Annotated in this window: 47 protein-coding genes and 3 pseudogenes (1 of these 50 only partly in view); 25 read left to right on the top strand and 25 right to left on the bottom strand. The window is 37.2% G+C overall.

Annotated features, from left to right (window positions below):
• Positions 1-157: 157 nt before the first annotated feature.
• Positions 158-892, bottom strand: coding sequence for a G1 family glutamic endopeptidase (locus H6G44_RS07830; protein ID WP_190385932.1), 735 nt, complete (start codon positions 890-892; stop codon positions 158-160).
• A 408-nt stretch (positions 893-1,300) separates the two neighbouring features.
• Here H6G44_RS07830 and H6G44_RS07825 point away from each other — a divergent pair, with 408 nt between their 5' ends.
• A complete protein-coding gene (locus H6G44_RS07825; protein ID WP_190385931.1) occupies positions 1,301-2,677 on the top strand; it encodes an NB-ARC domain-containing protein in 1,377 nt (458 codons plus the stop codon).
• A gap of 49 nt (positions 2,678-2,726) precedes the next feature.
• Here the strand turns inward: H6G44_RS07825 and H6G44_RS07820 are convergent, their stop codons facing one another.
• Positions 2,727-3,482: a Uma2 family endonuclease gene (locus H6G44_RS07820; RefSeq protein WP_190385930.1), complete on the bottom strand. Its 756-nt coding sequence runs from the start codon at positions 3,480-3,482 to the stop codon at positions 2,727-2,729.
• A 138-nt stretch (positions 3,483-3,620) separates the two neighbouring features.
• On the opposite strand from H6G44_RS07820, the gene H6G44_RS07815 reads away from it, so the two are divergent.
• Positions 3,621-4,010 carry a hypothetical protein gene (locus H6G44_RS07815; protein WP_190385929.1) on the top strand — a complete coding sequence of 130 codons (390 nt, stop codon included), beginning with the start codon at positions 3,621-3,623 and terminating at the stop codon, positions 4,008-4,010.
• Between the two features lie 16 nt (positions 4,011-4,026).
• On the opposite strand, the gene H6G44_RS07810 is transcribed toward H6G44_RS07815, so the two are convergent.
• Positions 4,027-4,179 carry a hypothetical protein gene (locus H6G44_RS07810; protein ID WP_190385936.1) on the bottom strand — a complete coding sequence of 51 codons (153 nt, stop codon included), beginning with the start codon at positions 4,177-4,179 and terminating at the stop codon, positions 4,027-4,029.
• A 129-nt stretch (positions 4,180-4,308) separates the two neighbouring features.
• On the opposite strand from H6G44_RS07810, the gene H6G44_RS07805 reads away from it, so the two are divergent.
• Positions 4,309-4,449 (top strand): hypothetical protein, encoded by a 141-nt coding sequence (locus H6G44_RS07805; RefSeq protein WP_190385928.1) that lies wholly within the window; start codon positions 4,309-4,311, stop codon positions 4,447-4,449.
• Positions 4,450-4,721: 272 nt separating this feature from the next.
• Here the strand turns inward: H6G44_RS07805 and nifD are convergent, their stop codons facing one another.
• Entirely contained in the window at positions 4,722-6,116 is a 1,395-nt protein-coding gene (nifD, locus tag H6G44_RS07800) for a nitrogenase molybdenum-iron protein alpha chain (RefSeq protein ID WP_190385927.1), read from the bottom strand.
• 162 nt (positions 6,117-6,278) lie between these two features.
• Positions 6,279-6,728: pseudogene (nifH, locus tag H6G44_RS07795) on the bottom strand (nitrogenase reductase); the annotation flags it as partial.
• A gap of 110 nt (positions 6,729-6,838) precedes the next feature.
• On the opposite strand from nifH, the gene H6G44_RS07790 reads away from it, so the two are divergent.
• Together H6G44_RS07790 and H6G44_RS07785 are read left to right on the top strand one after the other, a co-directional pair.
• Positions 6,839-8,266, top strand: a complete 1,428-nt coding sequence (locus tag H6G44_RS07790) for an integrase (RefSeq protein ID WP_190385926.1) — start codon at positions 6,839-6,841, stop codon at positions 8,264-8,266.
• Between the two features lie 60 nt (positions 8,267-8,326).
• On the top strand, positions 8,327-8,932 hold the full coding sequence (locus tag H6G44_RS07785; RefSeq protein ID WP_190385925.1) for a hypothetical protein: 606 nt from the start codon (positions 8,327-8,329) through the stop codon (positions 8,930-8,932).
• Here the strand turns inward: H6G44_RS07785 and H6G44_RS07780 are convergent.
• The 9 genes and pseudogenes from H6G44_RS07780 to nifB all read right to left on the bottom strand — a co-directional run bounded on the left by H6G44_RS07780 (position 8,894) and on the right by nifB (position 17,908).
• A pseudogene (locus H6G44_RS07780) lies at positions 8,894-9,145 on the bottom strand (DUF433 domain-containing protein). The gene H6G44_RS07785 and the pseudogene H6G44_RS07780 overlap by 39 nt on opposite strands.
• Positions 9,146-9,253: 108 nt before the next feature.
• Complete coding sequence (locus H6G44_RS07775; protein ID WP_168653639.1) at positions 9,254-9,532, bottom strand: type II toxin-antitoxin system RelE family toxin; 279 nt, start codon at positions 9,530-9,532, stop codon at positions 9,254-9,256.
• Positions 9,513-9,725, bottom strand: a complete 213-nt coding sequence (locus H6G44_RS07770) for a hypothetical protein (RefSeq protein WP_168653652.1) — start codon at positions 9,723-9,725, stop codon at positions 9,513-9,515. Before H6G44_RS07770 ends, H6G44_RS07775 begins: the two co-directional genes overlap by 20 nt.
• 118 nt (positions 9,726-9,843) lie before the next feature.
• A complete protein-coding gene (locus tag H6G44_RS07765; RefSeq protein WP_190385924.1) occupies positions 9,844-12,732 on the bottom strand; it encodes a class I SAM-dependent DNA methyltransferase in 2,889 nt (962 codons plus the stop codon).
• A 361-nt stretch (positions 12,733-13,093) separates the two neighbouring features.
• Positions 13,094-13,525: pseudogene (locus H6G44_RS07760) on the bottom strand (AAA family ATPase); the annotation flags it as partial.
• A 218-nt stretch (positions 13,526-13,743) separates the two neighbouring features.
• Entirely contained in the window at positions 13,744-14,643 is a 900-nt protein-coding gene (nifU, locus tag H6G44_RS07755) for a Fe-S cluster assembly protein NifU (protein WP_190385923.1), read from the bottom strand.
• 87 nt (positions 14,644-14,730) lie between these two features.
• Entirely contained in the window at positions 14,731-15,936 is a 1,206-nt protein-coding gene (nifS, locus tag H6G44_RS07750; RefSeq protein ID WP_190385922.1) for a cysteine desulfurase NifS, read from the bottom strand.
• 99 nt (positions 15,937-16,035) lie between these two features.
• Positions 16,036-16,380: a DUF362 domain-containing protein gene (locus H6G44_RS07745; protein WP_190385921.1), complete on the bottom strand. Its 345-nt coding sequence runs from the start codon at positions 16,378-16,380 to the stop codon at positions 16,036-16,038.
• Between the two features lie 88 nt (positions 16,381-16,468).
• Entirely contained in the window at positions 16,469-17,908 is a 1,440-nt protein-coding gene (nifB, locus tag H6G44_RS07740) for a nitrogenase cofactor biosynthesis protein NifB (protein ID WP_190385920.1), read from the bottom strand.
• A 987-nt stretch (positions 17,909-18,895) separates the two neighbouring features.
• On the opposite strand from nifB, the gene H6G44_RS07735 reads away from it, so the two are divergent.
• From H6G44_RS07735 to H6G44_RS07700, 8 genes are all read left to right on the top strand, one after another.
• Entirely contained in the window at positions 18,896-19,441 is a 546-nt protein-coding gene (locus H6G44_RS07735; protein ID WP_190385919.1) for a DUF2141 domain-containing protein, read from the top strand.
• 416 nt (positions 19,442-19,857) lie between these two features.
• Entirely contained in the window at positions 19,858-20,589 is a 732-nt protein-coding gene (gene cysE, locus H6G44_RS07730) for a serine O-acetyltransferase (RefSeq protein ID WP_190385918.1), read from the top strand.
• A 23-nt stretch (positions 20,590-20,612) separates the two neighbouring features.
• Complete coding sequence (locus H6G44_RS07725; protein WP_190385917.1) at positions 20,613-20,870, top strand: Asr1405/Asl0597 family protein; 258 nt, start codon at positions 20,613-20,615, stop codon at positions 20,868-20,870.
• A 237-nt stretch (positions 20,871-21,107) separates the two neighbouring features.
• Positions 21,108-21,314 carry a DUF2949 domain-containing protein gene (locus H6G44_RS07720; RefSeq protein WP_190385916.1) on the top strand — a complete coding sequence of 69 codons (207 nt, stop codon included), beginning with the start codon at positions 21,108-21,110 and terminating at the stop codon, positions 21,312-21,314.
• Positions 21,315-21,641: 327 nt separating this feature from the next.
• Entirely contained in the window at positions 21,642-22,772 is a 1,131-nt protein-coding gene (gene nifV / locus H6G44_RS07715; protein WP_190385915.1) for a homocitrate synthase, read from the top strand.
• A complete protein-coding gene (locus H6G44_RS07710) occupies positions 22,762-23,049 on the top strand; it encodes a nitrogen fixation protein NifZ (protein ID WP_190385914.1) in 288 nt (95 codons plus the stop codon). Before nifV ends, H6G44_RS07710 begins: the two co-directional genes overlap by 11 nt.
• Positions 23,024-23,227 carry a putative nitrogen fixation protein NifT gene (gene nifT, locus H6G44_RS07705; protein WP_190385913.1) on the top strand — a complete coding sequence of 68 codons (204 nt, stop codon included), beginning with the start codon at positions 23,024-23,026 and terminating at the stop codon, positions 23,225-23,227. Before H6G44_RS07710 ends, nifT begins: the two co-directional genes overlap by 26 nt.
• Before the next feature lie 125 nt (positions 23,228-23,352).
• Positions 23,353-23,892, top strand: a complete 540-nt coding sequence (locus H6G44_RS07700) for a (2Fe-2S) ferredoxin domain-containing protein (RefSeq protein ID WP_190385912.1) — start codon at positions 23,353-23,355, stop codon at positions 23,890-23,892.
• Between the two features lie 60 nt (positions 23,893-23,952).
• On the opposite strand, the gene H6G44_RS07695 is transcribed toward H6G44_RS07700, so the two are convergent.
• The 3 genes from H6G44_RS07695 to H6G44_RS07685 form a co-directional block, all read right to left on the bottom strand.
• Entirely contained in the window at positions 23,953-24,699 is a 747-nt protein-coding gene (locus H6G44_RS07695; protein ID WP_190385911.1) for a M50 family metallopeptidase, read from the bottom strand.
• A 61-nt stretch (positions 24,700-24,760) separates the two neighbouring features.
• Positions 24,761-25,057: a hypothetical protein gene (locus tag H6G44_RS07690; RefSeq protein WP_190385910.1), complete on the bottom strand. Its 297-nt coding sequence runs from the start codon at positions 25,055-25,057 to the stop codon at positions 24,761-24,763.
• A 297-nt stretch (positions 25,058-25,354) separates the two neighbouring features.
• Positions 25,355-25,795 (bottom strand): DUF29 domain-containing protein, encoded by a 441-nt coding sequence (locus H6G44_RS07685; protein WP_190385909.1) that lies wholly within the window; start codon positions 25,793-25,795, stop codon positions 25,355-25,357.
• A gap of 859 nt (positions 25,796-26,654) precedes the next feature.
• On the opposite strand from H6G44_RS07685, the gene H6G44_RS07680 reads away from it, so the two are divergent.
• Positions 26,655-26,951 (top strand): DUF2288 domain-containing protein, encoded by a 297-nt coding sequence (locus H6G44_RS07680; RefSeq protein ID WP_190385908.1) that lies wholly within the window; start codon positions 26,655-26,657, stop codon positions 26,949-26,951.
• A 139-nt stretch (positions 26,952-27,090) separates the two neighbouring features.
• Here the strand turns inward: H6G44_RS07680 and mnmE are convergent, their stop codons facing one another.
• On the bottom strand, positions 27,091-28,485 hold the full coding sequence (gene mnmE, locus H6G44_RS07675) for a tRNA uridine-5-carboxymethylaminomethyl(34) synthesis GTPase MnmE (RefSeq protein ID WP_190385935.1): 1,395 nt from the start codon (positions 28,483-28,485) through the stop codon (positions 27,091-27,093).
• Between the two features lie 176 nt (positions 28,486-28,661).
• Here mnmE and H6G44_RS07670 point away from each other — a divergent pair, with 176 nt between their 5' ends.
• Positions 28,662-30,113: a slr1306 family protein gene (locus H6G44_RS07670; RefSeq protein WP_190385907.1), complete on the top strand. Its 1,452-nt coding sequence runs from the start codon at positions 28,662-28,664 to the stop codon at positions 30,111-30,113.
• Positions 30,114-30,477: 364 nt separating this feature from the next.
• On the opposite strand, the gene H6G44_RS07665 is transcribed toward H6G44_RS07670, so the two are convergent.
• From H6G44_RS07665 to H6G44_RS07650, 4 genes are all read right to left on the bottom strand, one after another.
• The gene (locus H6G44_RS07665) at positions 30,478-30,756 is read right to left on the bottom strand and encodes a HindVP family restriction endonuclease (protein WP_242031681.1); all 279 of its coding nucleotides are present in this window, start codon (positions 30,754-30,756) and stop codon (positions 30,478-30,480) included.
• 97 nt (positions 30,757-30,853) lie between these two features.
• The gene (locus H6G44_RS07660) at positions 30,854-31,492 is read right to left on the bottom strand and encodes a lysophospholipid acyltransferase family protein (protein ID WP_190385906.1); all 639 of its coding nucleotides are present in this window, start codon (positions 31,490-31,492) and stop codon (positions 30,854-30,856) included.
• Between the two features lie 101 nt (positions 31,493-31,593).
• The gene (locus H6G44_RS07655) at positions 31,594-32,472 is read right to left on the bottom strand and encodes a phosphate ABC transporter substrate-binding protein (RefSeq protein ID WP_190385905.1); all 879 of its coding nucleotides are present in this window, start codon (positions 32,470-32,472) and stop codon (positions 31,594-31,596) included.
• Positions 32,473-32,484: 12 nt separating this feature from the next.
• Positions 32,485-33,198 (bottom strand): PspA/IM30 family protein, encoded by a 714-nt coding sequence (locus H6G44_RS07650; RefSeq protein WP_190385904.1) that lies wholly within the window; start codon positions 33,196-33,198, stop codon positions 32,485-32,487.
• A gap of 468 nt (positions 33,199-33,666) precedes the next feature.
• On the opposite strand from H6G44_RS07650, the gene H6G44_RS07645 reads away from it, so the two are divergent.
• The 6 genes from H6G44_RS07645 to H6G44_RS07625 all read left to right on the top strand — a co-directional run bounded on the left by H6G44_RS07645 (position 33,667) and on the right by H6G44_RS07625 (position 38,274).
• A complete protein-coding gene (locus H6G44_RS07645) occupies positions 33,667-34,158 on the top strand; it encodes a hypothetical protein (RefSeq protein WP_190385903.1) in 492 nt (163 codons plus the stop codon).
• Between the two features lie 47 nt (positions 34,159-34,205).
• Positions 34,206-34,598 (top strand): DUF2358 domain-containing protein, encoded by a 393-nt coding sequence (locus tag H6G44_RS07640; RefSeq protein WP_190385902.1) that lies wholly within the window; start codon positions 34,206-34,208, stop codon positions 34,596-34,598.
• A gap of 43 nt (positions 34,599-34,641) precedes the next feature.
• Positions 34,642-35,814, top strand: coding sequence for a TRC40/GET3/ArsA family transport-energizing ATPase (locus H6G44_RS07635; RefSeq protein WP_190385901.1), 1,173 nt, complete (start codon positions 34,642-34,644; stop codon positions 35,812-35,814).
• A gap of 145 nt (positions 35,815-35,959) precedes the next feature.
• Positions 35,960-36,157, top strand: coding sequence for a 4-Cys prefix domain-containing protein (locus H6G44_RS20720; protein WP_338078954.1), 198 nt, complete (start codon positions 35,960-35,962; stop codon positions 36,155-36,157).
• 132 nt (positions 36,158-36,289) lie between these two features.
• Positions 36,290-37,435 carry a type IV toxin-antitoxin system AbiEi family antitoxin gene (locus H6G44_RS07630; RefSeq protein WP_190385900.1) on the top strand — a complete coding sequence of 382 codons (1,146 nt, stop codon included), beginning with the start codon at positions 36,290-36,292 and terminating at the stop codon, positions 37,433-37,435.
• Positions 37,436-37,437: 2 nt separating this feature from the next.
• Positions 37,438-38,274, top strand: coding sequence for a nucleotidyl transferase AbiEii/AbiGii toxin family protein (locus H6G44_RS07625; protein WP_190385899.1), 837 nt, complete (start codon positions 37,438-37,440; stop codon positions 38,272-38,274).
• 78 nt (positions 38,275-38,352) lie between these two features.
• On the opposite strand, the gene petL is transcribed toward H6G44_RS07625, so the two are convergent.
• On the bottom strand, positions 38,353-38,448 hold the full coding sequence (gene petL / locus H6G44_RS07620) for a cytochrome b6-f complex subunit PetL (RefSeq protein ID WP_190385898.1): 96 nt from the start codon (positions 38,446-38,448) through the stop codon (positions 38,353-38,355).
• A gap of 242 nt (positions 38,449-38,690) precedes the next feature.
• Between petL and aroB the strand changes: the two genes are divergently transcribed.
• On the top strand, positions 38,691-39,785 hold the full coding sequence (gene aroB, locus H6G44_RS07615; protein WP_190385897.1) for a 3-dehydroquinate synthase: 1,095 nt from the start codon (positions 38,691-38,693) through the stop codon (positions 39,783-39,785).
• A 39-nt stretch (positions 39,786-39,824) separates the two neighbouring features.
• Here the strand turns inward: aroB and H6G44_RS07610 are convergent, their stop codons facing one another.
• Positions 39,825-40,190, bottom strand: a complete 366-nt coding sequence (locus H6G44_RS07610; protein WP_190385896.1) for a hypothetical protein — start codon at positions 40,188-40,190, stop codon at positions 39,825-39,827.
• 105 nt (positions 40,191-40,295) lie between these two features.
• On the opposite strand from H6G44_RS07610, the gene H6G44_RS07605 reads away from it, so the two are divergent.
• On the top strand, positions 40,296-41,210 hold the full coding sequence (locus tag H6G44_RS07605; protein ID WP_190385895.1) for a glutaminase: 915 nt from the start codon (positions 40,296-40,298) through the stop codon (positions 41,208-41,210).
• Here H6G44_RS07605 and H6G44_RS07600 read toward each other — a convergent pair whose 3' ends face one another.
• Positions 41,211-42,491, bottom strand: a complete 1,281-nt coding sequence (locus tag H6G44_RS07600) for a hypothetical protein (RefSeq protein WP_190385894.1) — start codon at positions 42,489-42,491, stop codon at positions 41,211-41,213.
• Between the two features lie 531 nt (positions 42,492-43,022).
• Between H6G44_RS07600 and psaA the strand changes: the two genes are divergently transcribed.
• Positions 43,023-45,281: a photosystem I core protein PsaA gene (psaA, locus tag H6G44_RS07595; protein ID WP_190385893.1), complete on the top strand. Its 2,259-nt coding sequence runs from the start codon at positions 43,023-43,025 to the stop codon at positions 45,279-45,281.
• Positions 45,282-45,401: 120 nt separating this feature from the next.
• Positions 45,402-46,130, top strand: partial view of a photosystem I core protein PsaB gene (gene psaB / locus H6G44_RS07590; protein ID WP_190385892.1) — the start only. 1,503 nt of this gene lie beyond the right edge of the window; only the first 729 of its 2,232 coding nucleotides appear in the window; its start codon is at positions 45,402-45,404; its stop codon lies beyond the right edge, outside the window.

Below are 46,130 nucleotides of genomic sequence, written 5' to 3'. Positions count from 1 at the left end.
TTTGTCTTATATCAGTCGAATATGCTGCTGCCATATATATCTCAATTATTTTCTTTTTTTTCCATCTTTAAAGTTTACCATCTTTGTACCGCTTTTGATCTCAAACTGCTGTAAGTTATGGGATCAGCAGTCACTAGATCACTTACTACTTACTTTGCTATTGTTTAATACGCTCTCCTCTCAATGATGTTGTTTTACCATCCCACAAAAACTTAATTCGTGGGGCAAGTGGACTATTACGATTCCAAGTTTCTTCTCTCATTACCAGCTTTAAAGCAGTTTTAAAGGGGTTTCCTCTTGCACAATTTTGATTGCACACTTTGATTTGAGTAAATGCAGCATCTTTCCAGGCAAGTTGTTGTGTACGATCAAGAACCGCATAGACTACTTTAGCAGGTGCTGGCTCCATCAAACTTGTATTAACAGTATGAGTCTCTTTTTCATTTATATACAGACTTGCTTTACCGTTAAGATGATTTACAAGTTTGAGACGCACTGGTTGTGAAGGATTTGGTACTACTTGACCATCATTTTTATCACCACCACAATTCAGAAATGTACGCCACACAGGTTTAGTTGTGTATTTGCCCGGACTTTGCTTAAAACTATAAGAGTATCCACCTTCGCAGCCTGTTGCCTTGTTTTGAATTCCATCTAATCCAACATAAAAATTCATATATCTATCATCTGGATTACCATTACCTAGATCAGCCGTTGGAAATTTAAGTGTTGCTTCAACTGCATTATATTTTTCTCCTTCAGTTACCAATACGATTGCATGACATACTGCACTTCCTATGCACTCCTTCCCGGCTTGAGCCCCAGTATTAGCAAATAAAATTGAACAGAATACAACGCAACTAACAAAAGCAGATGATATAATCTTATTCATGTCAATTCCCCCGTTTAAATAACGTACAAATTCTTATTGGGAGTAAATGTAGATAAATATGAAATTTACTACCCGACCCACAATAAATTACGATAGTTCTCAAACATACTTACTTTAATATGCCCAAAAGAGGATGTAAAGCCCTCAAAGGTATGTGGAAGTAATATAAAAGTCTTTAAACGTAATATTATGTCACCCATAAAAATATTCATAAACGCTATTAGTCAAAAATTTATCTCTTACACCAAACCCGCGAAGGGGGGTTTTGTCTGTGTAGCCGTGACTTCCAGTCGCCAGGCTAACAAGTTTACAACCAGCGCAGATGATTTTTACCTATGTAGTTTCGCTAGAAGACGTATTAAAAGCATGATAGAATATCAAAAAGTCTTGACTTGAAGGGGGGGAGTAGTGTTAAATATTGAAGAGATAATTGAAATTGCAGATAACCAAGTCTTTGAGCATCAAGGACACCATCTCAATGATTTACAAAGAGCTATCCTAGAAGGGACACTACAGGGTAGAACTTACGCAGATATCGCCAAGGAACACCAACACAGCGAAAAATACATCAAGGATAGCGCCAGTAAATTGTGGAAATCCTTATCTCAAGCAGTTGGAAAAAAAGTTAATAAATTTAATGTCAAGTCAACTTTAGGTAAATGTAGTTTCTCTTCAACAGGTAGATGTAGTTTCTCTTCAACTAATATTTTCACAATCAATAGTGGTAATCTATTTAAAGAATCTGCACCATCACCAAAAAATGATGAAATGATCCATAAACAAGAACAGATAACCTCTCATTTAGACTTAAAAGATGCACCTGAAATCGGTGATTTTTATGGACGGAAAGTAGAATTATCATTACTACAACAAAAAATCCTCCAAGGAAAATGTAATTTAATAACTTTACTGGGTATTAAAGGTATTGGAAAAACTGCTTTAGCTTTAAAATTAGTTGATCATATCAAAGAAAATTTTGAGTTCGTTATTTATAAAAGTTTAAAATCTCTACCCAGTTTAACACAACTAATCACAGAGATAATTTACCTTAATGATCAGCTTATTCCAGATAATTCACCTCATCAACTTTCGCAATTTAAAAAAGCCATAGAAAAACACTCTTATCTGATTATCATTGACGATGTTAACTATATTTTTTCAAAGCATCAAGTATCAGGTAAATATCAACCAGGATATGAAGAATACGGGAATCTATTTAAATTATTATCAACAACCAAACATCGAAGTTGTCTAATTATTAATAGTAGTGAGGAAATTCGTGAATTATCTAAACCACAAAATGATCATAGTCATGTTTTCACCCTGGAATTATTGGGATTAGATGATGATGGTGTAAACATTCTTAAAAAATTTGGCTTGAAAAATGAGGAAAATTATCGAAAATTGCTGAATATTTATCAAGGAACTCCCCAATATTTACAAATAATTGGTTATCTTATTCAAGAATTATTTGCAGGTGACACCAATAAATTTTTGCAGCTAGATCAACCTTTTTTAGATATTGAATTAACGGCTTTTTTAGAGCAAAGTTTAGATATATTACCACCATTAGAAGTAGAATTACTGCATTTTATATCTAGTCAAACTGGCTCAATTTTATTAAATGAACTGGAAAATAGTTATCAGGTTTATGAGCCAATAGTTAGTAGTATTCAATCTCTAAAAAGGCGTTTTCTTGTTTCTACCCAACAAATAAATGCAGAAGTGAGTTTAGAGATTTCACCTCTGATTAGGAAATTTTACCACAAACTAGATCATAATTAAATCCCTAAACTCCCGACTTTTTCAAGAAGTCAGGGATCTAAATTCTAAATTAGATTTTATCTGGGTCAATATTTAATTCTCGCAACTTTGCTGCTAACCGTTGAGCTTTTTTATCAAACATTGCTGCTCTTTGGGCTTCACTTGTTGCTCTTTGGGCTTCAATTGTTGCTCTTTGGGTTTCAAATTCTGCACTTTCTTCCGGTGTAGGAACTAAATTTCCATCTGGTGTAAAATACCTTAATAAACCCTGAACAATTCCTAAATATAAACCTAATTCTTGACTCCATAAATGTCCCTTTTCATTGGGTTCTACAGGTTGATATTTACCATGTATTAAATAAAAACCTGCAAATTCTAAAGTATAGGGATCAAACCAAAAATACTCAGGTGTGCGGAAAATATCTTGATAAAGTTCTTTTTTAGTTTCTCTGTCAGTTTTCGCTGTGGTTGGTGAAAGAATTTCCACAATCAGGTTAGGATATTTACCATTTTCTTCCCACACAACCCAACTTTTTCTAGTTTTTCGTTCTGTTCCTAGAACTACGAAAAAATCTGGACCTCTAACATCTTTTAATTTTTTTTGATGGGGACTATAGTAAATACTAAGATTTCCAACACCATAAAAATCAGTTCTCTCTTTCCATAACCATTTGAGAGATTTTATTAAGAGCATTATTTGTTCAAGATGCAGTTCTGTTTCCACGGGGGGTTCATCACTATATAGGTCACTGGGTGGGAAAATTATCTCTTCTGATATATCTGCTAATGTGTTAGACGGGGATTCTGGCGCTTGAGTAATCATCATGGTATGATACCAAGTAGTTATTTGTTGATTATAACATGACTCTGAAAATGTTAAGTTATACCTATACAACACCAAAAAAGTTTTTAATTATGTTTATTAAAATGTTACGATATCAGTAGTAGTAGAGGAGAAAAACAAATGAAAAAGGCATTGATGATCAAAATAGTTATTTCATCCCTAACTTGCTTAAATATATTTACTCCTAATCAGGTTTCTGCTCAACTGTTACCGCAACCTTGGGTGACAGTGGGAGGTAAAGATAGTGAAGTTACTTATGGTGCGGGTGTTAAGGTTTTAGGTTTTGGTGTTGAAGTAGGAAGAGGACCCGGAGGTGCTGTGGGAGCAGATGTTTTAAAATTTTTGAGTTTACCAGTGATTTCACCTTATGTTGGACTTGGTTGGTATTCAGAAGATAAAGGCCTTGCTGTTTCTGGTGGTGTACAAGTGGTCACTAGCGATCATGTTTTTGTGGGTGCTGGTTACAATTCTGTGCGAGGAGTTAATGGTCAAATTGGTGTGAAATTTTAGAGGATGTTTGGATTTTTTAATTCTTTTCTTCAATCTCCTTGTCTCCTGTTAAGCCTTCTATTTCTTCTTGAGTAAAAATAGGAGGCCATAATTCATAAACGGCTAATTCCCAACCTGGAAAAAGTTCTGGTAAAGTTAAAATATCACCATAGTAATGTGCGTCAGACAAATAATCTAATCAGAAAATGAGAAACTAAAAATCTGAAGCACTCTACGGCTAAAAGTGATCGCCAAACAGTTTTAAAATAGTATAATATATTTATTATCAATCTTAGTAAATATCATTAAATTTCTACCCATGCCAAAGCTAAATCATCAAGCAGGAGAAAACGTTCGTAAAATGGCTTTAAAAAGACGGATAAAAGCCATTACTTCTTTTGTTTCCGCAGGTTTTATGGCTTTATTCCCATTAATCTCACTTTTAAAGTCGCTGGAGTAGTATTAGATTGTGTCAGACTGATAATCTATAAATATAATCAGAAATTAAAAATCTGACGCACCCTACTATTTAGTCTATAAAATCAACCCACAAAAAGTTATCCCATATAACAAAATTACAAATAATTAAAATTTAATAACCATCTCAAACCCAGACAAAATCAGCAATTAATTATTTGCAGTTATCCACAAACAATGTTATTATAGAACATAATTAAATCCATTTAGTCTAAAAATTAAACTCTCTTAATTCCCCAACTAAAAAACCTTAAACTAACGCACCTTTCCACCAACATAATCAAGTTCGGAGTAATCCCAAGAGTGCATTTGACGGAAAGGAAGACCCATTTTTTGGAAGACATACTTCTCTTTCACACCAGAAGCAACTAAGTCAGGCTTCAATGCTTTGATAAATTCTTCAAATTCGTAAGCGGTAACGTCGTCATAAACGATAGTTCCGTTTTCAATGTAGTGAGTAGTACGTTTATAGTCATCATTATGAGCGAACTCATAACCAGTACCAATCATCTTCATTCCTAAATCTTGGAAAGCAGGAACAACGTGACGGGGACGTAAACCACCAACCATCATTGCAACTGTCTTACCTTCCAAACGGGGGCGATATTGACTAACGATCGCATCCATGGTAGGTTGATACTTAGCAATTACTTTTTCAGCATTTGCTTGAATCTTTGCGTCAAACTTAGAAGCAATCTCACGTAAAGATGCAGCAATTTTGGTAGGACCAAAGAAGTTATATTCTAACCAGGGTATACCATAAGCTTCTTCCATGTGACGGCTGATGTAGTTCATCGAGCGGTAACAGTGGATAAGGTTCATCTTCACGTTGGGGGTCATCAACATTTCGTTGATTGTACCATCACCAGACCATTGAGCAACAACGCGCAAACCGATTTCTTCTAATAAAATCCGGCTGGCCCAAGCGTCACCACCGATGTTATAGTCACCAATGATGGCTACATCATAGGGAGTACCTTCAAACTTCAATGTACCATCTTTTTTAGCTTGATCTGCTCTGGGGAATACCCAGTCACGAATCATGTCGTTAGCGATGTGGTGTCCTAAAGACTGAGACACACCACGGAAACCTTCACAACGGACGGGAATAACTGGCTTACCGATGGTTTTGGATGTCTTTCTAGCTACTGCTTCGATATCATCCCCAATCAAACCGATAGGACATTCAGATTGAATAGAAACCCCACGATTTAAGGGGAATAATACATCTAATTCTTCAATTAATTTAGTTAGTTTCTTGTCACCACCAAACACGATATCGCGTTCTTGGAAGTCGGAGGTAAAGTGCATAGTACCGAAGGTATCAACACCTGTTGTACCTAAGTAGTAGTTACGACGACCAGACCAAGACCAGTAACCGCAACCAACGGGACCATGACTGATGTGGATCATGTCCTTGATAGGACCCCAAACCACACCTTTAGAACCTGCGTAAGCACAACCACGAGCGGTCATTACACCAGGTAAGGATTTGATGTTAGATTTAACACCACAATCAGCCTTACCTTCTTCGTGGACGTTTAAGTGCTTCTCACGCTTCTTAGCAGCTTTTTCGGGGTAAGCTTTGAGAACTTCTTTAATTAGTTCTTTTCTTTGTTCAACAATCTTCTTGTCATCGGTCGAAGCCATTGTCTGTCTCTCTTGCTTCTAAAGGAACGGAATGAGGATGAGGTTTTTGGGGACTCTAAGTCCCCTGTAGCTATAGGGGAAATGTTGGTCAAAGGTGAGAGCTTTTGATGTGCTGCTCTCGTCCTTTTTCCCTGTGCTAGAAAATTCTTTCTTGGTGGCGAATTATACTGATTTAGCAATCAATTTTGCTGCATTTTCTTCGCTTTCGAGAATACCGAACTCAATTAACAACTCTTCTAACTCTTCCATTTCGATAGGTGTAGGGATGGTGAGGTTAGTGTTGTTGATGATCTTCTTAGCTAGTGCGCGGTATTCGTTAGCTTGTTTGCTTTCTGGTGCATACTCGTTCACTGTCATACGACGTAGTTCAGCGTGTTGAACTATGTTGTCGCGGGGAACGTAGTGAATCATTTGAGTGTTCAAACGTGCAGCCAAGGTTTCAATTAATTCGATTTCTCGGTCTGTGTTACGGCTGTTACAGATCAAACCACCTAAACGTACTCCACCGGAGTGAGCATATTTAAGTACACCACGAGCGATGTTGTTTGCAGCATACATCGCCATCATTTCACCTGATGTAACGATGTAGATTTCTTGTGCTTTACCTTCACGGGAAAGAGTAATAAGATAATTTGAAAAGCCGGAAACTGTTCATTTTCAACTATGTTTGTAGTAATCATTGTTTTGAATAGACAGTTTTTTTATTAGGGTAAATCTAGGGTATGGACAGAACACAGGAAGCATTTGCCGATTTTCAACCAACAGCTATTACCGACGGGGGATATTTAGGCAGAATGCAAGCAGTAGAAAATCAAGAAAATCATTTAACGGCAAAACTGACAACGGAATTAAAAGCAATTAATGCTAGACTAAGAGCCGCTAGGGTGAGTGTTTCTGTCAGAAAATCCGGCAATTCATTACAGTTGAGAACTACCCTACCTATTAAACCAGGTGATATTGATAAAAACGGTAGCGGGACAAAGCAATATGATATTTCTTTGGGTATTCCTTTTAGTTTTGATGGTTTAAATACGGCAGAAGAAGAAGCTAATCAGTTGGGAACATTAATTGCTAGAAAACAATTTATTTGGACTGATAAATATTTAGGAAAAACAAGAATTAAAGCTAATTTACAAAATATTAGTGACTTAATTATAAATTTTGAGCAAAATTATTTTCAAACTAGAAAACGGACTCTCAAAAGTGAAAATACTTTTAATAGTTATCTATATATTGCCCAAAAGCATTTACCGAAGGATAAACTAGCGATAAATGCTAATTTTATTGAAGCTGTGCAATCCTGTAGTTCTTCGGATAGTGTAAAAAATGAGTTAATTAAGGTGATTCGGGTGTTATGTAAATGTTCTGGTTTAGAAGTACCTGAGTTAAATAACTTTAAAATCCAACCTACTGCTAAAAGAAAGCGGGATATACCGACAGATTTAGAAATTGAAAAAGAATATTTAAGGTTTCAAAACTATGCTTTAAACCGTCCTACTAAGTTAATAAATAGGGAAGATCGGAACAATTGGAAATTATGGAGATGGGTATATGGAATGTTGGCAACTTATGGATTAAGACCATTAGAAATTTTTGTTAAACCTGATTTAGATTGGTGGTTATCATCAGATAATACTATGAATACATGGCGAGTAAATGAAGAATGTAAAACTGGAGATAGGGAAGCATTACCATTATATCCGCGTTGGATTGAGAGTTTTAATTTAAAGAATGATCAGGAAGCAATTGAGTTATTAAAAACAAAAATTGCCGATAAAATTACCAGTAAACAAATTAATGCAGTGCGACATGGTACAGATAGATGGTTTAGATTTGTAGAGATTCCTTTTCAACCCTATGATTTGCGTCACGCTTGGGCAATTAGAGCGCATTTAATGGGGATTCCTATTAAAGCTGCGGCTGATAATTTGGGTCATTCTGTGAATATGCACACTTCAATTTATCAGAAGTGGTTTAGTTTAGAAAATCGCAATGTGGCAATTGAGGAAGCAATTAAGAAAAAATCAAAGGCGGAAGAGTTACAAGAGATGGTTATTCACCTTGAAAGGGAAAATGATCGGTTAAGAATTGAGAATGAAAGATTGAGGTTACAGATGGGACACAGTTTGATGAAAATTGAGTTAAGATAAGAGTTAGCCTCACGCAGAGACACAAAGAGTAATTTTATAAAACGAGGAATGTTACAAGATATGTCTTATAGTCAATTTACATCTATTGGTAAGGTTAAAGAGGCTTTTGGGTTAAAAACTCAAGAAGGTGGGCGTTTTATTCCTGTTCTTGAAAAAATTGAACCATCTGTGACGCTAAAAGCATATCTTGAAGAAAGTTTACCGCTGGCTGGTTCTGCTAGTGAAAAGGCGCGTTCTGAAGGGATTATTTACCCAGTTTTGTTAGAAGTCAGAAGAATTTTAGATCGGCAAGTTAGTTTATTTTCGGGTGAAGATTTTACAGTTGATGAGTCAGTGGGACTTAATGGAATTTGCGATTTTCTATTAAGTAGTTCTCCTGAAGTGTTAGAAATTGAAGCTCCTGTAATTGTCATTGTCGAAGCGAAAAAGGCTGATTTAAGAACTGGGTTTGGACAATGTATTGCAGAGATGGTGGCCGCGCAAAGATTTAATGCTGCTAAAAATAATCCTCTTAGGGTTATTTACGGTGTAATTAGTAGTGGTACACAATGGCGATTTTTAAAGTTAGAGGGTGATACTGTGACTATTGATTTGTCTGATTATCCTTTACCTCCAGTAGAAGACATTTTAGGAATGTTGGTTTGGATGATGAAAAATGGGAGATAATTCAGCTAACTTTTTCTCACGGTCAGCAGCAAAAGTAAGACAGGCTTTAATATCTTCTGAGGTAAGTTCGGAAAAGTCTTAGAGAATTTCGGCTTCTGTCATACCACCTGCAAGATATTCTAAAATATCATATACAGTTATTCGCATTCCTCGAATACAAGGTTTGCCGCTACGTTTTCCAGGTTCAATGGTGATAATTTTGTGGTAGTCCATAAAATATTATAATTTATCCACCTTCATAATTATTATAGCGATCGCACCCACAATCCACAACACCAGAAAAGCGATCGCTCTCATAACTCAACAACATGGGAAAAGTGTTTATTTATAAACATCTCCTCTTGCACCAATTGTGAAAATTTCAACTTCACCAGATTGGGTATTAACTGTAAAGACAATTCTGATTTTACCAATACGTAATCTATAAAATCCTTCCCAATCTCCTTTCATTTTTTTAATATCAAATTCTGTAAAGGGAATAATGGCTTGTTCTTCGACAAAAAGTAGAAGTTGGGATATTTTTTCCTGAATTTTCTCAGCATCTTCAAGATTTGCTTTTTCTAAAAACTTAATAGCATTCTTACGAAATTTTATGGCCATGTTTTACCCACTCTGTCATATCAACTAATTCTTCATCTTGATAATCTGATGGTGAACCAAACATTTCATCTAGTTCTTCTTGTTCTTCGTCACTTACATAGGGTATGAGGACTTGACAAAGTAACATTCTTTCTTCTCGCAAAACTTCGCGGATGCTTTCTTTGATTATTGCTTTAAGTTCTTGGATTTCCATGAGTATTATCCTTGAGAATAAAAGTATTATACCGTTTTTAGTAGAAGCGATCGCTCTCAAAACCCACAATACCCGAAAAGCGATCGCTATATCTTCGCTGATATTAATCTATTAACTTTTACTCTGGCATTTTTACACAATCATTTGTAATCAATTCGCTGGAATTAGTTACACAGGGAGGTAAACCAGGCGCTACTACAGGTAAATTATTTGTTTCTCTGCCTGCAACTGCAAAATTTAACTCTAGCAAAAACTTTAATACATCTTCCTTGGCTTCCATGCCATAAGCTTGACGGACTGCTTTATCAAGTTGTTCCTGTGCTTTGCGAAGAGGGTTTTGTCCTGGCAATTCTAGGGTTCGATAAAGTTCGCGTAAACTCAATTTATGTTCTGTTATCAGTTCTTGTCTTAATTGTCGCAATGTAACTGCTGCTAATGCTACTTTTTTTACCTGTGATAATTTGGGATTTTGGGGAAAAGGAAAAGAATCAAAAACAGTATTGGATGTGTAACGAAAATCGCCTTTTAGGGTTGAACATTGTTCATTAAACCATTGCCAATGAATATCAGATTGTAAAATTCCAAAGGAATAATCATCTGATAATAGGAATACTTGTAAAGCATCACTAGGTCTGATTCTAAAATCAATAAATTCAAAGATAGGTCTTTTTGTGACTCTGCTACAAACAATATAACGAGAAAGCTGATTGAGTTTTTCAATTAATTCAGCACGAGAATAGGAAAGTAGCCACCATTTAGTAAGAAAATTTTGATGATGTCTATTAACTTTAGATTTGGAATCTTTTTGTAATAGTTCTTCATTCCGCTTTCGTTCTTCCTTTGCAGCATTTTCGCGGGTTGGTAGTACCATTGATTCAATTCTTTTAAATGGGGCAGAATATTTCTTGCAAGTGAGAAGATTACGGGGATGAAAGTCTATAACATATCTTTGTGGTAGTGGAGGGATTTCTGATAATAAATCATCTCCTATCAAGTAAGGCAATATCACTTCTGCATTATTATTTGATTGTCGGATCATCGTAGCAGCTTCTTGAGGAGTTAGCAAAAATCCTTCATGTCCATGAGTTTGTCCTTGATAACAAGTTCCTGATTTTACATTAATCACCAGTTTTTTGGCTTGAGTAACATCAAATTTATTAGATAAGGAAGAGTTAATTTTATCTACTTCTAAAACTTCCCAAGGACTATCTTTATCATCTCCAATCTGGGTATATAGTTTCTTTTGACTCAGTTCTTCACCTTTAATCCAATTAACAATAGAAACATGAACAACTGCACTCCCTGACCAAACTTGAGTAGAAACTGCTTCGGTAATAGTTCCGCCATTATTGACTATATAATCCAAACCACCTTCGCGGGAATAGTTTTGACGGATGGTATTTGTACCAACAAGTCCAGCCCGTCCACCATCTTTTAAAGCATCATGAGTCCGACGAAACCAGTAAACACAATAATCTGCTCTTCCAGGTACTTCTGCATATTTTTCTCTGACTTCACGGACATAGGTTACTCCATATTCCTGCTGCATTTTATTTTTTGATTGATAGGGAGGGTTGCCAATAATTGCATCTGCTGTCACCCAATCACAAAATAAAGCATCATCACAACGGATATTTTTATCTAAATTATCCAAAGGTAGAGCGCGATCAATTTCTATAGGTAAACTCATTTGCGCTACATCAAGTAACTTATTTTCTTCATCTAATGCTAACTTTTTAGCAATCATCAAAGTTACTTTTGCCAGTTCTACCGCAAAATGTTTGATGTCAATACCGTGAAATTGGGTTGTTTTAATGAGGGACATTGTGCCAATAGATAATCTATTTCTCAGTCCAAAATTTTCATGAATTTTAGTTAGTAATTTTGCCTCTAGTCCCTTGAGTTCTCGATAAGCAACATAAAGAAAATTACCACTTCCACACGCTGGATCAAGAACTGTAAAATTAATTAATTCTTGTCTGAGTATTAATAACTCATTTAACTTTGTAGCCGCGTCAATGCGTTCTTCCCAAGGTCGCACAATGGTAGGTAAGATGACTTTTTGAATGTCTACAGGGCTGGTATAATGTGCGCCCAAAGCATGACGTTCTTCTTTACCCATGCTAGATTCAAATAATGTCCCAAAAATAGCTGGTTCAACTTTTGACCAACGTTCTGTTGCTGCTGATGCTAAAAGATCAATTTCGCTTCTCGTAAGTGAAATTGGTTCAACTTTGGAGAATACCCCTGCATTAAAATAAGGTACATCTCGATAACGACTATCGTTAGGGGCTGGGCGTTGACTTCCCATTTGTCGAAAAAGTCCACCAATTAAATCATAGGAACTAATCCGATTAGAACGACAATCATCTAAAAATTCACTAAATAATCCTCTGGGTAATAAATCAATATCTTCTGCAAATAGGGAAACAACACACTGAAGAATAAATCTCTGGGCAATTTCTTGTTTTTCTCCTCTTTCAACGAGACGATTAAAAACTTGGGCAACGTTATCTGCGGCTTTGCGGGTAACGTCAACCAAATTGTTATTAAATAGAGGTTTGCGATTTTCAGGAAAGAGAAAGTTTAAGACAGTAAAGCGGGTTGGTAAATCTTCTAATTTAACTTGATCTACTGGTTCTCGCAGTTGTATATCAAAGTCATAAATCCAAAATTCATCAAAATTGCAGAGAATTACATATTTTGGACGCTGGGGAACTAATTCTAACCAATATTCAAATGCTTGCTGATAGTGTTTTTCTAGCTTTTCACCTCGTTTTTTCATTTCTAGTAGTAAACGAGGCCGCCATAATAAATCAGCAAACTTAGTTGATTTTCCTTTAACTTTTACCCGATACTCTAATTCTGCTCCTGCTTCTTTATAGCCTTCATGATTAAATGCTTGAAAAAGGCGATCGCAAAATACTTGTGCTTCACCTTTTTCATCCCCTGTCAACTTGCGGACATATTCGACAAAACTGATAATCTTATTGCGTGTATCTTCCATTTGACTATCAAAATACAATAAAAAGTTACAAAAATACATTATACAACATAATTATATATGTATATAAAATCTGACTATAGTAATAACTGATTTTAATAAAATGTAACAAATTATCTTATTCCACTCTATTATTAATGGGTTATTAAAAATGAGATATCACTTAAAAATAACCAAAAAGTAACACATTTATCAAAAATCATGTATCCCCCTTGACACTAGGGACAAAATAGGGTAAACAAAAGAATAAACCCTAACAAAAACCCCATTTCCCCAAAATTTCCCAGGGCAAAAATAGGGCATAAAAAAATAAAAATTCCCAACCAATTGCATTAACAAAAACCCTAGACAAAATAGCTTAATCTTCACGGATAGGCATAGCAAAACCACCACATACAACGTCACCTAGTACGTCGTAAGATACGAAATCTAAGTCTGTGTAAGCACCGTTTTCTTCTAGGAAGTTAATAGCAGTGATAATACCACGACCGGCGCAACCTACACCGGGTTCTGGACCACCGGATTCCACGCATTTAACGTCGCGGAAACCTTTGAGCATTACTTCATGAAGTTCTAGGTCTTCAACAGATCCTCTTTCAGCAGCCAAGTGAAGAACGGTTGTTTGAGCCTTGGAGTGAAGCATCAAACGGGTGGAGTCAGCTTTAGGATCGCAACCTACGATCATGATGCGTTGACCCATTTCAGCCATAGCGGCTAAAGTATTTTGAGAAGTGGTAGATTTACCGATACCGCCCTTGCCGTAGAAAGCTATCTGTCTAATTTTTTCTTCAGTCATTGTTCGTGTTTCCTAGAATTAGTTGATTGGTGGTTTTGTCTGTTGGTTCTCACGGCCAAAGTTCTACGGCGGTGAGCGTTTGTAGAACGTCGCTATCTATGGAGGCGATCGCTCTACAGAAAATTTGATGGTGTTCATAGTATTTATTGGTTTGTAGGATTTTTGTTTGTTAGTTGTAGGGGTTTACGGTGTAAACCCTTACTATTAGCTGTTGTTTACTAAACTGCTTCGACGGTGATTTCTTTGCTGATGCGATCGCGTAATCTCGCTTCAATTGCAATCTTTAAAGTAGCAGTGCTGCTAGAACATGAACCACAAGCACCTTTAAGAATGACTTGAATCTTATCGCCTTCTACATCATAAAGTTCTACATCTCCCCCATCAGCGATTAAAACGGGTCGGACTTCTTCATCTAATACTTTTTGAATCAGGGCAACTTTTTGAACTGTAGTTAATGGTCTTTTTTGCTCTGAACTAGGAATTTCTGCTTTAGCTTTCGCCTTATAGCTGTGGAGATTTTTATTGGCGGCTTCCTGCTTTACTTCTCTGATTATATCATCAATCTTCGTTAAACAAGAACCGCATCCGCCACCAGCTTTTACATAATTTGTTACTTGCTCTGCACTGAAGAGATTGTTTTGTGCAACTGCTTTCTTTATCTTAGCATCAGTTATTCCAAAACAGCTACAGATGAGGACACCTTCTTCATCGTCATGTGCCTCTAAAGGAATGCCTCGATAATTATAAATCGCAGCTTCTAGAGCTTCCTGACCCATAACAGAACAGTGCATTTTTGCTTCAGGTAAACCACCTAAATAATCAGCGATTTCCTTATTTGTAACTCCCAAAGCTTCATCTAAAGTTAAACCTTTAATCATTTCAGTTAAAGCACTAGAAGAAGCGATCGCACTAGTACAACCAAAAGTTTGAAAACGTGCATCAAGAATTTTATCTGTTGCTTCTTCAACCTTCAAATGTAATCTTAAAGCATCACCACAAGCAATACTTCCTACTTCACCAGTTGCAACTTTCACACCAGCTTCACCAGTTTCTTCAATTGCGCCCTGGTTTTTAGGATCATAAAATAACTCTAATACCTTATCAGTGTAGTCCCACATAGTTAATTTTAGATTTTGGATTTTAGATCGGTGATTCGTAATTTTTGATTGGTCAGCAGTCAGTTTTTACTTACTACTGACCACTGACTAATGACTACTGATAATTGACTGTTGTTGTAACCAATCTGCATGATCATTTTTAAAGGGAGATAAAGCCCGCAAACGGTCAACAATTTCCGGCATAACTGCAATTACCTTTTCAATTTCAGCCTCAGTTGTGTAGCGAGAAAGACTGAAGCGAATCGAACCATGTAAAGTAGTATAAGGTAAACCCATAGCTCGTAAAACATGAGAAGGTTCAAGAGAACCAGAAGTACAAGCAGAACCAGAAGAAGCACAAATACCGTACTTATTTAAAGAGAGCAAAATTGCCTCACCTTCAATATATTTGAAACCGATATTTGTAGTATTTGGTAATCTATTTTTAATATCACCATTTACTTCACAATCGGGAATTTTAACCAGAAGAGATTCTTCTAAATAATCGCGCAACTTTCTTTCTTTCTTTATTGCTTCTACTAAATATGATAATTCCAATTCCGCAGCTTTCCCTAAAGCAATAATTCCGGGAACATTCTCTGTACCTGCTCTGCGTCCTCGTTCTTGATGTCCACCAACTAAGAAAGGACGGAAACGAACCCCACGTCTAACATACAAAGCACCAATACCTTTAGGAGCATGAATTTTGTGACCAGATATAGTTAACATATCTATGGTACTGGTCTTCATATTTAAGGGTATTTTGCCTACCGCTTGCACTGCATCAACGTGGAAGATAGCTCCATATTCCTTAACTCTAACACCAATTTCTTCAATGGGAAAAATTGTGCCGGTTTCATTATTGGCATACATTACTGTTACTAAAGCAGTGTTACCAGTTAAAGAAGCTTCCAACTCATTCAAGTCTATTTGTCCTTGAGAATTGACCGACAAATAGGTAACTTGATAACCTTTAGATTCTAATTGTTTACAAACATTTAAAACTGCAGGATGTTCTACTTGAGAAGTGATAATATGACGTTTTTCTGGTTGAGCTAATAACGCCGCATAAATAGCAGCATTATCACCTTCAGTTCCGCAACTGGTAAAAACAATTTCTGATTCTTCTGCTCCCAGTAAAGCAGCAATTTGTTCTCTGGCTGCTTTTACAGCTTTTCCCAATTGTCCACCAAAGGTGTGCATACTAGAAGGATTAGCATAATAATCCGTCAAATAAGGCATCATAGCCTCAACAACTTGAGGATCTATTTTAGTGGTAGCATTATTATCAAGATAGATACAATTATTTTCCATAATTTCCATATAAAGATTATGAGTAATCAGCGAGAATTGGTGATTGGTGATGGGTGATAGGCAATTGGGGACAATATTACCTATTACCCATCACATCGCCTATATAACTACTTGTCCTTGATGTTTTTGTAACTGTTGAGAAAACTTCTGAGAATAAGATTTGTACCAATTTTCCCAGTAGTCTTGTTTATTAGTTAACTTTGCCAAAACACGGTGGTAATAAGCAAACCAACTTTCCCAATAATCACTAGGTTGTTTAATGCAACCATCAACAGTCGGACAACTGGCTTTACATTGAGGTACGGTGTAAATACTACCAGCGCAATTTGTGCAAAGTTGAGAATCAATCCAATAATTACCGTCAACTTCTTGAATTGCACCAGTAGGACAAACAGGTAAACACAACTTGCAAGAAATACACTGGCTAGTAATTTTGTAAGCCATGATTATTTACCTTTGCGTAAATTGGTGAAGAGGTAAAAGATAATAGATGATTAGGTGTTAAGCCAGGGAAATTATTACCTATTACCTATTACTTATTAATCTGAACATATTGCTCGTAAAATTCTAAAGCAACCTTTTCAATTACGTCGTAGGCTTCAACAGTTTGTATTCCTGCTGCTTCTAGTTTTTCCTTGGGACAATTGCCTATTTTCGATACCAAAACTGCTTTACAATCTGCGATCGCTTTCATTATATTATCTGCGGTAGCTGCTTCGCTGTAACCACCTTGACAATATTGATCAATCTTCCGGTGACTTACAAAACGAACCTCATTACCATCAACTTCATACACTTGAAATTCTTTAGCGTGTCCGAAATGTTGGTTAACTAATCCACCGCCTTTTGTGGCTACTGCAATCAAAATTTTAGGATTATTAGCAGATTTTTTGCCAGTCAATACTTTATCTTTTGCAGCCTTAATTTCTTCTCTAAATTTCTCAATACCTTCGTGAACTTCTTGACGGGTTTCAAAGTTATATTCTGGAGTCATTTCCAAAAATTTATCTTTAGTAAATTCCTGGCTACGATCTTCTCCTAATAATCCTACCGCATCTGCTCGACACTGACGACAGTGGCGCATCATTTTCATATTACCAGAACAATTATCTTGAACCTCTTTTAGTTCTTTTCCTGTTGGTCCACGTTGACCGGTTAAACCGAAATGTGTACCATGTTCTGGTGCAGAAATTAGCGGCATAATGTTATGTAAGAATGCTCCTCTCTCCCGAATAGCTTTATTAACTTCTACCAAATGTTTATCATTAATTCCCGGAATCATCACAGAATTAACTTTGCATAAAATATCAGCTTCCTTGAGAGCTTGCAATCCTTCTAACTGTTTTTCCAGGAGAATTTTTGCCCCTTCAACTCCTCTATAACGCTTGCGTTTATAGTGAACCCAAGAATATATTTGTGCACCTATTTCGGGGTCAATAGTATTAAGAGTAATGGTAACGTGATCTATATTTAATTGTTTAATGCGATCAACATATTCTGTTAGCATCAAACCGTTAGTAGATAAGCACAATTTAATATCTGGCGCTTTATCTGCAATTAATTCAAAAGTCCGAAAAGTTTTTTCTGGATTAGCCAAAGGATCACCAGGTCCAGCAACTCCCAATACGGTCATTTGCGGAATTTTACCGGCAATTACTAACACTTTATGGGCAGCTTCTTCTGGTGTGAGCAGTTCACTCACTACCCCCGGACGACTTTCGTTAGCACAGTCATACTTGCGGTTACAATAGTTACATTGAATATTGCAAGCTGGAGCAACAGCAACGTGCATCCGTGCATAATGATGATGAGCTTCTTCGCTATAACAGGGGTGTTTAGAAATGCGTTCTATAAGTTTTTCGTCCATTTCTGGAGTTGTGCTGCTGTCGCAACCGCAATTACCAGATTTAGCGGGGATGATCATAGAATCCTGATGGTCGGAGGTGAGAATGTTGGTAGCAGGTAGTGTCATTGAATTTCGCTGTTTGCGGTGGACTTGAGAGCCACTGTGGGAGATGCTGTTACTACTGCCAATATCTAAATTATTTTAGACATGGTGCTAATCTCATCCCTCCACTCACTTTTGACTGCTAACTTCGTTTTGTTAAGGAGCATTAAGTGATTGGCGATAAATGATTTATAGCAGCCCTTTTTTTACCCCCCCCTTCCAAGACATTGGATAGAACTTATTAGATTTATTATGTTTGTACTCAAATTCTTAAATCCTTCTATTGCAACGATACAAAAATTAAAAAAGATTTTTTCGGGTAGGGGTACGAGTATTTATAATTAGGGGTACGAGTATTTATAGTTAGGGGTTCAGGATTTCTTTGTACTCATCTCAAACTCAATTTCTGTAAGGATTTCAGCCAGATTTTTATCCGTTTTTTTGAAATTCAACTGTACTCAACTTTCCTACAACATCAGTTTTTACCCAAGCAAACACCCCTCCCTGGAGTCAAGGAGAGGGTACTAAATTCCACTTTCCTTTGAAAACACCTGACAAGTCTGAAATTTACCGTATGTATACAGCCTATCATTTTTTTTCTCTAAAAATGCAATTTATATTTTTTTAATTTTTCGATGATATGATAGGTCTGGTGAAGACAAAGACAAGTTGCTTACCCCTGTCAATGTCAGCCTATACATTGCTGATATTTGAGCGAGCCAGTACATAATTGTTCAGTCTAATTGAATAAAGATAAAGCCTCTCTAAATCCTCTAACTGCGGTTTTTTTGTACCCTTCCCACATATACCCATTATAATCTTTTGGGCAATTTTACCTCCCGTTACTTGTGTCGGTTTTCTGCTATTCACTTACTTATCAATTAATTTCTCTGTCACCATAGATGATTTTTGACATTTTGTTACTTTTTGCTATACTGATACAGTGAAATTCTTGCGTTTGTTACGCATGACTGAGTAACATATTAGTTTTATTTAATAGAGGGTAAATTAATGAAGCAACAGTTAAACACTGCATTAGGTCAAGCGTCAATCCGGGGACTAATATTACTGCTCCCCATATTGGGAAATTTACTCTTTTTAGCTAATGCTAAGGCAGATTTAGCAGATTTAAATGTTAATCTAATAATTGAAGTAGAAGGACTCAGAAACAAATCTGGACAAATTTGTACTACGCTTTTCAATCAGGCTGAAGGATTTCCTAGTGATAGTAAAAAGGCTTTTAAATCTCAATGTATAGAGATCAAAGACATACCTCAAAAACTTACTTTCACTGAATTGAAACCAGGTAATTATGCTGTTGCATTATTTCACGATGCCAACAAAAATGGTAATCTTGATACTAATTTTTTGCGTGCTCCAAAGGAAGGTTTTGGGTTTTCTAATAATCCAGAAGTTTTGACCGGACCGCCTAAGTTTAATGATTCGGCTGTTACTGTACCTAAAACTAATACTAATGTTAATGTATCTAAAGCTAAAACCAATACTGATACTAACATTCAGATTAAGATTAAGATGAAATATTTCTTCCCTTCTTAGTTAGAGACAGCGTAACCTACAATCAGTAATGAACAGTGGGTTACGCTGCATTAATTTTATGTTCTTTTTTAATATATTTATTATCATCAAGACAAGGTTTATCAGGAAATGAGTACAACTGAATATATCTCAAAATATCTTACCTAAATAGCCGCAAAGTCGCACAGGTTAAGAGATTTATCTTGAGTACAAAAATGCGGCATCCCTGAACCAAAAATACCAGTACCCCAGTTAGAAAAAGCTAGTACCCCTACCCCAACAAAAAATCTAAAGTTCTGTTAAATAGGGAGTTAAACATATTGAGTACAAGCTTAATAAATTTAATAAATTTAATCTGCATTGCTAATTTTTTCCATGGGAGAGTCATCTGATATAAAGATAAAAACTGTACAAAATTATTTCACCTAACAGTACCAATGCACCAGTCTTTAAACATAATCAGTAAAACCGAAACCGTAAATACAAAGCCAGAAAAAAATGTAAATTCTAGAGCTTTTTTAGAACCATTAATTAGTGATTTTCGGATTATTTTTGACCGTGATCCAGCCGCACGTAATTGGTTAGAAGTCATATTTTGTTACCCTGGATTTCATGCTCTTTGTTTACATCGTCTTGCACATTGGTTACACCTCCATAAAATGAGTTTTATTCCTCGGTTTATCTCCCATTGGGGACGGTTTTTGACAGGAATTGAAATTCACCCAGGGGCAAAAATTGGCAAGGGTGTATTTATTGATCATGGCATGGGTGTGGTAATTGGTGAAACTGCCATTATCGGAGATTATGCTCTTATTTATCAGGGTGTAACATTAGGAGGAACTGGCAAAGAAAGCGGTAAACGTCATCCAACTTTGGGTAATAATGTGGTCGTCGGTGCGGGTGCCAAAGTATTAGGAAATATTCAAATTAGTGACCGAGTTCGCATCGGTGCAGGATCAATTGTTTTACGTGATGTGCCTCCAGATGCCACTGTTGTGGGCATTCCTGGACGGATTATTGCTCCTAAGTCTAGTAACCACATTTCTCCCTTAGAACATGACAAATTACCCGACATAGAAGCAGGTGTAATTCGTTTTTTACTTACCCGCATTGAGCAATTAGAACAACAAGTTCAAACTCTCACAAATCATCATCAAGATGATCAATAACCTTAACTCCGTAAATTTTACTCATGTCACCAAATTGTAATTTTTTAACCATAGGTGAACAAATCTTGCAAATCCCTTTAGGTGATAGATGGTGTATTTATCACCGTTTGCAAGAGTTGATGATTTCCTGTTCTTGTTCCCCGGATGGGTCTTTGTGTGTACAAATTAATAACTTGCAAGAAGCAATTATTGTTAATAGTATATTGATGCAATTTTTTGCCCCTCGTTATCAATTGGTGACATGGTTAGAAAATTGTTTGTGTAATGAGATTGGGTTTTAACGAGTATGAATAATCACTATTAATGATTTTAGGAATGTTTAATTAAAAACATATCAGAAGTTAATTTTGGATGTAAATCCGATTCTTCTCAAGTCATTATTCACTCACAAACTATCTTGCATATTGAAGATAATTCGCATAAGCTTAATTTCACCCAGTTTGCTAAAACTAAAAGAAATAGTAATTGCTAATGGGAATCTTGTACTTTATATTGATTGCAATTGTTAATGTTCAATTATGGTAATTAAGAGTAGTAATAAAAAGTTGTTGCAATTTCTCCAAAAAGAACTAGCACTTTCCCAGGCTGATATTGCTGTAGCAACACGACATCCTGAATTTAATCATGGACCATTACCAATGCTGCTTTGGCAATATGGTTTAGTGGATTTACAACAACTAGACAGAATTTTTGATTGGCTTGCAGAACATCCTGAATCTAAGTAAATAGAAAATTATCAGTAAAAACATGAGGTAAAAATCATAATTACTAGAACAAGTATGTTGTTTTTTACATAATTTACCAAGATTTTTATAGGTTATTTGTTATCCATAAAATCAATAAATAACACCAATAAAAATACTTTCTAAATTATACTTATTTTTTGTTTTCTTCCATACAGATGCAACAGAAATATTTGATCAATAATTAAGGATCGTAAATCATGAATCATGATTTATTCGCTCAACTAAATATTTATTGTCCATCTACGACTTTAAAGAATTGTAGCGAACAAGGATATTAGAAAAAACTCCGCTAGAGGGATGTTGAAAATGTATCAAATCATGATTAATGATACGACATTACGGGATGGAGAACAAGCGGCAGGTGTTGCTTTTAACCTAGAAGAAAAAGTAGCGATCGCTCAATTCTTAGATACCATTGGTGTCCATGAATTAGAAGTAGGAATTCCCGCCATGGGAGAAGAAGAAATTCGCGCCATTGTTGCCATTCGTAACTTAGATCTTAACGCTAAATTATTAGGCTGGAATCGGGCTGTAATCTCAGATATTAAAGCTTCTATAGCCTGTGGATTGCAGCGAGTACACATTGCCATTCCCGTATCTGGAGTTCAAATTGCCGCTAAATTTCATGGTCAATGGCGAGTAAGTTTACAAAAACTAAAAGACTGTATTAGCTTCGCATTAGATCAAGGTCTTTGGGTATCAGTTGGAGGAGAAGATTCTTCTAGAGCCGACGAAAATTTTCTCCAAGATGTTGCCCTATTATCTCAAGAATGGGGAGCATCTCGGTTTCGTTTTTGTGATACAGTTGGGGTACTTGATCCCTTCCGAACTCACCTAAAAGTTAAGCATTTAGTATCAACTCTATCAATTCCTATTGAGATTCACACCCATAATGATTTTGGATTAGCAACTGCCAATGCCTTAGCCGGAATAAAAGCTGGTGCTGTATCTGTAAATACTACCGTTAATGGACTAGGAGAAAGAGCCGGAAATGCAGCTTTAGAAGAAATAATTATGGCTCTAAAATGCATTTACGGTGTTGATTTAGGAATTCAAACTCAACACTTGTTAAAACTATCTCAATTAGTCGCTAAAGCCTCTGGTGCTAAAGTTCAACCTTGGAAAGCAATTGTGGGTGAAAATACCTTTGCTCATGAGTCCGGTATTCATGCTCATGGTGTACTGCAAAACCCCGTTACTTATGAACCTTATGCTCCTGAAGATGTGGGTTGGGAACGGCGTTTAGTCATAGGTAAACATTCTGGTCGGCATTTATTATCTAATCTATTAGAACAGCATGGCATCTTTCTTGATTCTCAAGAAACCCAAGCTATTTTAGATGTAGTCCGTCAGCAATCAATCCTCAAAAAACGCAGTCTCACTACAGAAGAATTATTAAATTTAGTCAGCGAAAAAAGGTATTCCCATGCAACGTGATGAAATAGAACTCAACTCGCAACCTATTTTTGAAATTGGTCAAAAAGTCCGAGTTAAGAAACTAATCAAAAACGATGGAACTTTTCCCGGTAGAGAAATTGGAGAAGTTTTAGCAAAAATTGGTGATGTTGGTTATGTTTCCAGCATTGGCACATTTTTGCAAGCGTATTATATCTATGCTGTACATTTTTTAGAAACAGGGTACATCATTGGTTGTCGAACAAGAGAACTAGAATCTGCTGAGGAAAAACATGAAAGTAATGTTACGCATGAATGATGCTGGTACTTTAGTTGTCTATGTCGCTAAAAAAGACCTAGAAGAAGAAGTAGTCAAACAAACAGATAGTGAAACAGGTAAAATTCTCACTTTAGCTAATGGTTGGGAATTAGAATTTAGTGAATTTCCCGATAAAAGTCGTTTACCCCTAACTGTAGAAGCTAAACGTCTTTCTTAAAATCTCACAAAATTTACAGGAGGTAAAAGGTAAAAATCTTTTTTCCTCTTCCCTCTTCCTGGAAATCATTAATATCACCGAAGTAGGGTTGATTATTTTCTCTTGAATAAATTGAGTTATTGCAAATGGGTGAAAAATATTTGACTTTATCAGAATTGAATATTGAAGGACAGTTTTTAGGGTTTCTGGGTAAAAAAGTTGGGAAATATAAACATTTACAATTAGCAATTCCCGCAGGAAATATCAAAATCAAAATCCCTAAATATTTACGCTCTTCCCTGATTTCATCTTTAGTCCCCGGTGAACAAATTCGGATAGATGCTATTAGTAAATTAAATCCCCGTAATCAACTGAAATTACAACCTTATCAAATCCAAGCAATTGGTTTTTGTCCCCTCGACAATCCACCTCCCCCACCTCAAGCCAAAATTATGGTATGTCAAAAATCTGGCTGTCTAAAAAGGGGTGCGAAAGCGTTATTATCGGACTTAGAAAAAACCTTGGGCGACCGCGGGTTATCTGATAAAGTGACAATTGAACATACCGACTGTCAAAAACGCTGTACCAGCGCCCCCAATTGTGCTTTAATATTAGGTAAACAGCAATATAAAAAAGTTCATCCACAAGCCATAGCCTCTTTGCTAGAGCATCATTTAAGTACGTAGGTTAACGTCAAAAATTGTCTTTATAAAAAGGCAATTTTACATTTCTTGAACCAGCATTAATTACTGCTTTTTGGAATAGACAATACGGAGACTTTGGACTAAAATCATCAATGAAGCCATGGCCATTAATAACCCCCAAAACCAATAAGGTAAAAACAAATACCGCTGCATTTGCCCTGTATCTGAAAGTCCCAACGGACCAGCAGTATAACTAAATAAATAATTAAGTTGATGATAGGTACTTATACAAGCTTGGACACCTAAAAATTGAATTGCAAACCCTTGTACCCAAATAGGTGTTTTTAGCGCAACAGCCAAAATCATCAAACCTAACAGGGGAATTGTCACCAAACCAAACCACGAACGCACCCAAATCAATGTAGACAGCAGTAAAAATCCCCCTAAAATCTTTAAACTCAAGGAAGTGGTTCTCCAACTCCTAGAAGCCATAATTAAGCTTGCACCAGCAATAGGTGGACCCATTGGACCTGCAGCCGCTACCAAGCCAATACCAAGGTATCCCCACGCGCCACTTAAAGTATAATGAGCTACACCAGAACCATTGGCAAAAATTTCTAATTTTTGAAATTGTCCCCCCAAAATCAAGGCCATCAAACCGTGACCCATTTCATGAAACCAAGTTGCTAAAATAGAAAATGGGTATAGAATATAATTACCTATGGGTATTTGCCAGATAATTGCCGTAATTATCGCCGCCACCACTAACCAGGTTAGTCCCATTTGTTCTACTTCCGTGGCAGTTTCTTGAGTAAATAGAAATGGGGAATTTTTACCGGGTTCTCTCATTAACTGACTCTCCTGTGCGTAATTACACTAATTATCAGAGTATTATTTAATATATCATCATTTATTCCCAAGTCGCGGCACTTCTTAACAGAGGAGGAATTTCACCCTGTGACAAAGGAAACTCTAATATCGTTTCTTTATAACCCAAATATCCAGACTCAGTAAAAGATAAAAGCATTCTTTCTAAGGCCAACCAAACTTCTGACTCGTATTCCCAATCATGATTACGTCTAGCACGTCCAGCAATTGAACGTAAAGCCCAAAAGTAAGAATTTCTAACCACAGAACCGCCTTTTTTAAATTCTGGGACATCTTGATGATGGATAAATAAAACGTTATTTTCAATTCTGGATCTCATAAATATAACATAGCAGAAGTCAGGAAAAATAAATTATCTATAACCTGAAAATAGCTGAATTATTCATGGTTTGGGCATTTTTGCCGAGGAGGTTGGGTAAAAAATAGTAAAATTATTAAACACCCCCTTGACAAATTTCTGAGTATCGGTTATATTCTTGTCATGGTCTAGATATTGCCTAAGGCAAGAGAATTTAATAACTGCGTAAGTACGTTCATCACGGTCATAACATATTTGTCCGCGAAATTTGTCGTTTTGTCTCGGCTATCCTAATGTTAGGTAAACCGAGCTTTGCACTCAGACAATTGAACTATTTAACAAAACATCTAGATTCTGGGGAAAGGGGCAAATTCCCGGGAACCTGTTGTCGTGTTCTTTCGTCATGTTTTTAATGGCATCTTGGTAACATTCGTCCCTGATGGCTAAATAATAATCGCGCAAACTAGGAGAATCTCTAATAATGCGTTTCATTTCTTGCTGGGTACGACTAATAGTTAGTTGCCAACAGCGATAGAACTCGGGTGTGTTCACATAATAGCCTTTTAGTAAATGCTCAAACAACTTAGTTAAAAGACTTTCTAATTCTCTTCTCTCTCTTCCTGCTAATGCTTCTATCTCCTTGGTTAAATTTTCCCAGTCTACATTAAGATAATTGCGAGCTTTTAACTTGTCTACTGTGTTTTCAACCCATAGCACAAAGTCGGCTTGATAAAGGTTTTGGAGTGTTGTTTTAGGCATAAGAACTCACGGTAAGCGGGTAAGGAGTGTGTCTTCAGACCTGGGTGGGTATTGATATAGGTGGTTTTAACCGCAGGGAAAATTAAACTGGTGTGTAAGTAGATATAGTTACAAAAACCAGTGGACAAAATTTTTTGTCCTTTTGCTGAACAAAGTTCAGAGGTTTTCCCACCCGCAACAATATCAAGAAGATAGATTGGACATGATCCGAACCGGGGAATATTCGGAATTTCGCACAAAACCATCTTTCACAAGCTAGTCAAATTCACTGAGCTTGCATAAAATAAGTTCAGTGTCCTTAGCGTCGAGTTATTAATAGTGTTCATTTTGTTTGTTTCACGATGATTATACTAGACTTTTTGTGATTAATCAATATTTAAGAATTTAATATTTCCTTAGGACTTACGTACTGTGCTGGGGTAAGTCCTAGTTATAACTAGTCAAATCTCAATCAAAACCTACTAGTTATTTTCCGAGGTTGGACTCAGGTAAATAACAAGTTAGCTCACATTCCAGTACCCATTGAGAAGTACAACGAGGATAACTGTTTGGCTCACAAGACCATACTAGTTTGTAGTGGCAGTTTTCACCTTCCTCATCCTTAGGATTGGTTTTATTATTGTCTTCTGTGGGCGGTTTGTTGTTAGTTGTGTCCATAATTTAAGTTATCCTTAACCTATTTTTAACTTACTTTTAACTATTTTATATACAACTTACGAGTAAAAGGTAATTACTGACCTGGATTTTGTAATATTTATTTACATAGCACTTCATTTAACAGGTATATTTATATACTAATTATTAACAAAAAGTTCCCTATCGGGTAAAATGAAAGTAATAACCAAAAAAGTGGGGAATTATGTCGGAATTACGGGAGAAATTACAGCAAAATCTGGATCAAGCAGAATGGGAGTGGTTAATTCCCCATGTCCAAAAAGATGCGGTGATTTTGGTAGCAGAGAATTTAGATTTACTAGACGTGGGAGAAGCGATCGCTAGTGATAATATTTCATCAGTACAACATTGGATAGATGAACAATTATTAATCAAGCCAACGGTAGATCAGGTGGGAGAATGGAATCTCAACCGTGATAAGCGATTTAATGCTCTGATTGTTGAACCTTATGTGATCATCAAAGAAATTATTACCGACTAAAATTCTGTGATTTTGAGCTACAGCACTTCCCGGTATTATGAGGTACAAGATGCCCGCACCACAAGAGTTTCATGATTCAACTTTGTACCTCATCTTCAGCGGAAACCGCTGTATAGGGGACTGTAAACAATAAATAATCTTATTTACCAATACAGAAGCGGCTAAAAATCCGGTCTAAAACTGATTCTGTAACTTCTTCTCCTGTGATTTCTCCTAATGCTTGAATTGCTCCTCTTAAATCAATTGTCCAAAAATCTAAGGGTAATTGATCTGTGATTGTCATTTGTACTTGCTCTAAATCAATCTTTGCTTTTGTTAAAGCTGCTGCTTGTCGTTGATTAATTGCTAAATCCAGATCAGCAGCTTGAACTTTTCCCTGGTGAACTATTTCTAAAATCGCTGTTTCTAAATGATCAATTCCTTGATTTATGGCTGCTGCTGTAACAATTTTGGATTTTGGATTTTGGATTTTAGATTTTAGATTTTCCTGTTCTGCTAATGAAATTAAGTCAATTTTATTAATTACTAAAATTACCGGACGGTGTTTTACTTGTTCATAAATTTCTTGATCTGCTAGTGTCCAACCGGAGGCCGCGTCAATAGTAAATAATACCAAATCAGCATTATTAGCAGCACGACGAGATCGTTCTACACCGATTTTTTCTACCTGATCAACTGTTTCCCGAATCCCTGCTGTATCTAATACTTGAATGGGAATTCCTCCCACAACCAATTGAGATTCTACCACGTCGCGGGTTGTTCCTGGTAAATCTGTAACAATAGCGCGATCGCTTTGACTCCAAGCATTTAATAAACTTGATTTTCCCACATTTGGCCGCCCTACTATCGCCACTTTTAAACCAGTTCGTAATAATTCACCTTTTTCTTTTGTGGCTAATAATTTGCTAATTTCCGCCGTTAATTGCTCAATATCTGCAATAATTCTTTGTTGATCTAAAGGTGGTAGATCTTCCTCAAAATCAATTCTGGCTTCAATTTCTGCTAAAATATCTAAACAGTTAGATCGTAGTTTGCGGATAGGTTGGGCTAATTTACCTTGTAATCCAGCTAAAGCCGTTTGAGCAGCTTGAAGTGATTTTGCTCCCACTAAATCGGCGATACTTTCCGCTTGGGTTAGGTCCAATCTACCATTTAAAAACGCTCTGAATGTAAATTCTCCCGGTTGAGCTAGTCTTGCACCATTTTCTAAGCATAGTTGTAATACTTGTTGTACCGCCATAATTCCCCCATGACAATGAAACTCTACTACATTTTCACGGGTAAAAGAACGAGGGGCTTGCATTATTAATAATAAAGCTTCGTCAATAATTTGCTTTGTTTGGGGTTGACGGATATAACCATAAAGGATGCGGTGACTTTCCCAAATTTGTCGCCCTGGGGAGTAAAATAGAGTATGAGCGATCGCCATGGCCTGATCACCAGAAACCCGCACAATACCTACACTACCTTGTTGAGGGACAACAGCAGTAGCGATCGCTGCAATAGTTCCAGTGTTAGCCAATAATTCGGACATCAACGATTTTTCTCAAAATTCGGGACTATCGGATTAAATCTCATCTTCAATCTCTACAGTATACTAGCACTATACACAAAACTTAAAAAAAGCTAGGGGACAGGGAACAGTTTCAGTTAATCCTTACAGTTGAATGCAAAATTCCCCTCTACAATGAAAGTAAAAGCTTTTTCCTCATGTGGAGAATCACAATTGTGAAGTTACAGCGACCGATTTTAGTAGGAGGACTAGGACTATCGTTCTTCCTATGGATATTAGACAGTTGGCATGATTCAATAGTACCAGCGGGGGAATTTGCACTCCTGACAGCTTTAACTGTTGGTGGGGGGTTGTGGTTATGGAGAAAAAATCAGCCCCTATTAGGTCAACCGTTAAATGATACAATTATAGACCGGGTGGTTGTGGAACAGGCGATCGCTCAAACCCAAGTAATAATTAATCAACTTGCTCAAGAAGCAGCTAATCATCCCCAACTAGCAATTCTCCGCGAAAAACTGGCTAAATTGCCCTTAGAATTGAATAGAAAGGAAATTTCTATTGCAGTGACAGGTGGTAAATCCGCAGGTAAAAGTACGTTAATCAAGGTTATTGAAAATACTAAGAACCTGCGGAGAATGTCTGTAGATTTTTCGGAAACAGCGCCTTTATTTTCCGTAATTGGTGAAGATTCTGATACTATCATCTTATCAATGATCGAGAAATCTGATTTTGTCTTATTTCTGACTAACGGTGATTTAACAGATTCGGAATTTCAGGTTTTACAACGGCTAAAAGCTCTAAAACAGCCAAATTTGATGGTTTTCAACAAGCAAGACCAATATCAACCTTCAGCAAGTGCTACAATTTTACAATCATTAAAGCAGCGAATTGGTGCAGATGTAGTTGCTATTGCGGCCTGTCCTGTACCTGTGAAAGTGCGAAAATATCAAGAAGATGGTTCTTTCCAAGAATGGATGGAACAACCAACGCCAGATATCCAGCAATTAACACAACAATTAGGGGAAATTATCGAACAGCGGAGGGAACAGTTAATATGTAATACCACAAACCGCCAAGTATTATTACTGAAAGCTGAAGCTAAAAATTGTTTAAATGGTGTGAGAAGAGATCAAGCTACACCCTTTATAGAACAATATCAATGGATTGCAGCAGCGGCAGCATTTGCTAATCCCGTACCTGCTTTAGATATTCTTGCAACTGCGGCGATTACGGCTCAAATGGTAATAGACTTAGGTAATATTTATCAGCAGAAAATATCCGTAGAACAAGCGCGACAAGTGGCTGTAACTATGGGAAGTTTAATATTGAAATTAGGCCTAGTGGAACTTTCAACTAGAGCGGTAACAGGTATTCTGAAAACTAATATTGCTACTTTTGTTGCTGGGGGAATGGTAGAAGGAGTTAGTGCTGCTTACCTAACCAGAGTAGCTGGATTAAGTTTAGTTGTATATTTTGAACAGCAAGAAATGGCTATAGCAGCGGGAAATGTTTTAGATATTGACAAACTGCGTCAAGTTTTGCAAACTGTATTCCAGCAAAATCAAAAAATAGCTGTTTTGGAAGCTTTTGTCAAGCAAGGTGTAAAGCAGTTGTTACCAGAAGTTAAAGCGGTGGAAGTTATAGCTTAATCTTCCATATCCCTGATTTCTTCAATAAGTCGGGGATATGAATCGTTTCCCAGTCTAATGAGAGGATGTTTGAAAAGTGGTATTCTGTAATTTTCATCACATTGCTACCCCCCTTAATCCCCCCTTGTAAAGGAGGGAAACAATAAAAATCCAGTTCCCTCCCCTTTATAAGGGGAGGGTTAGGGTGGGGTAAAAAATATTTGATACATCAACCATAACTTTTCAAACACCCTCTGAGGTGCTAATTTATTTCCTATTCCCTGTTCCCTATAAAAAACTTTTTACATCATTTTTGCTTTTTTAGAAATTAATCATGAATTTTATTTAAACAGTTAGTGATATCATAACATTAGATATGTGGTATTTATTTTGCTATATTTTCACTTATTAAAGTATCTAAACTATCTACAATTTGAGAAATAAAAGGCAATACCTGACGGATACTTGACCAATCTTCAATTTGACTACATACAGGTTGAAGATAATTGAGTAATTTATCTCTTGAATTTTCAAATTCATGAGCAATACTCAAAGCAAGATAGACAATAGTATATTGATTCTTTCCCCAACTTTCTCTTTGAGAAAAATCTCTATTAGAATGATTTAATCCAAATAAACCTACTTGTAAATTTTCGGGTTGCATTAGGCTGAATTTGATAATTAACTTACATAAAAACGCATTTATTATTTATGTTGAAAACCCTTATGGGGTAGGCATCTTGTCTGCCATGTAAAAAATTTTACCTGCCCAAATCGTGCATTTCATTAATTGCGTTCGCACACCTTTGAGTAACCATTTCCAATTCCTCTTTCTTAGTAGAACTGGGAGCGTCAATTAATTGACCAATTCTAATAGTCAAAGGTACGGAACGAGGTAAAGAAGAACCCGGTTGTAAAATCTTCTCACTTCCCCATAAACACACTGGTAAAAAAGGAGCTTTGGCCTTAGCTGCGAGGAGGGCTGCACCTCTTTTCGGGTCATGAATGCGACCATCAGTAGTGCGTGTACCTTCTAAAAACACACCTACAGCCCAACCATTATCTAAATATTCTAAAGCAGAACGGATCGCATTGCGATCAGCACTACCGCGACTAACAGGGTAAGCACCGTATAATTTAATTGCTTGTGCTAAAACAGGAACTTTAAATAATTCTTCCTTAGCCATATACGCGACTGGACGCAGGACAGAAGTAGAAACTATAGGAGGGTCAAAATAACTAGCATGATTACTAACAACTATTAAAGGTCCAGATTGGGGGACATTTTCCGCACCATAAATCTTGCCACGAAAGTATGTGTGCAGCAAAGGGCTAATCACCGACCACTTAAAGGCGTGATACAGTGCTAAACTAATTAAGGGTTCACGAGTTCTAGTCATAGAAGATAATATAAATAAAATAGAATCCAAAAGTCAGAATTTAGGAGTCAGAACTCATTTTAACCTCTAACTCCCAAATCTAACCGCTGATTTTGCCTGTATTAGTTTCCTAACGTTAAAGCCTGTTGTCCTTGAGATGAGGTAGCATAACCTAGCAATGCTTGTACTTCAGCACTAGCAGGGTCTTTATAGACATAATACAGCGATCGCTGGTAAGGATAATTACTTGCATCTGGAGTCAAACCATCTACGGAGAGAACTCGCGCCTGTGTTTGATTAGCAACTTGAGCAAAGGTAGCATAACCAATACCATCTGTTCCCAAGGCTTGAATTAAGGGAGTTGTGGCATCTCGTGGTAATGTTCTAATATTGGGTGTAGTTCCAAAATTAGCTCCTTTTAGCACCAATTCTTTAAACCCTTGGTGAGTACCACTAATTGCTGGACGATTAATGACGCGGATAGTCGCAGATGGACCCCCCACCGCTGACCAGTTATTAATTTTTCCCTGAAATATATCTGCAATTTGACTACTGGTTAGTCCTTGCTTAAAAGGATTTGCTGTACCGACCATCAAAGCGATCGCATCTTGTGTTACAATCACAGCTTTTAATCCCTTACTTTGCTCCTGTGCTGTCAATGGTCTGGAAGCCGCCGCAATCTCAACTTTACCAGCCAATAAAGCCTGAATCCCCTTATCAGTTCCATTCGCTACAGCTTCCACCTTCGTACCAGGAAACTGTTTCTCAAAGCCATTTTTGAGACTTTGGTTAATTGTCACCATACTAGTAGAACCGTCTATTTTTACGGTAGTACCGCTGGCCACTGTCCCTGGTAACGGGAAAGCCCCAGGGGTGACAGTGGGGGAATTATTTACTATTAGGCCAGGGTTACGCATAAAAAACCACCAATAACCACCACCTATAAGCCCTAAGAATAGCAAAATGAAAACAATAGGCGGCGGACCACTTTTCTGGCTCATAAAAATTCCTAATTATTCTGGTAGTTGTTTAGGGTTAGAATCTTGTAATCTTTGTAAACGACGGGCAACTTCGTCGTCTAAGGTCATATTTTCGATTTCGGCCTGTAGTTTTTCCACTGGATTTTCCGACAATTCTGCTAAAGCTTCTGTCTTCAGATTTCGACGTTCAACTGCACCTTTTGCTTTTTCAAAATCACTCTTAGCAGAACCAATGTCAAATTCATTATTGACTTTAGCAATCATAGCCAGGGCTTCATTTACCTCTGACATATCCTTCATGTTCTGCATATCAGATTTGTAGGTTTCTAATTTTACGCGCTCCCGGTTGAGCCTATCCTTAGAAGCCTTAACAGCAGTTTCGGCCTGTTTAACCATTTCCTCCAGTTTAGGTAAGATTTGCTCTGTTTGAATAGCCTTAGCCATAGCCATTCGCGCCGCTTCTTCATTACCACCTTTTTGAGCAATCATGGCTTGCTGCTCTAAGGTTTTAAATTCTTTAATTTTTGTCTCATATTTATTTTTGGCAGTCTTATAAGCCCCTTCTTGAGCCGCAACGGCTTGAGCTAATTTTTGAACGGCTTCTTGCATTGACTGAAGGGATTCTTCAGCAACTGCTACAGCCACTTTACCACCAGACTCTACAGGCATTCCCCATAACCAGTTCCAAGTCCCAACTATAATTCGTCCTGCCCTTTCCCCCATTATCCAGTAGACAGCTTTTTTCATAACTGAAAGTTATTTTAGCTAGAGTGGTTATGGTAATATTTTTACTCTAGTATAGGCATACATGACAATTATCTGTCAACTTATTCAAGTATCTGAGTTTTGAACAATATCTAACTAGTGTTGGGTGGACAATTCCCATAACATCCAATTTCCAGGATAAATTATTCAAACGGTGTTGACTATTATGTCATTCTTTATTAAAAAGTATTTGAAAAATCAGAAAGATGATAAAAATCCCTATAGCGGCACGCACTTAAGTAAGATACAGACAGTCAATCATTAAGCCTCATGCTCAGGCTTTCCCACTCTTAATTGTATTGCATTGAATTTATAACCGCTATACTACCATTAGGCGGAGGTAGCTGGAAAATGGTTAGTTTATTTATACCGACCTTGATTAAACTGTGAAGCAATAAAGAGAACAAAATTAATAAAACATCCCCTATAAATCTTTAAGGAATCCAGACAATGACACTCCCACAAATTCAAACTCAAATCAATAACCAAACAGCTAAAATCAAGGAGCAGCAGCAAGCATTATTAGATTCTCAAAAAGAATTGTCTCTACTTTTGGAGCAGAAACAAATTATTGAAAAAGCAGCAAAGAAAAAGCTTAAAGAAGCCATAAAGCTATTAAAAGAAGCCCAAGCTGATTTAGAGTATTCTACTGAAGAGATTCTAGAAATAACTAAATCTAAAATGATTAGTCCTGAAGCAGAAAATAAGTTTGATTTAGAAAAAAATCACCAAAGTAGTTTAATTTTAGCGTCCTTAGAATCTACAGAAATTGATCCAGGAAAATCTGAACTTAGTCTCACGGAAGGTAAACAAGAATTAGTCAATGCCTTAGCCGAAAAGCTAGATGAGTTTGAATTTGCTCTATCCTGTTTACCCACAGAAGAAAGAGATTGTGCAAGAGTAAAATTACAAACTGTAATTGGTAATTTTGTAAATAAGTAATCAACGTTTTCTGCGTCCTAACTCCTGACTCCTACTATTCTTAATTTATGAATATTATCGAAATCATCAAATCAGATTATGCTAGATTTCCAGAAAATCAAACTTACAGCATTTATGCCCAGGATGTTTATTTTCAAGATGCTGTTTTCAAGTTTCGGGGAATTGAACTTTATAAATGGATGATTAAATTCATTCAAACTTTTTTCTTCAATCTCAAACTAGATTTACATGATATTCAACCTGAGGAAGAAATTATTAAAACTGAATGGACAATGAGTTGGCATTCTCCATTACCTTGGAAACCGTATATTTCCGTTTCTGGTTGGAGTGAATTACGTCTGAATGCCGAGGGTTTAATTGTTTCCCATATTGATTATTGGCACTGTTCCCGTTTAGACGTAATTAAGCAACATTTCATTTCTGGGAAAAAACCATCATAATGTAAATAAATGTAAATAAACTTCAGGCAGTAAGGAATCATTGATGCGAGTAATTTTAATGACAGGGAAAGGTGGCGTAGGAAAAACCTCCGTTGCCGCAGCCACTGGACTCCGTTGTGCAGAACTGGGATATCGGACATTAGTTTTAAGTACAGACCCCGCCCATTCCCTGGCAGATAGCTTTGACATTGAATTAGGACATGATGCCCGCCTCGTTCGTCCTAATTTATGGGGTGCAGAATTGGATGCTCTGCAAGAATTAGAAGGTAATTGGGGGGCTGTGAAACGCTATATTACCCAAGTTTTACAGGCCAGAGGTTTAGACGGCATTCAAGCGCAAGAGTTAGCAATTTTACCAGGTATGGATGAAATTTTCGGCTTGGTGAGAATGAAACGTCATTATGATGACGGCGAATATGAGGTTTTAATTATTGACTCTGCCCCCACTGGTACGGCATTACGGCTGTTAAGTTTGCCTGAAGTTGGTGGTTGGTATATGCGTCGTTTTTACAAACCATTTCAAAATATTTCCGTTGCCCTCAGACCGCTGGTAGAACCTTTTTTCAAACCCATTGCTGGTTTTTCTTTACCAGATAAGGAGGTAATGGACGCACCCTATGAATTTTACGAGCAAATTGAAGCTTTGGAAAAAGTTTTAACTGATAATACACAAACTTCTGTGCGTCTAGTTACCAATCCCGAAAAAATGGTAATTAAAGAGTCTCTTCGCGCTCATGCCTATTTGAGTTTATATAATGTAGCGACAGATTTGGTAATTGCTAACCGAATTATTCCCCAAGAAGTTACAGATCCATTTTTCCAAAGGTGGAAGGAAAATCAAGAACAATACCGTCAAGAAATTCATGATAATTTCTTACCTTTGCCAGTGAAAGAAGTACCTTTATACTCTGAAGAATTGTGTGGTTTAGCAGCTTTGGAAAGATTGAAAGAAACTCTCTACAAAGATGAAGATCCGACTCAAGTTTATTATAAAGAAACTACTCTCAGAGTTGTCCAAGAGAATAACCAATACAGTTTAGAACTCTATTTACCAAATATTCCCAAAAGCCAAGTTCAACTGAGTAAATCTGGAGATGAATTAAACATTACTATTGGTAATCATCGCCGTAATTTAGTATTACCTCAAGCTTTAGCTGCACTGCAACCAGCAGGGGCAAAAATGGAAGATGATTATCTGAAAATTCGCTTTGCTTAATAGGTGAATTTTATCTAAATACAGACATTCCCAATTTATTAAAAATTTGGGAATTTTCTTGTTTTGACAAATACTATATATTTCTAGAAAAGAGTTGCAATTGAGAAGTAAATAGAGATTTTTCACTCAGAATATTTTTTAGCAAATGAGCTATTGTATCAACCCGCACTGTCCCAAACCGATTGACCTAGCAAATGCAAATAATCCTATTTGTCGTAACTGTGGGTCACAATTACTGCTGCAAAATCGTTATCGGGTACTTAAATCACGGAATAACGAACCACTCCAGGCACAGAGGACACGGAGAAATGAGGGTTTCAGCGATATTTTGCGTAAGTTCTGAGTTAAGGTAGGTTGGGTTCAGTAACAGCGCAAACCAACAAGAAAAATCATAATCTTGAGTTTCCTTGTGTCAACCCAACCTACTTCTTAATAAATTATTATGAATAATAGCAACCTTTATTTCTAAAATGCTATGCAACCTAAGCATCCTTGGTTACAAAAATGTATACAAAAGCTGGAAGAATTACCCCAGATAGAGACAACAACAATTATAGAACCTTTTTTAGAAAATACTTTAGCGGATGGACTGTTAACTATATATACTCCTCATAATCAACTCAAATATATAGTTGAAATAAAAGCTCCTATTACTTTAGACACAGTTGATACAAACATTAATTATATCCACCATCTGAAAGAAAAACTGAGCAAAGATAGGAGAACATTGCTTATTACAGACACACTTTCTGATGAAGTTTTGGATTTGTTGTTAGAAAAAAATATTGAATTTATGGACACTACAGGTAATATTTATCTTAACAATTCATCACTATATATTTTAGTTAGAAGTAGTTCAATACAAAGCAAAAAATTACTATCTGCTTCTAAAATTACTACCAACACCCTAAAAGTAGCTTATGCTATACTTCAAGATCCAAGTATTTTGCAATATCATAATTTTGATTATGATTTAGAGCAGATCGTAAATGTTAGAGGTATTGATTCTACGATTGTGAAACCCAGTGTTTTGGAAATAATAGCAACCGTTGCAGGTGTTGACTTTCAAACTGTAAAATCCAGTCTAGAATCTTTGTATCAACTAAATTATTTACAACGTCAACGAAATGGAACATATCGAATTGAAAATTATACTAAACTTTTAGAAAGATGGGAAATGGGATATATAGAAAATTTGCGTCCAGAACTTTTAAGAGGGACATTTAGCACCAGAGAAAATATAGATTTTAACGATATATCGAAACAAATACGAGAAATAGCCCAAAACCAAAAAATTATAATTGGAGGAGAATTAGGTGCTGCACTACTTACAGGGTATTTAAAACCAATCAATATGACTATTCATATTCCTGAAGAATATAATTATCGGACGATAACAACCATATTACGTATCAAATTAGATCCCAAGGGTAATATTATCATCTTGAAGCAATTTGGAAATAACAATCAAGCTAAATATGACTTATCTGAACCTGTAGCAGACCCGTTACTTATTCATGCAGAATTGTGTTTATATCCAGATGAAAGACTCAAAGAAACAGCTAAACGTCTCTATGAAAAATATATTATTACAAGACAAGAAATAGCCGAAATAGTATAAACATGAAAAACTCATATCCTCAAATTGACTTAGAAACTAAAAAATTTCTCACCGATTTTAAATCTATCATTGATTCCTTAGAAGTACCTATGCTATTGATAGGCGCTCAAGCAAGAATATTAATCTTTGATAGTCAATATCAAGTTCAAGGTCGTGCAACAAAAGATTGGGATGTGGCGGTACAATTAGATAATTGGGATAGATATAATCTACTGATTAGTATAATGACGACTGGACAAAATCCCCTATTTAAGAAAACCAAAGTCATTCACAAGTTTATTCATATTGAAACAGAACTGGAAGTTGATGTTATTCCTTTTGGTGATATAAGTAAACCAAATCAGGAAATTAACTGGCCTGATGGTAATCAAATGAACATTTTGGGTTTAGAAGAAGCTTTTGCAAACACAGAAATTATAATAATTGATAACTTGGAAATTCGGGTAGCTGATATTGATGCTTTTATAGCGTTGAAATTATTAGCTTGGAATAATAGAAGAGAAAAGAAAGATTTAAAAGATATTATCACAGTATTACGGAAATCTCCTAATGAAGAAGATCAAGACCGGGTTTATGATGAATTTTTTGATGAAATTATAGAAGGAAGATTTGAAGTAGATGAAGCGGCTATTATTTTTATAGGTAGAAATATTCAAAATAAATTTAAAAGTGAGACTATTAATAAAGTTAAAGAAATTGTCGATATAATTCTGGAACAAGACACATATATTTCCCAATGTATGCCTAAAATTTTAGATATTGAAGAATGGGATGAAACTTTTGATAAAATAGTGAAACGGTTTGAATCACTTCAATATGGATTAACTAAGGATTTGTGAATGCTAATAAGTAATTAAATATTTAGTTTATAGACTAAACCCACATAAAGTGGGTTTAACTAACGTCTAATTGTAGAGTTAGAGTACCTTAGCTCCACGTAGACCAAATAACAGTCCGACAGCTACACCCATAAACACACCTAAAAATACAACATACTCAATTGCACCAGTCATGGCAGTTTCTCCAAATTAGTTACTTATTTATATTCAATCACAAGAATATTCGGTAAGTGAAAAACTCAATCACTTTAATTCCGAGAAAAACAACTCCTGAAAAATTCAGGTATTACTAAATTTACATTTCAAAACTCCTATCTTTATTCCTTCGCGTCTACCCTACAAGTCTTTAAGAGAGATTGCACGAAACACAAATTACGGTAAAATACTCAGACCAGTGATTATATTAAGGTTAGAGAATGAGTTCTGTAATTAAAGTAGATATACCAGAAAAATCCTATGATATTACCATTGCACCTGGGAGTTTAGATCAACTAGGTGAACAAATGGCCAGTTTGAAACTAGGTAAAAAAGTATTGCTAGTTTCCAACCCCATGATATTTAAACATTATGGACCAAAAGCGATCGCCTCTTTAGAAAATGCCGGTTTTCAAGTTGTCAGCTACAACCTACCCCCCGGAGAACGTTACAAAACCCTCAACTCCATTCAAAAACTCTACGATATCGCCCTCGGAAATCGCCTAGAACGCTCCTCAACCATGGTCGCCTTGGGGGGAGGTGTAATTGGTGATATGACAGGCTTTGCAGCCGCTACATGGCTGAGAGGAATCAATATTGTCCAAGTCCCTACCAGTCTCTTAGCAATGGTAGATTCAGCTATTGGTGGTAAAACCGGGGTAAATCATCCCCACGGTAAAAACTTGATTGGTGCATTCCATCAACCCAGTTTAGTCCTAATTGACCCAGAAGTTTTAAAAACCCTACCCGCAAGGGAATTTCGCGCAGGAATGGCAGAGGTGATCAAATATGGTATCATTTGGGATACCGAATTGTTTACTCAATTAACAGCAAGTAAACACCTTGACCAACTCCGCTATGTAAAATCCGACCTGATAAACATCATATTAACTCATTCCTGTCAAGCAAAGGCAGATGTGGTCAGCAAAGATGAAAAAGAATCTGGACTCAGGGCAATTTTGAATTATGGTCATACTATCGGTCATGCTGTCGAAAGCTTAACCGAGTATCGTCTATTAAAACACGGTGAAGCTGTAGGTATTGGTATGGTGACAGCAGGAGAAATTGCTGTAAAATTAGGACTTTGGTCACAAGGAGACGCAGAACGTCAAAACGCCTTAATTAAAAAAGCAGGTTTACCCACTCAAATACCCGCCGGTTTAGATATTGAAGCAATTATTGATGCTTTGCAACTAGATAAAAAAGTTAAATCTGGTAAAGTCCGCTTTGTATTACCAACCCAAATTGGTGCAGTCAAAGTTACCGACGAAGTACCAACGGAGATAATTAGAGAAGTATTATTGGGAAATAGGTAATTGGCAATGGGTAAGTTCTTCCCAATTACCCATTATCTATTAAACTGGTAAAGGTGCTGAACCATTCAATTGCCGAGCAGCATTGATACAAACAGGGCAATCACAGCCAAATAACTTGATAGCTAGATCACTTTCTGCATCAGAAAATTCTAATTCTTTGGGATTATTTATTTGTGCTTGTGCTATTTGTATGGGTTCTTTTGCAACTGAGGGAGGAGTATTACTTACTTGCATACATACCTGTTTCAGACTTGCAGAATGGGGAGACATAACACAAGATAGATGAGTTCCAGAAGTGTCAACTGTTTGACTAGCATGAGCAGGTCTAGCTATCATTACCATAGATATCATGGATGTGAACAATACGGGGCTAGAAATCAAAGTTAAAATAAATCTTTTGTTCATGTACTGTTAAAAACCTTGTCATTATGGAAATAAACCAATTTATCTTTTCCGACAACTTGGTTGTTGATCAGTCTACCTTACTATTATAATTTGAGGTTTGGGCTTTTGCTAGGAATAAAAAGCATTAATATACATAATTTATCTAAGTGGGTAGAACAAGCTAAAACCCAATCACTACACGGAGAAGTTATTAAACGCATTCCTCAACTCGCTGTAGCTAATCCTAACTGGTTTGCTGTTCATATAATTTGTAAAGCGGGAGAAAATTATAGTCTCGGAGATACGGATTGTATATTTCCTTTCATGAGTGTGATAAAACCATTTTCGCTACTATACCTACTCGAACATTACGGAGCAGAAAAGGTTTTACAATGGGTTGGGGTAAAACCATCGGACGCGCCTTTTAATTCTTTAACGCAATTAATAGCAGATAATGGATATCCTCGCAACCCCATGATTAATAGTGGTGCTATTACTCTCGCTGAGAAGTTACCAGGAGACAATGGAATTGATTGTACACAATTGTTTTGTAAATGGTTAAATGAATTAGCAGGTACTCAATTATATATAGATGCAGATATTCTAAATTCAGTTCGCATTAATCGTTCTCAGATAAATATAGATATTACTCACTACCTTTACAAAACCGGAAATTTAAAGAATATTGAATTATCTCTTGATGCTTATGAACAAATATGCTGTATATCTGGACGGGTAGAAGATTTAGCTAAACTAGGAAATATATTAACTTGTACAAGCGATTTTATTAAAAATCAACACCGTCAAATTGTGAACACCGTTATGTTAACTTGCGGCTTATATGAAGCGTCCGCTGAGTATGCTGTGAAAATTGGTTTACCGATAAAATCAGGTATTGGCGGTGGACTTTTGACAATAATACCAAATCAGGGAACAATAGCCAGCTACAGTCCTGCTCTAGATATTGTAGGTAATCCTGTAGCTGGTTTGGCACTAATGGAAACTATATCTCAAAAGTTGCAATTGAGTATTTTTTGTTAATTATTCTTGAATTTGAGATTGGTTAGCTGAACCTGTATCTATTTTATCCAAATTTGACTCTTTTGTTTCTATTACTTCTGTTTCTGGAGTTGGGGTAATTTCAGGAATTTCAGCTTCAGGAATTGGCTGTTTTTCGACTTTTACTGCTGGAGTTGGGATAATTTCAGGAATTTCAACTTCAGGAATTGGCTGTTTTTCGATCTTTACTTCTGGAGTTGGGATAATTTCAGGAATTTCAACTTCAGGAATTGGCTGTTTTTCGACCTTTACTGCTGGAATTGCTGTAGGAGTAGATTCAATAGCGGGAATCTTCGAGGCATAATTAGGGTCTACAATCCCACGAACTTCATCTGCTGTCAACTCCCCCCTGACAATTTTTGATAAAGTATCCTGACCATTAGGTTCGTAATTAATTAATCTGACAGTGGTATTAAAGGCATTAATTACAGGTTGTCCCTGATTATCTAGGAATTCCAATTGTACCAAAGTTTTACCAGGTTTAAACCCTTTCAGATAAATTGGTTGCCAACGGTCAATAATAAAACTTTCACCATTAACTGTACTACGAATGCGCCAATTACTCATGGTGTCGTCAGGATTAGTTTCAGCAACATCATGTAGTGGTGCATTAGTTAGGTAGAAATCCAGCATAATTGGTTCTGCACCATAACTACCATTAGGACGACTGTAAGTAAGTAGAGGTAATTGAGAATCTGGGTTATTTTCCTCAGTTTTCGTCAAAACGTGAAATGTGGTTTGAGTATAAGCACCTTCATTTTTAAAACTTTCATGCCACGGACGAGAAGCAAAAACCCGGAGAGTATGAGTACCAGGGGATAAATCCGATAATACCACTGGCTGATTTAAGTCGTAAACAGCCATGTAAGGTTGATTATCTAAAATTAGGTGCAAATGAGGTCCAAGTTGCCATTGAGGGTCTTTAAATATCGGTAAATCCTTAACTTGTAAACGGACTTTAGCTATATTGTCTTGGAGAATTTCATCTGCCTGGGGGCTAAGGATGCTAACTTGGGGTTGATAACCCTCTAAACTGGGACGTAATGCTTGGATAATATCTGGTGGTGAGGTTTCTGAAAATTTCCCATAAACCTCTAATGCCGGTGACGCTTTCACAAGAGGGTTTATAGATACTTCTTTGCTAGTCGCCGACTCAACGCAACCAGTCAAAGCTACAATTAGAACTAATGTAACAAACCATTTAATAATTGGGAATTTGTTCGAGAAAAGTGGCTCAAAAAATTTTCTGTACCCAGTGTTCATGTTTTGATTCCGTAATAGTTTTTAACAATTAACTCAATCATTGTCGCGCAAATTGTGAATCATAGACTATGGATTAAGTGCATAAATCTATGTCAAGAGTTATAAATTTACCTACATTTCTCCGATTACATTAACAAATAAGTGATTTTTTTGACTTTATCTCAGGGCAGAAATTGGCTTTGATGCCGCTACTTTTGGGTAAAAACAGTTAAATAGTAAGGGTTTGAGCCACTTTCCGTATAAATGATAAGTTTTTCCAATTGTTGTTCTTTGTAAATTAAATGAAGAGCCTATTGACTTTTGGACAATGTGTAGTAACTTCCAGAGCCAACTAGAGAATAAATTTGGCTATTTTTAATTATTGTTAACAGGTCTATAACAATATGCAAGTTAAGACTCTATAATTCAACAGAAACAACTTTTCTTTTCCACACGGCAACCGCATCGCCAAAACAGAGCAATCTGAAAACAGCGACTGTGCTATTCTAGGTGGTATTCATGATTCCCCATTCCTTATAGAGAGGAGGTCGAATGACGATTAGTCCTCCGGAGCGAGAGGAAAAAAAAGCAAGAGTGATCGTTGACAATGATCCGGTTCCTACCTCATTTGAAAAATGGGCAAAGCCAGGACATTTCGACAGATCCTTATCGAGAGGCCCAAAAACCACAACCTGGATTTGGGATCTCCATGCCCTCGCCCATGATTTTGATACACATACAAGCGATTTAGAAGACATCTCCCGCAAGATATTCGCCGCTCACTTCGGTCATTTGTCCGTAGTAGCAATCTGGTTGAGCGGGATGTTGTTCCACGGCGCTAAGTTCTCTAACTACGAAGCTTGGCTGGCTGATCCATTAGGAGTTAAGCCCAGCGCCCAAACAGTTTGGTCTATTGTTGGTCAAGACATTTTAAATGGTGATATGGGCGGCGGTTTCCGCGGCATTCAAACCACCTCTGGCTTGTTCCAAGTATGGCGTGGCTGGGGTATCACTAGCTCCTTCCAGCTATATGTAACTGCAATTGGCGGCTTGGTATTAGCAGGCTTGTTCTTATTTGCTGGCTGGTTTCACTACCACAAACGCGCTCCTAAACTGGAATGGTTCCAGAATGTGGAGTCAATGCTGAATCATCACCTATCAGTGTTGCTAGGCTGCGGTTCTTTGGGATGGGCTGGTCACTTAATCCATGTATCTGCACCAATCAACAAACTGTTAGATGCAGGTGTAGCAGCTAAGGACATCCCTCTGCCTCATGAATTGCTGTTTAATACAGCAAAAATGGCAGAACTTTACCCTGGTTTCGCTAGTGGTTTAACACCTTTCTTCACCTTAAATTGGGGAGCTTATGCTGATATCCTCACATTTAAGGGTGGTTTAAACCCAGTTACAGGCGGCTTGTGGATGACTGATATTTCTCATCACCACCTAGCGATCGCTGTACTGTTCATCGTTGCTGGTCATATGTACCGTACCAACTGGGGTATCGGTCACAGCATCAAAGATATTCTAGAAGCTCATAAAGGTCCTTTCACTGGCGAAGGTCACAAAGGTCTTTACGAAAACCTCACCACTTCTTGGCACGCTCAATTGGCTACTAACCTAGCTTTCTTGGGTTCCTTGACAATCATCATCGCCCATCATATGTACGCGATGCCTCCCTATCCTTACTTGGCGACAGACTACGCAACACAATTGTGTATCTTCACTCACCATATTTGGATCGGTGGTTTCTTGATTGTTGGTGGTGCGGCTCACGCGGCCATCTTCATGGTGCGGGATTACGATCCTGTTGTTAACCAAAACAACGTTTTAGATCGCGTGATTCGTCACCGTGACGCTATCATTTCTCACCTTAACTGGGTTTGTATTTTCTTAGGCTTCCACAGCTTCGGTTTGTACATCCACAATGACACCATGCGTGCTTTGGGTCGTCCCCAAGATATGTTCTCCGACAGCGCAATTCAATTGCAGCCAGTATTTGCTCAGTGGGTGCAAAACCTGCACACATTAGCTCCTGGTAACACAGCACCTAACGCTCTCCAAGTAGTTAGTCATGCTTTTGGTGGTGGAATTGTTGCCATCGGCGATAAGATCGCTATGATGCCCATTACATTGGGTACAGCGGACTTCATGGTTCACCACATCCACGCATTCACCATTCACGTTACTGTTCTCATCTTGCTCAAAGGTGTATTGTACGCCCGCAGTTCTCGTCTGATACCAGACAAGGCTAACTTAGGCTTCCGATTCCCTTGCGATGGTCCAGGCCGTGGTGGTACTTGCCAAGTTTCCGGTTGGGATCATATCTTCCTGGGACTGTTCTGGATGTATAACTCCCTATCAATTGTAATTTTCCACTTTAGCTGGAAGATGCAATCTGATGTCTGGGGAACAGTAGACCCAGATGGTACAGTAAATCACATTACTGGTGGCAACTTTGCAGAAAGTGCTATCACCATCAACGGTTGGTTACGTGACTTCCTGTGGGCGCAAGCTACACAAGTAATTAACTCCTACGGAACTGAGTTATCCGCTTACGGACTCATGTTCTTAGGCGCTCACTTTATTTGGGCGTTCAGCTTAATGTTCCTGTTCAGCGGTCGTGGCTACTGGCAAGAACTAATTGAGTCCATCGTTTGGGCGCACAATAAACTGAAAGTAGCCCCAACAATTCAGCCTCGCGCACTGAGCATCACTCAAGGTCGGGCTGTAGGTGTGGCTCACTACCTATTAGGAGGAATTGCCACCACTTGGGCATTCTTCCACGCACACATCCTCTCAGTAGGATAAAAATCAGTAGAATTTTGGGTTTTGGATTCTAAGATTTTAGATTCAATCCAAAATCCAAAATCTAGAATCTAAAATTTTGCTGACAAATAATGGCTAAAGGTCAGAGGACAGATCACACCTATGGCAACAAAATTTCCAAAATTTAGCCAGGATCTCGCACAGGACCCGACTACTCGTCGGATTTGGTATGCGATCGCTACAGGCAACGACTTTGAAAGCCACGATGGCATGACGGAAGAGAATCTTTACCAAAAGATTTTCGCTACGCACTTCGGTCACTTGGCAATCATCTTCCTGTGGGCATCCAGCCTCCTGTTCCACGTAGCCTGGCAAGGTAACTTTGAACAGTGGATTAAAGATCCCCTTCACGTCCGTCCCATTGCCCATGCAATTTGGGACCCTCACTTCGGTGAAGCAGCAATTGAAGCTTTCACCCAAGCTGGTGCAAGCAACCCCGTAAACATCGCTTACTCCGGTGTTTATCACTGGTGGTACACCATCGGGATGCGGACAAACAGCGAACTATATACTGGTTCCGTTGGTTTGCTCCTGTTGGCGGCATTGTTCCTATTTGCTGGTTGGTTACATTTACAACCCAAGTTTCGTCCTAGTCTATCTTGGTTCAAGAGCGCTGAACCCCGTCTGAATCACCACCTCGCTGGTTTGTTCGGTGTTAGCTCCTTAGCTTGGACTGGTCACTTGGTTCACGTCGCCATTCCTGAATCTCGTGGTATTCACGTAGGTTGGGATAACTTCTTAAGTGTAGCTCCCCATCCAGCAGGTTTAACTCCTTTCTTCACAGGTAACTGGGGCGTTTACGCTCAAAACCCTGACACCGCTGGCCATTTA

This window comes from Aphanizomenon flos-aquae FACHB-1287, from assembly GCF_014698755.1.
Classification (GTDB): Bacteria; Cyanobacteriota; Cyanobacteriia; order Cyanobacteriales; family Nostocaceae; genus Dolichospermum; species Dolichospermum flosaquae.
Note: the sequence above shows the minus strand (reverse complement) of the source record. Positions and strands in the feature narration are given on the sequence as shown.

What these genes read in the sequence shown, in the direction of transcription:
- H6G44_RS07830 (WP_190385932.1), bottom strand. Translation starts at nt 892, where the DNA reads ATGAATAAGATTATATCATCTGCTTTTGTTAGTTGCGTTGTATTCTGT.
- H6G44_RS07820 (WP_190385930.1), bottom strand. Translation starts at nt 3,482, where the DNA reads ATGATGATTACTCAAGCGCCAGAATCCCCGTCTAACACATTAGCAGAT.
- H6G44_RS07815 (WP_190385929.1), top strand. Translation starts at nt 3,621, where the DNA reads ATGAAAAAGGCATTGATGATCAAAATAGTTATTTCATCCCTAACTTGC.
- H6G44_RS07805 (WP_190385928.1), top strand. Translation starts at nt 4,309, where the DNA reads ATGCCAAAGCTAAATCATCAAGCAGGAGAAAACGTTCGTAAAATGGCT.
- nifD (WP_190385927.1), bottom strand. Translation starts at nt 6,116, where the DNA reads ATGGCTTCGACCGATGACAAGAAGATTGTTGAACAAAGAAAAGAACTA.
- H6G44_RS07790 (WP_190385926.1), top strand. Translation starts at nt 6,839, where the DNA reads ATGGACAGAACACAGGAAGCATTTGCCGATTTTCAACCAACAGCTATT.
- H6G44_RS07785 (WP_190385925.1), top strand. Translation starts at nt 8,327, where the DNA reads ATGTCTTATAGTCAATTTACATCTATTGGTAAGGTTAAAGAGGCTTTT.
- H6G44_RS07775 (WP_168653639.1), bottom strand. Translation starts at nt 9,532, where the DNA reads ATGGCCATAAAATTTCGTAAGAATGCTATTAAGTTTTTAGAAAAAGCA.
- H6G44_RS07770 (WP_168653652.1), bottom strand. Translation starts at nt 9,725, where the DNA reads ATGGAAATCCAAGAACTTAAAGCAATAATCAAAGAAAGCATCCGCGAA.
- H6G44_RS07765 (WP_190385924.1), bottom strand. Translation starts at nt 12,732, where the DNA reads ATGGAAGATACACGCAATAAGATTATCAGTTTTGTCGAATATGTCCGC.
- nifU (WP_190385923.1), bottom strand. Translation starts at nt 14,643, where the DNA reads ATGTGGGACTACACTGATAAGGTATTAGAGTTATTTTATGATCCTAAA.
- nifS (WP_190385922.1), bottom strand. Translation starts at nt 15,936, where the DNA reads ATGGAAAATAATTGTATCTATCTTGATAATAATGCTACCACTAAAATA.
- H6G44_RS07745 (WP_190385921.1), bottom strand. Translation starts at nt 16,380, where the DNA reads ATGGCTTACAAAATTACTAGCCAGTGTATTTCTTGCAAGTTGTGTTTA.
- nifB (WP_190385920.1), bottom strand. Translation starts at nt 17,908, where the DNA reads ATGACACTACCTGCTACCAACATTCTCACCTCCGACCATCAGGATTCT.
- H6G44_RS07735 (WP_190385919.1), top strand. Translation starts at nt 18,896, where the DNA reads ATGAAGCAACAGTTAAACACTGCATTAGGTCAAGCGTCAATCCGGGGA.
- cysE (WP_190385918.1), top strand. Translation starts at nt 19,858, where the DNA reads ATGCACCAGTCTTTAAACATAATCAGTAAAACCGAAACCGTAAATACA.
- H6G44_RS07725 (WP_190385917.1), top strand. Translation starts at nt 20,613, where the DNA reads ATGTCACCAAATTGTAATTTTTTAACCATAGGTGAACAAATCTTGCAA.
- H6G44_RS07720 (WP_190385916.1), top strand. Translation starts at nt 21,108, where the DNA reads ATGGTAATTAAGAGTAGTAATAAAAAGTTGTTGCAATTTCTCCAAAAA.
- nifV (WP_190385915.1), top strand. Translation starts at nt 21,642, where the DNA reads ATGTATCAAATCATGATTAATGATACGACATTACGGGATGGAGAACAA.
- H6G44_RS07710 (WP_190385914.1), top strand. Translation starts at nt 22,762, where the DNA reads ATGCAACGTGATGAAATAGAACTCAACTCGCAACCTATTTTTGAAATT.
- nifT (WP_190385913.1), top strand. Translation starts at nt 23,024, where the DNA reads ATGAAAGTAATGTTACGCATGAATGATGCTGGTACTTTAGTTGTCTAT.
- H6G44_RS07700 (WP_190385912.1), top strand. Translation starts at nt 23,353, where the DNA reads ATGGGTGAAAAATATTTGACTTTATCAGAATTGAATATTGAAGGACAG.
- H6G44_RS07695 (WP_190385911.1), bottom strand. Translation starts at nt 24,699, where the DNA reads ATGAGAGAACCCGGTAAAAATTCCCCATTTCTATTTACTCAAGAAACT.
- H6G44_RS07690 (WP_190385910.1), bottom strand. Translation starts at nt 25,057, where the DNA reads ATGAGATCCAGAATTGAAAATAACGTTTTATTTATCCATCATCAAGAT.
- H6G44_RS07685 (WP_190385909.1), bottom strand. Translation starts at nt 25,795, where the DNA reads ATGCCTAAAACAACACTCCAAAACCTTTATCAAGCCGACTTTGTGCTA.
- H6G44_RS07680 (WP_190385908.1), top strand. Translation starts at nt 26,655, where the DNA reads ATGTCGGAATTACGGGAGAAATTACAGCAAAATCTGGATCAAGCAGAA.
- mnmE (WP_190385935.1), bottom strand. Translation starts at nt 28,485, where the DNA reads ATGTCCGAATTATTGGCTAACACTGGAACTATTGCAGCGATCGCTACT.
- H6G44_RS07670 (WP_190385907.1), top strand. Translation starts at nt 28,662, where the DNA reads ATGTGGAGAATCACAATTGTGAAGTTACAGCGACCGATTTTAGTAGGA.
- H6G44_RS07665 (WP_242031681.1), bottom strand. Translation starts at nt 30,756, where the DNA reads ATGCAACCCGAAAATTTACAAGTAGGTTTATTTGGATTAAATCATTCT.
- H6G44_RS07660 (WP_190385906.1), bottom strand. Translation starts at nt 31,492, where the DNA reads ATGACTAGAACTCGTGAACCCTTAATTAGTTTAGCACTGTATCACGCC.
- H6G44_RS07655 (WP_190385905.1), bottom strand. Translation starts at nt 32,472, where the DNA reads ATGAGCCAGAAAAGTGGTCCGCCGCCTATTGTTTTCATTTTGCTATTC.
- H6G44_RS07650 (WP_190385904.1), bottom strand. Translation starts at nt 33,198, where the DNA reads ATGAAAAAAGCTGTCTACTGGATAATGGGGGAAAGGGCAGGACGAATT.
- H6G44_RS07645 (WP_190385903.1), top strand. Translation starts at nt 33,667, where the DNA reads ATGACACTCCCACAAATTCAAACTCAAATCAATAACCAAACAGCTAAA.
- H6G44_RS07640 (WP_190385902.1), top strand. Translation starts at nt 34,206, where the DNA reads ATGAATATTATCGAAATCATCAAATCAGATTATGCTAGATTTCCAGAA.
- H6G44_RS07635 (WP_190385901.1), top strand. Translation starts at nt 34,642, where the DNA reads ATGCGAGTAATTTTAATGACAGGGAAAGGTGGCGTAGGAAAAACCTCC.
- H6G44_RS20720 (WP_338078954.1), top strand. Translation starts at nt 35,960, where the DNA reads ATGAGCTATTGTATCAACCCGCACTGTCCCAAACCGATTGACCTAGCA.
- H6G44_RS07630 (WP_190385900.1), top strand. Translation starts at nt 36,290, where the DNA reads ATGCAACCTAAGCATCCTTGGTTACAAAAATGTATACAAAAGCTGGAA.
- H6G44_RS07625 (WP_190385899.1), top strand. Translation starts at nt 37,438, where the DNA reads ATGAAAAACTCATATCCTCAAATTGACTTAGAAACTAAAAAATTTCTC.
- petL (WP_190385898.1), bottom strand. Translation starts at nt 38,448, where the DNA reads ATGACTGGTGCAATTGAGTATGTTGTATTTTTAGGTGTGTTTATGGGT.
- aroB (WP_190385897.1), top strand. Translation starts at nt 38,691, where the DNA reads ATGAGTTCTGTAATTAAAGTAGATATACCAGAAAAATCCTATGATATT.
- H6G44_RS07610 (WP_190385896.1), bottom strand. Translation starts at nt 40,190, where the DNA reads ATGAACAAAAGATTTATTTTAACTTTGATTTCTAGCCCCGTATTGTTC.
- H6G44_RS07600 (WP_190385894.1), bottom strand. Translation starts at nt 42,491, where the DNA reads ATGAACACTGGGTACAGAAAATTTTTTGAGCCACTTTTCTCGAACAAA.
- psaA (WP_190385893.1), top strand. Translation starts at nt 43,023, where the DNA reads ATGACGATTAGTCCTCCGGAGCGAGAGGAAAAAAAAGCAAGAGTGATC.